Raw genomic sequence first — 56,042 nt, 5'->3', positions numbered from 1 at the left:
TCCGGGATCGGTGTTTCGCGTTTGACGGCACCAAAAATCAGGATCTCGGACCCGTCGAAGGTTGCAGTGATTGCTACGCGGTCTTGGCTGAGGCCAAGCACTACGGATTCTTCTTCGGCCAAAGCCGGAGTGGTGCAGAGGGCAAGTAACAGGATCAGCCGTTTCAGCATGATCAATGCCCCCCTTCCGCGCCAAGCGAATACAGCTCGGACGGTTCCAGTAGCAGGTCCAGCGCCAGTTTACCGCACACCACCAAAACCAGCGCGGCCAGCAGAACCCGAAGCTGCTCAGCCGGCATACGCGCGCCAATCACGGTCCCGATCTGCGCCCCGACAACACCGCCCACTAGCAGTAGGACAGCCAGCACGATATCGACCGTGTAGTTCGTGGTTGCGTGCAACATCGTGGTGAAGGCCGTGACGAAGATGATTTGGAACAGCGAGGTCCCAACAACCACCTTTGTCGGCATTCCCAGCAGATAGATCATCGCGGGCACCATGATGAACCCGCCGCCCACGCCCATGATGGCGGACAAAACGCCCACGCACAGGCCGACCAGAACCGGCGGAATAACCGAGATATAAAGGCCGGACGTGCGAAAGCGCATCTTGAACGGCATCGCGTGGACCCAGCCGCGCTGACGGCGCGCTGCGGGCGCGGCCCCGCCTTTTTTAGACTTGCGCAGCGCATTCAGGCTTTCGATAAACATCAGGCTGCCGACTACGCCCAGAAATACGACGTAGCACAGTGTGACCAGCAGATCGACCTGACCGAGGCTTTTGAGGTAGTTGAATACCACCACCCCAAGGGCCGCGCCCATTAAGCCCCCCGTCAGCAAAACAGTCCCCATCTTGAGGTCGACGGTCTTTCGTCTGAAATGAGCCAACACCCCGGAAAAGGACGAGGCGACGATCTGGTTTGCTTCGGTCGCCACGGCGACAGCTGGGGGGATGCCTATGAAGAACAGCAGCGGCGTCATTAGAAACCCGCCACCGACACCGAACATGCCGGATAGAATCCCGACCATGCCCCCGAGTCCCAGCAGCAGAAAGGCGTTGACGGAAACTTCGGCAATGGGAAGGTAAATCTGCATGATAAACTAGTACTTGAGGCCAGATGCGCCGTTCAACGCCGCAAAGCTCGTTTCAACAGAAAATGACGGAAGCCGGGTGGGACCCGCTAAGGCAATCCGCAGAAAACCGGCCACAGTGGGCTTTTTTCCAAGGACAGCTATCACAGGAAACACTCGCATACCTCTTTAGAGCGGGTGCTGCATGTAAAATCAACTCTACATGCCGCTCTGCAGCAAAAAGGACTGAAAGGAATCCTGAAACTGGACCTATCAGCGCTCTTTCACGTAGGGTTCGCCACCCGCGCGGGGAGGTACAGCCTTGCCGACGAACCCGGCCAGAATGACCACGGTCAGGATATAAGGCAGCGCGTCCATGACCTGTACAGGGATGATGACACCGCCAAGGTCGATATTCTGGAACCGCAGCGCAATTGCCTGAAGCAGGCCGAATAGCAGGCAGGCGCCCATCGCGTGCCAGGGCCGCCACTTGGCAAAGATCAGCGCGGCTAGTGCGATGAACCCGCGACCGGCGGTCATTTCTTTGACGAAGCCGGCTTGCAGGGCGGTCGCCAGATAGGCGCCCGCGATCCCACACAGAACACCGCAAATGGCCACGGCAGCAAAGCGCAGTCCCACGACCGAGACCCCGGCCGTATCAACGGCGGCCGGGTTTTCGCCCACGGCCCGCAAACGCAGGCCAAAACGGGTGCGGTACAGAATCCACCACGTCAGCGGCACCATCAGGAAAGCGACGTAGACGAGGATCGAGTGCCCTGAAAGTAACTCGGAATATATAGGCCCAATGATAGGCACACTGCTCAACGCGTCGGCAAAGGGGAAGTTGATCGGCTCGAACCGGCCCCCGCCGAAAAGGGACGGGGTTCGCCCGCCCTGCTGGAACCAACTTTGTGCGACCAGAACGGTCATCCCCGAGGCTAGGAAGTTGATCGCCACGCCCGAGATCAGCTGATTGCCCCGGAACGTGATCGAAGCAACGCCATGCAGGGCCGACAGGATCAGTGAAGCCCCGATCCCAGCCAGAAGGCCCAGCCAGACCGAGCCGGTCACAGCAGCCACGGCGGCCGAGAAGAAGGCGGACATGAGCATCTTGCCCTCAAGCCCGATGTCAAAGATGCCCGCGCGTTCCGAATAGAGCCCCGCCAGACAGGCCAGCAGCAGCGGCGTTGCCAGTCGAATTGTCGAATCGAGGACTTGGATAAGAGTTACGAAGGCCTCCATCACTGCGCTCCTTTCCGCAGGCTCAGGAACAGCTTTTCAAGCGGCATCCGTACCATGTTGTCCAACGCTCCGGTGAACAAGATCACAAGGGCCTGAATGACCACGATCAGTTCGCGCGGGATCGATGTCCACAGCGCAAGTTCTGCGCCACCCTGATAAAGGAACCCGAACAAGATCGCCGCAAGGAACACCCCGAACGGGTGAGACCGCCCCATCAGCGCCACGGCGATTCCAATAAAGCCAGCGCCCTCGGTCGAGTTCAGGACCAGACGTTCCGCCTCGCCCATGACGTTGTTGATGGCCATCATTCCGGCCAATCCGCCCGAGATCAGCATGGCGATAATGGTTATGCGCACCGGGGAAATCCCGGCATAGACGGCCCCGGTTTCCGAATGGCCATAGGCGCGGATTTCATAACCCAGCCGCGTGCGCCAGATCAGCGCCCAGACCGCGACACAGGCCAGCAAGGCCACAAAGAACGAGATATTCGCGGGCGCGCCCCGGAACAGAGCATTCTCGGCGGTTGAGAACATGGACTGGAAGGTTGGCAGATGCACCGTTTCGGGGAAACGTGCGGTTGCCGGGTCTTGCGAGCCCTGCGGGCGCATCACGTTGACCAGCATATAGTTCAGGAAAGCTGCCGCGATGAAGTTGAACATGATCGTGGTGATTACGATGTGGCTGCCGCGCTTGGCTTGCAGGTAGGCGGGGATTGCCGCCCACATGGCACCGAACAGGGCGGATCCGACACAGGCGGCCAGCAGGGCAATACTCCAGTGTGGCCAGTCAATGTAGAGGCACACCATGGCGACGCCCAAACCGCCCAGCATGGCCTGACCTTCACCGCCGATGTTGAACAGACGCGCGTGAAATGCCACGGCTACGGCCAAACCGGTGAACATGAAGTTGGTCGCGTAATATAGCGTATAGCCCCAGCCATAGGTCGACCCCAGCGCGCCGGTGACCATCAGGTTCACGGCCTCGATAGGGTTTTCACCTATGGCGAGGATCACCAGCGCCGAGAGGATTGCGGCCAGTACCAGACTGATCAGCGGGATCAGAACGACATCGGCCCATTTGGGCATTTTATCCATGCTTCACGCGGCCTTTCCCGCAACACCGGCCATCAGCAGGCCCAGCTCTTTTTCATCCGTCTCATGGGGCATGCGTTCGCCCATGATATGTCCGTCAAACATCACCGCAATCCGGTCGGACAGCGAGAAGATCTCTTCCAGCTCGACCGAGACCAGCAAGATCGCCTTGCCCTGATCGCGCAGAGCGACGATCTGTTTGTGAATGAACTCGATCGCGCCAATATCCACGCCGCGGGTGGGTTGACCGACGAGCAACAGATCGGGGTTCCGCTCGATCTCGCGCGCGACGACGATCTTTTGCTGGTTCCCGCCCGAGAAGTTCTTGGCCGCAAGCCAGCCATCGGGCGGGCGGACGTCGAACTTTTCCATCTTGGCCTCTGTATCAGCGCGCAGGGCGGAGTTGTCCATGAACAGCCCCCGCTTGTAGGCCGGGTCGCGGTGATAGCCGAAGGCCACGTTCTCCCACGCGTGAAAGTCCATGATCAGACCTTCGCGCTGGCGGTCCTCGGGTACATGCGCAATGCCTTGCGCACGGCGGGTTTGACCATCCGAGCCCGCCCCGCTTAGCACCAAGGGCGCGCCGTTCAGGCGGATCGTGCCTTGACCCGGACGCATCCCGCCCAGAACCTCAAGCAGTTCAGACTGACCATTTCCGGCAACCCCAGCTATCCCCACGATTTCACCCGCGCGGACGGTCAGGTCGATGCCTTTGACCCGCTCGACACCCGCACCATCGGTGACACTCAGATTTTCAATCTCAAGCACGGGCTGGCCGGGTTTTGCGGGCAGTTTATCAACCTGCAACAGCACTTTGCGCCCAACCATAAGCTCGGCCAGTTCCTGCGGGTTGGTATCGGCGGTTTTGACTGTGGCCGTCATCTCACCACGTCGCATGACCGAGACGGTGTCGGTGTTTTCCATGATCTCGCGCAGCTTGTGGGTGATCACGATGATCGTCTTGCCCTCGGACCGCAGCCGGTCGAGGATGCGGAACAGCTGATCGGCCTCGGCCGGGGTCAGAACCCCGGTGGGTTCGTCCAGAATCAGAATTTCGGCCTTGCGATACAGTGCTTTGAGAATTTCGACACGCTGCTGCATGCCCACGCCGATCTCGTCGATACGCTTGTCGGGGTCGACGAACAGCTCGTATTCTTCTTCCAGCGCTTTCAGTTCTTTACGCGCTTTGGACAGCGAGGGGGCCAGCAGCCCTCCGTCCTCGGCGCCCAGAACGATGTTTTCCAGAACGGTGAAGTTTTCCACTAGCTTGAAATGCTGGAACACCATCCCGATGCCCGCTGCAATCGCGGCTTGGCTGTCCGGGATGTCGGTCTTGGTACCGTTAATCCAGATCTCGCCCTTATCGGCCTTGTAAAAGCCGTAGAGGATGCTCATCAGCGTGGACTTGCCCGCGCCGTTTTCACCGATGATCCCATGGATCGTACCGGGAGTGACGCTGATCGAGATGTCTTTGTTGGCCTGAACCGGCCCAAAGGCTTTGGAAATGCCCTTAAGCTCAATGGCGGGGACGCTCATGTCTTGTCCTCAGATTGCCGAAAAGGCCGCATGGCGCGCGGCAGGGTAGGAGGCCGGGCGGAGGCTAAAACCCCCGCCCGCGCGATATCAGAACTGCAGTGCGGGGCAGCTGTCGTTCTCGTAATAGCTGGTCACCGTGACATTGCCGTCAATGATGTCCTGACGCGCCTTTTCGACCGCGCCTTTCATCTCGTCCGAGACCAGCGACGCGTTGTTGTCGTCCATGGCAACGCCTACGCCTTCTTCGGCCAGACCCATGGCGAAGACGCCGGTTTCAAGGTTCTCACCCGCTTTCATCGCGTCATAAACGGCGACGTCCACGCGTTTCAGCATCGAAGTCAGTACCTTACCCGGATGCAGGTGGTTCTGGTTGCTGTCCACGCCGATCGACAAAATGCCTTCGTCGGCAGCGGTTTGCAGAACACCCACGCCGGTGCCGCCTGCGGCTGCATAGATCACGTCAGCACCCTGGCTGATCTGCGCCTTGGTCAGCTCCGATCCCTTCACCGGGTCGTTCCATGCGGCAGGAGTGGTGCCGGTCATGTTGGCAACAACTTCGATGTCAGGGTTCACAGCTTTGGCACCCTGGGCATAGCCACAGCCAAAGTGACGGATCAGCGGGATGTCCATGCCACCAATGAAACCAACGGTGCCAGATTCAGACGCCATCGCTGCCATCATGCCAACCAAATACGAGCCCTCATGCTCGGCAAAGCCGATCTGACGCACGTTGGGCGCGTCCAGCCAGTTCACGTCAACTGCGACGAATTTGGTGTCGGGATAGTCGCCCGCAACAGCCGACAGCGGATCGGCCATGGCAAAGCCCATGGTGATGATCGGGTTCAGACCGGCCTCGGCAAAGCGGCGCAGAGCTTGTTCGCGCTGGGCTTCGGATTGCAGTTCGATCTCGCGATAGCTGCCACCGGTTTCATCGGCCCAACGCTGCGCGCCATTATGGGCGGCCTCGTTGAACGATTTGTCAAACTTACCACCCAGGTCGAAGATCAGGGCCGGTTCAGCGAGGGCCGCACCTGCGGTCAGTGCGACGGCCGCGGCGGCGCCCATCAAGGATTTCATCAGGGTCATTTGTTACTCCCGTTGTTATTGTCGGTCGGGGCCAAGATAGCCCCGTTCACCCACTAAGAGCGAGCATATCTGTTGTGATGGCGGGAATTAAGGCCGTTTGCAACAGCCGGGGTCAACTGATTTTTGACCAACTGGTCGAAAAAAATTTGATACGTCGTTCAGGTCAAGTCACATTCCATCACAACGGCGTCAATTTTCTGATTGTTTTCGCGCACATAGTAGCCCCGTCGCAATCCGCAGGGGCGATAGCCGCAGGTTTCATACAGGGAAATTGCCGCAGCATTGTCTTGCGCCACTTCCAGAAAAGCTCGCCTCGCGCCCAAAGTTTTAGCCAAAGCGTGCCATTCTTCCATCCGCGCCCGCGCCAACCCCTGACGCTGCATCTGGGGGCAGGTCGCTATTGTCAGCAGTTCGGCCTCGTCTGCGATGACCTGAATCAGTGCGAAAGAGTGTTCGTTTCCAACCACATGGGTAAAGTGATTCTGTAGAAGGTCGTTGAATTCGGCCTCGGTCCACGGTCGCGACTGCGTGAAGGCCGCCGCGTGGGTGCCGGCCAACGCGCGGGGGGTCATTCGTCCAGCAGGACCGGAGGCAGGTCCTTGGACGGAGCGGCGTCCGCAGCCCGCGCATAAAGCGGGGCCGGAGGGCCGTCATTGCTCTGCCATCTCTGTCGGGTCACATGCGCGATGCCGCGGACCTGCAATTCAGCGTCGTCATTGAAGATCAACGGGCCGAGTGATTCTGCCTGATCAAGCGGGATCAGAGCGGGCGAGTGACCAGCAGGCGCAACATAGACTTGATCGCGGGGCGCGCGAATGGCGGGAACCGCGTCTTCTGCGCCATCGGCAAGCGCATCGAACCCCGAGACTCCGACCGCAGGGATGCCCAAACCCAATACAAGGCCACGTGCGGCGGATACCGATATGCGGATGCCAGTGAAATTGCCCGGGCCGATGCCGACGCCGATGGCCGACAGATCCTGCCATGTGCAGTCTGCCTCAGCTAGCAATTCCTCTAGCAGGGGCATCAGACGTTCGGCCTGGCCACGTGTCATCTGTTCAACGCGGGTTGCGACGATCTGGTCCCCGTCTAACAAAGCGGCCGCGCAATGCGCGGCCGATGTGTCAAACGCCAGAATGATCGGATCAGACGGCAACAGGGCGTACCTCGGTCACTTCGGGGATGTAGTGACGCAGCAGGTTCTCGATCCCCATTTTCAGTGTCAGGGTCGAGGACGGGCAGTTCGCGCAAGCCCCCTGCATGTGCAGATAGACAACGCCGCGGTCAAATCCGTGGAAGGTGATGTCACCACCATCCTGAGCGACCGCAGGGCGCACACGACTGTCCAGCAGGTCCTTGATCTGGTTGACCACCTCGGCGTCTTCGCCGGTATGTTCTGCGTGGCCCGACTCCGTCGTGGCATCTGCCGCCATGACCGGCTGGCCGGATTGGTAGTGCTCCATCACCGCGCCAAGGATAGCGGGTTTGATATGGTCCCACTGCACGTCTTCCGATTTGGTGACGGTTACGAAATCATTGCCAAAGAACACGCCAGTTACACCGCTGACGGTGAAAATCCGGTTGGCCAGAGGTGATTTCTCTGCCGCGTCTGCCGATGGAAAGTCTGCAGTTCCTGCCTCCAGCACGGTCTGGCCGGGCAGGAATTTCAGGGTGGCGGGGTTCGGCGTGGATTCGGTCTGGATGAACATGGCGCGGCTCCGTTTCAGTTGTTCCTGATATGCGGGTCCATGCGCGGGAAGTCAAGATTTGGAACGGTTCTAAATTTCAGCCGCCAACTTTATCGCATCGTCCAGACGGTCATCGCCCCAGAACAACTCATCCCCAACCAGAAAGCTGGGCGCGCCAAATAGCCCCTTGGCCTGCGCGGTTTTGGACTGTTCGATCAGGGCCGCCTTGATCGCCGGGTCCTGTGCTTGGTCTATGAAACCCGCAGACAACCCAACCGCGCTCAAGCAACCGGCAAGTACGTCATCGTCGGCGATATTCTGACCGTCCGCAAACTCTGCGGAATAGACCGCCCGCACAAACTTGGCCTTTGGGGCCGCATCCTTGATCGCCAGTGTCAACCGCGCTGCTTTCAAACCGTTCTGAGGAAACATGCCGGGACGCTGGAACGGCAGCCCGCGTTGCGTTGTCAGCCGTTCCATATCACGCCACATGTAGTCACCTTTGGCGGGATAGAGGTTGAATGGCGAGTCGTTCCAACCTTGCGCAGCAAATATCGGCCCCAGCAGAAAGGGTTGCCAATCGACCTTAACGCCATGGCGACCTGCGGCGTCTTCGATCCGCATCGCGCTGAGGTAGGAATAGGTTGAGGCGAACTCGAACCAGAACTGAATGCTGAGCGTCATGGTTGACCCTTAGGTAATCGCTTCCAGCTTTTCCTTGCTCAGGTCACCCGGAACGATAGTGATCGGAATTGGCAGGCTGCCCGAGTTCTTGGTCAGTTGCGTGACCAGCGGGCCGGGCCCTTTCTTTTCGACACCTGCACCCAGAACGAGTACGCCAATCTCGGGGTCGGATTGCACGTGTTCGATGATCTGCGGCACGGGGTCGCCTTCGCGAATGGCCAATTCGGGGTCGACGCCCTGCTTGTCACGCATCCACTTTGCGAAAACCTCATAATGGGCGTGGATACGTTCACGGGCTTCTTCGCGCATCACTTCTGCCACGCCGATCCAGTGGTTGAACTCATCGGGGGGAATGACCGACAGGATCGTCACGCCACCGCCGGTATGCGCTGCGCGCATAGCTGCAAAACGCATTGCGTTCAGACATTCGCGGCTGTCATCCAATACCACCAGGAACTTACGCATGGGTGTCCTCATTCATTTCGGGCGATCATGCCCGACCTGATGCGCGCTGGCAACCGAAGCCTATCGCGAGCTGGCAGCCCAATCCCAATACAACTCGCGCGCACGACGGGCGATAGGCCCGACCTGATATTGCGTATCCTGCAGCGCCGTGACCGGGGTGATTTTGCTCATGTTGCCGGTCATGAAGACCTCATCAGCTTTGTGGAAATCCTCGAAACTCAGGATCGCTTCGTGCACGGTCACACCGTCTGCACGCAGGTTTTCGATGTGGCGTGCGCGGGTGATTCCGGCCAGAAACGTACCATTGGGGGTGGGGGTGAACACCTCGCCATCCCGGACCATAAAAATGTTCGCAGTCGCGGTTTCGGCCACATGTCCCAGCGCATCCGCGACCAGGGCGTTTGAGAAACCGTTGGACCGAACCTCTTGCAACATTCGCGCATTGTTGGGGTAAAGGCAGCCCGCCTTGGCGTTTACAACCGCCGATTCCAGAACCGGGCGACGGAAGCGCGTGTAGCCCAGTGTCACCGACGCAGATTCGGGCGCCATTGGAATCTCTTCCAGGCAAATCGCGAAGCCCGTACTGTTCTCCAGCGGTACAATTGCCGTGCGGTCGCCGTCGATGCCCCAATACATCGGGCGGATATACACCGCCGCGTCCGGCGCATAACTTTCCAGCCCTTCGCGGATGATCTCGACCATCTGCTCTGTGGTCACAAACGGCGTCAGCATCAAAGCCTCGGCCGAGCGATTCACGCGGGCACAGTGCGCCTCAAGATCGGGGACTAGACCGTCGAAATAGCGGGCTCCATCGAAGACGGACGACCCCAGCCAAGCGCCGTGATCGGCTGCCCGCATGATGGGCGCATCCCCGTCATGCCATTGACCTTCGAAATACGTGCGAATATTCTTGCCGACTGCCATCACGCCCTCCCAAGCTTTGCGGCAAACCTAGGAAGACGCCGCGGTAACGTCCAGAGCAATCAGCCCTGTTTTGCGCCAACCATACCCACGATTTCGTAAGTTTGTTGCAGGATCGGGGCGGCAACAGCGCGCGCCTTTTCTGCCCCATTGGCCAGAATCCGGTCAATCTCGCCCTCTTCGCCCATCAGGCGGGCCATCTCGCCCGAAATCGGAGCCAGTTTCGACACGGCCAGTTCGGCCAGCATCGGTTTGAACTCGCCAAACTGCTTGCCGCCAACCTCGGTCAGAACCTGCTCGGCGGTCTGATCGCTGAGCGCCGCGTAGATATTGACCAGATTGCGCGCCTCAGGGCGTTCGGACAGGCCATCCACATCCGAAGGCAGAGCATCGGGGTCGGTCTTGGCCTTGCGGATTTTCTTGGCAATCGTGTCGGCGTCATCGGTCATGTTGATCCGCGTCATATCCGAAGGGTCCGAGGACGACATCTTGCGCGACCCGTCCCGCAGGTTCATCACGCGTGGGGCAGGGCCGCCGATGACGGGTTCGGTGACAGGGAAGAACTCTACGCCATAGTCATGGTTGAACTTGATGGCGATGTCGCGGGTCAGTTCCAGATGCTGTTTCTGATCCTCACCCACTGGCACATGCGTCGCGTGATAGGTCAGAATATCCGCCGCCATCAGCGCCGGATAGGCAAACAGACCCAGTGAGGCATTCTGCGCATTCTTGCCGGCCTTATCCTTGAACTGCGTCATCCGCTGCATCCAACCCATCCGGGCGATACAGTTGAAAATCCAGGCCAGTTGCGTGTGCTCGGGCACTTGGCTTTGATTGAACAGGATGGATTTTTCCGGGTCCAGACCAGCGGCGATGAAACCGGCGCAGACCTCGCGGGTCTTTTCGCGCAGGCGGGCGGGGTCCTGCCAGACGGTGATCGCGTGCAGATCGACCATGCAATAGATGGTCTCAAAATCGTCGCCCTGCATATCCACGAACCGCTTGAGCGCACCCAGGTAGTTGCCAAGGTGCAGGTTCCCCGACGGCTGGATGCCGGAAAACACGCGCGGTGTGAACTGGGTGTCGGTCATCGAAGGGAACTCCCGTCTGGAAAAATCAGCCCCCGTCGCTTACCCATGAGGCAAAGGGACGTCAACAGCCGCGAAAGGCCAGCCCAATGAGCAGTGAGCACTATACACCCGCCGTGAACCCTTTGCCGCCCGTGGTGGTGGCGCTGGTCTTGTTCATTTTCGGGATCGAGGTGATCTTCATGCTGGGCGCGCGTGGTCTGGTCGGCGGGCCAGGAGCGATTGGTTGGCGGCTGGATGCCTTGCAGCACTACGCGTTTTCGCCGGACATTTTCGATTGGATGATGAAAAACGGGCGCTGGCCGTTTGAACACCTGATCCGCTTTGTGACTTACCCGTTTGTCTCGGCCAATTTCACGCAGGCGGTCTTTGTCTGTGTTTTTGTTCTGGCCATGGGCAAGATGGTGGCCGAGGTTTTTGGCAGTGTTGCGATGCTTGTGATCTTTGTTGTCTCGGGCATTGGCGGTGCGCTGGTCTATGCACTGCTCTTGGACCCGCGCTATCCCTTGGTGGGAGGGTTCCCTCCGGTCTACGGCCTGATCGGCGCGTTCACGTGGATCTTGTGGCGCAAGCTGTCGCTCGTCGGTGAGAACCAGTCGCGCGCGTTCAGTCTGATCGCGGTTCTGATGGGCATCCAACTTGTGTTTGGCCTGCTTTTTGGCGGAACGCTGGATTGGGTGGCGGATCTGGGCGGGTTCGCTACAGGCTTTGCTCTGTCATTTGTGGTTGGTCCCGGCGGTTGGACAAGGATCATTGGGGGTATCCGCCGCGATTGATCAGGACCGCCGCAGTGCCTTTTTGAACTCGGTGATTTCAAAGGCGCGCAGAAGGTGGCCCAGCACAAAATACAACGCTGCCGCACCGATGATGAGGGCCAACAGTGCCACATAGCGCCAGCCTGGCAGGTGAAATGCCCACCCGAACAGGGAAAGCGCGGCAAAAAGGCCAACGCCCATCCCAAGCGATGCGGCCACGATCCGCCATGCCCGGCGTTTGAACCGGTCATCAAAGCGCGCCTCCTCGCCCATGCGACGAGCGCCCAGCGCCAGCAGTCCGACCATGGCCCACCCGGCGACCGAGGCCGCAATCGCAGGCGCAATCCAGCCCAGCAGCGGATAAAGCCCAAAGGCCAGCCCCGCGTTCACCACCATCGCCACCACCGCATAGCGGAACGGAGATTTTGTGTCCTCGCGCGCGAAGAACAGCGGTTGCAGCAGCTTTTGCAGCATGAAAGCAGGCAGGCCGATACCATAGATCGCCACGGCCAGCGCGGTGGCGGCGGTATCCTCGGCGGTGAATTGGCCACGCTCGAACAGGACCGAGACCAGAGGGATCGGCATGATCACAAAGGCCACGGTTGATGGAAGGGTCAGCAGCAGCGTGAACTCTCCGGCGCGGGAAAAGGCGTTGCGGGCTCCGTCTTTGTCACCCGCACGCAGGCGGCGAGACAGGTCAGGCAGCAACACGATTCCCACGGCGATGCCCACCACACCCAAAGGCAGTTGATACAGCCGGTCCGCGGCAAACAACCAACTGACCGCGTTTTCGGTTTTTGAGGCCACAAGCTGCCCCACCACCAGATTGACCTGTGTCACCCCCATCGCCAGCGCGGCGGGAACGGCTATACGGACCATACGCCTCATCTCGGGGCTGAGTTTCGGCAGGCCGGGGCGGATACGGATACCCGCGCGCTCGGTCGCGACCCAGACCAGTGCAAGCTGCGCCACACCGGCCAAGGGGATGATGGCGATCAGCCAGCGTATGACTTCGCCGCCCGACAGGGCTCCGGCGATCATGGCGGTGCAGGCAAAGATGTTCAGCAGAACGGGCGCTGCGGCAGCGGCCGCAAAGCGGCCCGTGGCGTTCAGAACGCCCGAAAACAGTGCTGCCAGTGACATGAACAGGATGTAGGGGAAAACCACGTAACCATAATCCACGGCCAGATCGAACCGGTCGCCGCCATAGAACCCTTCGGCGGTTATCCAGACCAGTGCGGGCATGAACACCATCGCCAGCCCAACCAGCGCTAAAACGGCCACGGCCAGCAGGTTGAAGGCATCCTGTGCGAATCCTTCGGCGTTCTCGTCCCCTTCCAGCCGTTTGGAAAACATCGGCACGAAGGCCGCGTTGAACGCACCTTCGGCAAAGAAGCGGCGGAACATGTTGGGCAGGCGGAAGGCGGCCACAAAGGCGTCCATCACAGGGCCCGGCCCGATAAAAGCCGTCAGCAGGATTTCCCGCAGAAACCCCAATATCCGACTGGCCAGGGTCCAGAACCCGACCGTGAACAGGCCCGAGAACAGCCGGATCTGCTTCATGATTCCGCGCGCTCGGCGCCCTCGGTGATGGCTTTGCGCAGCTTGGCCTCAAGCCCACGCTGCTTGCTTTCGGAGTGGTATTTCAGCCCGAACATATCCTTGACATAGAACGTGTCCACCACCTGCTCGCCATAGGTCGCGATCACCGCGTTGGCGACATAGACATTCGCTGCGGCCAGCGTGCGTGCCAGATCATAGAGCAGACCGGGGCGGTCGCGGGTATCGACCTCGATAATCGTATAGATCTCAGACCCGTCATTGTCGAAGATGATATGTGTCGGCACGTTAAAGGCGCGTTCGCGTTTCTTGATCTTGTCGCGCGATTTCAGCGCGTCGCGCGCCACAACTTCGCCCTTTAGCGTTTTGTGTATCATCTGCGTCAGGCGTGGCAGGCGGCTGGCTTCGAATGGGCGGCCATCTGCGTCCTGTATCCAGAATGCATCCGTGACATAACCATCCTTGGTCGTATAGCTGCGCGCATCGACCACGTTCGCCCCAACCAGCGCCAGCGCGCCAGCGATCCGCGCAAAGATGCCCGGATGGTCGCCCATGGCGAAACAGGCGCGGGTGGCGTCGCGGTCCTCGTCCGGTTGCAGGCGAATCTCCATCGCGCCCGCGTCGCCACTGCGGTCAAGTGCCTGCAGCATCTCCGCGAATTCCACATGGGTCGAGAGGTTGAGCCCCTGCCAATACGGGTCGTAATGCCGCCCGGTCTCGGTCTTGAGGTCGGCCTTGGACCAATCGGCCAATTCGGCGCGTAGGGTCTTTTTCGCCTCAGCCCCGCGATTGGCACGGTTGAGGTCTTCCATCCCGGTCTCAAGCGCGCGTTTGGTTTCCGCGTGCAGTGCGCGCAACAGGGTGGCCTTCCAGTTGTTCCAGGTATCCGGACCGACGCCGCGAATGTCACAGACCGTCAGGACAGTCAGCAGGTCCAGCCGCTTGACCGTCTTCACCGCCTTAGCAAAGTCGCGCACTGTGCGCGGGTCGGAAATATCGCGCTTCTGCGCCATGTCGGACATCAGCAAATGATAGCGCACCAGCCATTCGACCGTTTCCGCGTCAGCCTTGTTCAACCCAAGCCGAGGTGCAATTTTGCGGGCCAACTGCGCGCCGAGGATCGAGTGATCTTCGGGCCGCCCCTTGGCAATATCGTGAATCAGCAGGGCGACATACAGAACCTTGCGGTTCACCCCCTTTTTCAGAATCGAAGAGGCCAGCGGTAGTGACTCGATCAACTCGCCCCGTTCGATCTGGGCGAGGTTCACGATGCACTGGATGGTGTGCTCGTCCACCGTGTAGCTGTGATACATGTTGAACTGCATCATCGCGACGATGTGCTCGAATTCCGGGATAAAGGCCGACAGGACCCCCAACTCGTTCATCCGGCGCAGGGCGCGTTCTGGATTGCCATGTTTCAGCATCAGATCAAGGAAGATGCGCTGGGCTTCCTTGTCCTCGCGCATGTCGTCGTCGATCAGGTTCAGATTGGCTGTTACCAAGCGCATCGCATCCGGGTGAATCAGCATCCCCGTGCGCAACCCTTCTTCGAACAGGCGCAGCAGGTTCAGCTTATCGGCCAGAAACGTCTCGGCGTTGGCCACATCCAGACGTCCATGCACCACCTTGTAACCCGGTTTGGCCTTTGGACGGCGACGGAATATCCGCTCAAGCAGAGGCGCACCCTTCATATGGGTGGCTTCCAACTTAGTCAGGAAGATGCGGGTCAGCTCACCCACCTTCGTCGCTTCGCGGAAATAGCGCTGCATGAACACCTCGACCGCGCGTCGTCCGGCGCGATCCTCGTATCCCATGCGCTCGGCCACCTCGACCTGCATGTCAAAGGTCAGTTGTTCGGTTGCGCGCCCAGTGACCAGATGCAGGTGCGAGCGCACGGCCCACAGGAAATCTTCGGCCTGAACGAATGTGTTGAACTCATCAGGTGTGAACAGGCCAAGTGGCACCAGTTCGGCCACGTCCTGCACGCCATAAATGTACTTGGCGATCCAATAGAGCGATTGCAGATCACGCAGCCCGCCTTTGCCCTCTTTGACATTGGGCTCGACCATATAGCGCTGGCCTTGCTTCTGGTGGCGTTCGTCACGCTCTTGCAGTTTGGCTTCGATAAAGGCCCGTTCGCTGCCTTTGAACAGCTCATCCCGCAAGCGGGTGTTCAGTTCATCTGACAATGTTGTTTCACCAGCCAGATAGCGCTGTTCCAGCATCGCCGTTCGGATGGTGAAATCCTCGGCCCCCAGCCGCAGGCAATCCTTGATCGTGCGCGAGGAATGCCCGACCTTCAGCCGCAGATCCCACAGGATATACAGCATGGATTCGATAACACTCTCGGCCCAGGCGGTGATCTTGTAGGGGGTCAGAAACAGCAGATCGACATCCGATGACGGGGCCATTTCACCCCGGCCATAGCCGCCCACTGCCAGAACCGCGATCCTTTCGCCCTGCGTTGGCGTCGCCAGAGGGTGCAGATCTTGGCTGGCCACCTGCATCGCCGTACAGACCAGCCCATCGGTCAGATAGGTGTAGGAATGGGTTAAAGGGCGCGCGTCGAACGGACGCTGGGCAAAGGCGTCGGCAATGGCCTGACGCCCAGCCTTTTGCGCAGCACGCAGGACGCGCACAGTCTCGGATCGCCGTGCGCTGTTGTCTGCGGTGTTTTCAAAGGCCTCCGAAAGATCGGCCATGACGGCGGCACTGTCGAAAATATCTTCGGCCGAGCAAATCAGCTCACCCTTGGGGGTCAGCGTCAGGGCCGGTCGATCAGAAACCGGCGCCAGAGAAGCTTTGTGGGGCAGGGTCAATCACTACTACCTGTTTATTCTGGATCGTGGCGACTGCCAGACCTCGTTCATTGGTGCCATCGGGGCGCAGGCGGAAGATGCCGCCGACACCTTGGAAACCGGCATTCTGGGTCAGGGCCGAAGCTGTCAGCGCGTCTGCTTTCCCCTGGCTGACTAGAGCGCCGATCGCGGCAATACCATCATAGGCCAACCCGCTGATCGGATGAGGTGCTTCGCCATAGGTGTTGTTATAACGCTGGCGGTAGGCTTGCGCCTTGGCAGGGTCGGGCAATGCGAACCAGCCCCCCTGCACACCCGGCAGCTCTAGTGTTTGTGCCGGGATGTCCCAGCGGGTCAGGCCAATATATTGCGTTATGGTCGGTGACACGCCTGCTTCGGGCAAAAGCTGCGACAGCAGCGGCAGAGCCCCCGCCGTAGTCGCTGTCAGGATGATCGAATCCGCGCCTGCGGCATCGACGGTTGCTTTGATCGTCGGCACCGAGTTGATCACGCCCTGTTGCGACCGGTCATAGCCGACCGTGCCCGCATTATTCACCCGGCTGGTGCTCAGCGCGCGGGCAATTGCGGATTGGCCCAACTGGCCCGCGGCATCGTTGGAATGTACGATGACCATTCCGTTCTTGCCTTGCGATCCAGCGAAATTGACTAGCCTGTTGGCAGTGTTGTCAAAAGTCGGACCCAGAACAAAAACGTTGCCACCTGCAATGCTTGTGTTGTTTGAGAAGGACAAGACATTGACGTTGTTGTTCAAAACCGCCAGACCGGCCGAGTTTGCGGCCTGCGCATAAACCGGCCCCAGGATGATTTTGGCCCCCTCGGCAACCGCACGTTGCGCCGCAGCCGAGGCTGTGCCCGAGTTGCCTTGCGTGTCATAGACCCTCAGATCAATTTGCACATTCTGCAAGTCCGCCATGGCCAGGCGGGCCGCGTTTTCCAGGCTACGGGCCAGCGCTGCGTCACCCGAATTCGCTGAACCTGCTGGAACCAGCAGGGCCACGGGAACGGGTTTGGACGTGTTGATCGAGGGGCCACCACCGGTTCCGCCGGGGACGCAGGCGGTCAAAAGCGCCGCGGTTGCCAATGCGATGGCGGATTTCGCCAGTTTGCGAACGGGCTTGCAAACGCTAAACATCTAAAAGAAAACTCCCTGTCCCAGCGGCTTGATGCTCCGCCATTCTGTTAGGCCGCGATAATAAACGTCACGCTGTGAGGGTCCAGCTTTGAATCACCAAAAAGTCAGATTGGGCTCGGGCCTGTATTTTGTTGCCACTCCGATCGGCACGGCGCGCGACATTACGCTCAGGGCACTGGACGTGTTGGCCTCGGCAGATGTGATCGCGGCTGAAGACACCCGCAGCCTGCGCCGGTTGATGGAGATACACGGTGTTCCGCTGGAAGGCCGTCGTATTCTGGCCTATCACGATCACAGCGGCGCTGGCGCGCGACAGAAAATTCTGCAAGCTCTGGCGGATGGCAGCTCGGTGGCCTACGCGTCCGAAGCCGGGATGCCTTTGATTGCCGATCCGGGCTATGACCTTGGCCGCCAGGCGGCCGAAGCGGGGCACACCGTCACCTGCGCCCCAGGTCCCTCGGCGGCTTTGATGGCGCTGACGCTTGCTGGCCTGCCCACGGATGCCTTCTTTTTCGCTGGATTCCTGCCCAACACATCGAACGCGCGAAAGTCAAGGATCGAGGCGCTGCGCGATGTGCCGGGCACACTGATCTTCTACGAATCACCCAAGCGCGTTGCGGCCTGCCTGTCGGACTTGGCCGCAATGTTGGGTGACACAAGACAAGCGGCAATGTGCCGGGAACTGACCAAGAAATTCGAGGAAGTGAAACGCGGAACTCTGGCCGAGTTGGCCGCTGATTTAAGCGGACAGACTGTCAAAGGCGAAATTGTCCTGCTTGTGGATCGCGGGCATTCGGAAACTGTTAACGAATTGGACGTAGAACAGGCTTTGAAGGAAGCCTTGGAAACCCATTCGGTTCGGGATGCGGCAGATCTGGTGTCGGATATGTTCAAACTGCCCCGTCGCCCGATCTATCAAAAGGCTCTGAAGCTGGGAAAGAGATGACATGTCCGCACACGCTGTTCGAAGTTCAGTTTCTTATCAGGCAGGCCAATCCGCTGAATTGCAGGTGGCTACGGACTATGAACATCGCGGCTATTCCATCGCGCATCGTCGCTGGCGCGGGGCCGGAGGGGAGATTGACCTGATCGCGCGGGATGGTGACTGCCTTGTGTTCATTGAAGTTAAGAAAAGCAGCAGTTTTGACCGAGCTGCGGAACGGATCAACCAGCGTCAGATGAAACGGATCTGCGCCTCTGCTTCACAGTTTTTGGAAAATGAACCCGCAGGACAACTGACGAATGTGCGCTTTGACGCAGCGCTGGTGGATGCAACTGGCGCAGTCAAAATCGTTGAAAACGCCTTTGGGCAAGCCTGACCCCCATTGAACCCTCGGGCTCGCTGGGCCATGTATCTGGCGTGAAACTGAGGGACACGCCATGAAAATCGCCTTTCAGATGGACCCAATCGGGGCCGTGGATATCAATGCAGACAGCTCATTCCGACTGGCCGAAGAGGCGCAGGCACGTGGGCATTCGCTGTTTTTCTACGGACCGGATCAGTTGGCGTATCAGGAAGGGCGCATAAAAGCACGCGGCCATGACATGACGGTGCAGCGTGTGGCAGGAAACCCGGCTGAACTGGGGCCTGAGCGTGAGGTTGATCTGGCCGATTTCGATGTGGTCTGGCTGCGGCAGGATCCACCGTTCGATATGCACTACATCACCTCGACGCATTTGTTAGACCGTTTGAAGGGCAAGGCGCTGGTGGTCAATGATCCGTTTTGGGTGCGCAATTACCCCGAAAAGCTGCTGGTGCTGGATTTCCCCGATCTGACGCCACCGACAACGATTGCGCGCGATCTGCAGACAATCAAAGCTTTCAAGGAAAAGCATGGCGATATCATCCTCAAGCCGCTTTATGGCAATGGTGGTGCGGGCGTGTTCCGGCTGGATGCCAACGACCGCAACCTGACTTCGTTGCATGAGTTGTTCACCGGTTTCTCGCGCGAGCCGCTGATTGTTCAGAAGTTCCTGCCCGATGTAAGCAACGGCGACAAACGTGTGATCCTTGTGGATGGTGAGCCGGTTGGCGCAATCAATCGCGTGCCAGCCAAGGGCGAGACGCGGTCGAACATGCATGTGGGCGGTCGCCCTGAAAAGATTGGCCTGTCCGACCGGGATTTGGAGATTTGCGCCGCCATTGGTCCTTTGCTGAAGGAAAAAGGCCAGATTTTCGTCGGCATCGACGTGATCGGAGATTACCTGACCGAGATCAACGTGACCTCGCCCACCGGCATTCAGGAGCTGGAACGGTTCGACGGTGTCAACATCGCTGAAAAAATCTGGCAGGCGATTGAAGCCAAGGTTTAAGACGCCGCCCGGGCGCTGATACGAAAGCTCAGCGCCTCGGCCACATGGGGGCGGCGGATATCCCGCGCGCCCTCAAGATCGGCAATGGTGCGCGCGACCCGCAGGACGCGGTGATAGGCGCGCGCCGACAGGCCGAACCGTTCGGCGGCTTTCAGTAACAGCTCTTTGCCTTCGGCGTCGGGTGCGGCGATCTCTTCCAGCAGCTTGCCCTCCATATCTGCGTTCTGGCGCGGCTCCATGCCCTCGAACCGCTCAGCCTGCACGGCGCGTGCGGCTTCGACCCGTGCGGCAACGGTGGCGGAGCTGTCCCCAGAAGGCGGCAGGTCCAAATCGGTGAACCCGACCGGAGGCACCTCGATCCGCAAGTCGAACCGATCCATCAGCGGGCCAGAGATGCGGCCCAGATAATCCTCGCCACAGACCGGCGCGCGGGAACAGGCGCGGGCAGGGTCGGTCAGGTAGCCGCATTTGCAGGGGTTGGCGGCGGCCACCAGCATGAAGCGGCAGGGGTATTTCACATGGGCATTGGCGCGGGCCACCATGACCTCGCCCGTTTCGATCGGTTGGCGCAGGGTTTCTAGAACGGTGCGTGGAAATTCAGGGAATTCGTCCATGAACAGAACCCCGTTATGAGCCAAGGAAATCTCACCGGGTTTCGCGCCTCGACCACCGCCGACAATCGCAGCCATCGAGGCGGTGTGATGCGGTTCTCGGAATGGGCGGGTGCGGCTGATCCCGCCTTCGTCAAGCAATCCGCAGAGCGACTGGATCATAGAGGTTTCCAGTGCCTCGGATGGGGTCAGAGGCGGCAGAATTCCCGGCAGACGCGCGGCCAGCATCGATTTGCCCGACCCCGGTGTGCCGATCATGATCAGGTGATGCCGCCCGGCAGCGGCGATCTCTAACGCGCGTTTGGCTCGCTCTTGCCCTTTCACGTCGCGCAGGTCGCGGACGCTGGGCGCAAGGCAGACCTCGCCGGGTTGGGCGGCGGATAAAGGGGCCTGACCTGAGAAATGCCGCACCACATCGCCCAGTGATGTGGCCCCGATAACCTGTGTAGCATCGACCCAAGCCGCCTCGGCGCTGGAGGCTTTGGGGCACAGCAGCGCGCGATCTTCGGCGGCGGCGGTCATGGCGGCGGGCAGGGCGCCGACGACGGGTACGAGCGATCCGTCCAATGACAGCTCACCCAGCGAAACCGCGCCTTCGGCAGCATCGGGAGGGATTATTTCCAATGCAGACAGCAGCGCGACGGCGATGGGCAGGTCGAAATGGCTGCCCTCTTTCGGCAGGTCGGCGGGCGAAAGGTTGATAGTGATGCGTTTGGACGGCAGCGCGATGGCCATGGAACTGAGCGCGCTGCGCACCCGGTCGCGGGCCTCGGACACGGCCTTGTCGGGCAGGCCGACGATGGAAAAGGCGGGCAGGCCCGGCGCGACGGCGCATTGCACCTCGACCGGGCGGGCCTCGACCCCTTGGAAAGCGACGGTATGAGAGCGGGCGACCATGAACGACCTTTTGGGTTAACAGGTCGTTGCTGGCACGCAGGCGGTTTAGGAATCGTTAACGCCTGCGACCATGTCAGAGAATTTCGGCCAAGCGCCAGGGTCTGCGGCGGTTTTGTCACGGCAGAACGGGTTGCAGAAGCCCCAGATGCGGCCATCCAATTCAAGGAAATCCGTCACAGGGTCGCCGGAATAGGGGCAGGTGGCGTTGACCGAGGGGCCTGCATCCACGGCGCGGGCTGCGGGCGACCCGACTGGCCATGGCTGGGTGGCCAGATCCAATGCATAGGGGAAGGGGTTATAGGACACAGTCAATCCCATCGCGCGCCATTGGCGGACGGACAGGTCAGACAGCATTTCAAGGCAATAGGTTCGGTTTGCGTCCGAAACGGGCAGGCCATAGCCGATAATCCGCGCGGCCACGGGTGTGTAGAACACATCCGCAAGGGAATAGTCCCCAAACAGTGGGCCGCTGACCGCCCCGGATACGCTGCGAGCATGCGCCCAAAGGGTCTCGATCCGATCAAGGTCACGCAGTGTATCGGCCGATGGTTCAAACCCAGTCCAGCAATGGTGCAACTGCATCGGGCATTCGCCGCGCAAGGCGGTGAACCCGGCCACCAACTCGGCGCATAACCAGCGCGCGGTGGCGCGGGCGGCTGGATCTGCAGGCCACAATCGGGCCTCGGGGTGGCGTTCGGCCAGCGTTTCGGCCATGGCGAGGCTTTCGCCCACCACCGTCCCGTCGGGCAGGCGTAAGGCGGGCACCAGACGGGCGGGGGCGAGTGGCTTCATATCCTCGGCCATGGTGCCGGAATAGAGGCCGATCATATGGGCTTTGTAAGGCAGGCCGAACCGTTCTAGCATCAGCCAGCCGCGCATGGACCAGCTGGAAAACAGGCGGTCCCCGATAAACAGATCATAAGTCATGTGGACAGAATGGCGCGGCATGACGCGGCGGTAAATCAGTGAATTGTGCGCAGGTGCATCACGCCAGGTGATTGATCCGCCCGACCGACCAGCGATCCCCGTGATGAGTCAGTTCCGTGACCGAGAGGTTGTCGATCTTGTGGCTGAACGCCTCTTGCGCGGTCACGTCCAGCGCGCGCTGCACCTGCGTCAAGATCACGCCGAAATGCACCACCACGACCAGATCGTGCCCTGTATGATCGGCCATCAGCCGGTCGATCACGGCATCCACCCGTGCGCGCACCTCGTTCCAGCTTTCGCCATCCGGGGGGCGCACGTCGCCGGGATTGTCCCAATAAGCAAAGGCGAGGTCGGGGTCTTCGGCCTCAATCTCTCGGAACCCACGCAGCTCCCAAGTGCCGAAATTGATCTCGCGCAGGTCGGGGTTGTGGGGCAGGCGGGTGCGTGTCCCCTGAATGGCCGAAGCCGTATCGGCGGCGCGGGACAGGTCGGACGAGATCACAACCGCATCAGACGGCAGATGGTCATGCAAGCGCTGGAGCGCCACTGTGTCGCTGAGGTCAGCGGGCAGGTCGGACCAGCCGACCATGGTTTTTGCATGGGTCGGCCCATGGCGGACAAGGTGCAGCCGGGTCATGGAAGCTGCCCTTTCAAAACCAAGGGCAGGCCCACCGTGACCTGCACCACCAGATCGGCCTGTGCCGCCAGCGCGATGTTCAGCCTTCCCTGCGCCTCGCGGAACCTGCGGGAAAGGGCGTTGTCGGGGACAATGCCCTGGCCCACCTCGTTCGAGACGACGATGACCGGGGCCCGACATCCGGCCAGAGCATCCAAAAGGTCCGCCTGCACCTGATCCAGATCGTTGTCAGCCAGTAGGTGATTGGTCAGCCACATGCTGGCGCAGTCGATCAGGCAAACTTGGCTTTTGTCCAGCGTGGCCAGCGACGGGCGCAGGTCCAGCGGGGCCTCAATGGTGGTCCAGCCATCGCCGCGCTGGGCGACATGCCGCTTCACCTTTTTGTGCATCTCGTCATCAAACACTTGTGATGTCGCCAGATAAATGCGGCTTTTTTCTGTTGAAACAGTAAGTTGTTCTGCAAATGCAGACTTGCCCGAGGCAGCTCCGCCTATAACAAAGGTTAAATCCGGATACACTATTCTTACCTTCCATGTGATCCACCCGGTTTCGTTCTGCGTATCGGCCATAGGTCGGCAAGGCAAGGCCGGGGTGCGCCTGCGAAAAGGGGAGGTTTCCATGGCACTGGATAACGCAAACGATTTTTCGATGTCACGGCAGGCAATGAAGGCCGAATTGCTGGACGCGGAGACCGAATTGAAATTGGCCTATGCGTGGCGTGACCACCGCGATGAAAAGGCGCTGCATCGGTTGATCACCGCATATATGCGGCTGGCGATCTCTATGGCGGCCAAGTTCAAACGCTATGGCGCGCCGATGAATGACTTGATTCAAGAGGCCGGTTTGGGCCTGATGAAAGCCGCCGACAAATTCGACCCGGACCGGGGTGTGCGGTTCTCGACCTATGCGGTCTGGTGGATCAAAGCCAGCATTCAGGACTATGTGATGCGCAACTGGTCGATGGTGCGTACTGGGTCGACGTCCTCTCAGAAATCGCTGTTTTTCAACATGCGCCGCGTGCAGGCTCGGCTAGAGCGTGAAGCTGCGACGGAAGGGATGGAATTGGACAGGCACCAGCTTCATCAGATGATCGCCACTGAAATCGGTGTCCCTCTGCGTGATGTCGAGATGATGGAGGGGCGCCTTTCAGGGTCGGATTTCTCGCTGAATGCAGTGCAATCCGCAGATGAGGATGGGCGCGAGTGGATTGACGCGCTGGAGGATGAGCGCGAGCAGGCCGCCGAAACCGTCGAGAACAGCCATGACACCGCGCAGTTGCGTGAATGGCTGGTAACTGCCATGCGATCCCTGAACGATCGTGAGCAGTTCATCGTGCGCGAACGCAAATTGCGGGAACCGGCGCGGACATTGGAAAGTCTGGGTCAGGAATTGGGTCTGTCGAAAGAGCGTGTGCGTCAGCTAGAAGCCGCCGCTTTCGTCAAAATGCGCAAGAACCTTGAAGCGCAATCGCGCGAGGTGCAACACTTCATCGCATGAGACAGTTTGCGATTCTGCTGTGTGCGCTTGTAGTTACAGCCGGTGTAGGCCGGGCCGATGGACTGATTCCTGATGATGTTGCCGACGCAATGCGCGCGGCGGATGTAGTGATTTTGGGTGAAATCCACGACAACCCACAGCATCACATCGTCCAAAAAGAGGCGTTGGAGATCATCAACCCCTCGGCCGTGGTCTGGGAAATGGTCACCGAAGAGGGCGCGCAACGGCTGGCTCAGAAAGCTGCGACCAACCCCGAGGAATTGGACCGTATCCTGAAATGGGCCGAGATGGGGTGGCCGTCCCTCAGCATGTATTACCCGGTCTTTCAGGCTACCGATGCGCCGGTCTATGGGGCGATGGTTCCCCGTGCGGCGGCGCGCGCTGCAATGGAACGGGGTGCTGCCACGGCGCTGGGCGCGGATGCGGCGCGCTATGGGCTGACCGTGCCTCTTTCGGCTGCGGATCAGGCTGAACGCGAGGCAGATCAACTGGCGGCGCATTGCGATGCGCTCCCGCAAGAGGCGCTGCCTCAGATGGTGGCCATCCAACGTTTGCGCGACGCGGTTCTGACGCGTTCGATCTTGCGTGCCGATGACGAAACAGGCGGGCCGATTGCTGTGATCACCGGCAATGGGCATGCCCGCAAGGATCGCGGGATTCCGACGTTCACGTCCCGGCTGCGCCCTGGTTTGAAAGTCTTTGTGTTGGGGCAGTCCGAGGATGGCGCGATCTCAGGCGAGTTTGACGCGGTGATCGACAGCCCTTCGGTCGAACGCGAAGACCACTGTCTGGCATTCCAGACGCAGAATTAACCGCTGGAACTGTCTGGCCTGCTTGCCTAATGTCAGGGCCGACCGGGACGGGAAGGGCTGAACATGCTGGCATCGAAACGAATTCTGCTGATCATCGGCGGAGGCATCGCAGCCTATAAATCACTGGATCTGATCCGACGCCTGCGCGAGCGCGGCGCGGCCGTGACCCCGGTTCTGACCCGCGCGGCTGAAGAATTCGTGACGCCTTTGTCCGTGTCTGCCTTGGCCGGAGAGAAGGTCTATCGTGACCTGTTCGATCTGACCGATGAGGCCGAGATGGGCCATATCCAACTGTCCCGTTCCGCTGATCTGGTGGTGGTTGCCCCGGCCACCGCTGATCTGATGGGTAAGATGTCCAGCGGGCTGGCCAATGACATGGCCTCGACCCTGCTGATGGCGACGGACACGCCTGTGCTGTGTGCGCCCGCCATGAATGTGCGGATGTGGGATCACCCCGCGACGCAGCGCAATCTGGCGCAATTGCAGGCGGATGGTGTTCGCTTTGTGGGCCCGAACGAGGGCGATATGGCCTGCGGCGAATACGGCCCCGGCCGCATGTCCGAACCGCTGGAGATCGTCGCGGCGGTCGAGGCGCAGCTGGGTGGCGGCCCCTTGCAGGGCAAGCGTATTCTGGTCACGTCTGGCCCCACACATGAACCTATTGATCCGGTGCGCTATATCGCCAACCGGTCCTCGGGCGCGCAGGGAACGGCGGTGGCGCGGGCGCTCGCCGCGCTGGGGGCCGAGGTGGTGTTTGTCACCGGCCCGGCGGATGTGGCTCCGCCCCAAGGCGTACAGGTGGTTGCGGTCGAGACCGCGCAACAGATGTCGGATGCGGTGGACGCCGCCTTGCCCGTGGATGCGGGCGTGTTTGCGGCGGCTGTAGCGGATTGGCGGGTGGCCAGCGCCTCGGACCGGAAGCTAAAGAAAACTCGCGACGGCCTGCCCGCGCTGGAATTTGCGGAAAACCCCGACATTCTGAAACGCATCTCGCATCTGGAAACGGGTCGCCCCGCGCTGGTCGTGGGCTTCGCCGCCGAGACCGATAGTGTGATCGAACACGCCACCGCGAAGCGCGCGCGTAAGGGGTGCGACTGGATTGTGGCCAATGATGTCAGTCCCGCCACCGGCATCATGGGCGGGTCCGAGAATGCGGTCACGTTGATTTCGGACGCAGGGGCCGAAGAATGGCCACGTATGAGCAAGGACGCTGTGGCCGAGCAGTTGGCGCGCAAGATCGCCGACGCGCTGACCGCGTGAGGGAAAGGAAACAAGATGGTTGCAATTCGCGTGATCCGCGAGGACGGCTCTGACCCCTCAGTACCGTTGCCGTCCTACGAAACCACTGGTGCGGCGGGCGCGGATGTTCGAGCCAACCTACCGGATGGAGCGTCGATAACGCTGGACCCCGGACAGCGCGCCTTGGTTCCCACCGGCCTGCGGATCGAAATCCCGAATGGCTATGAGGTGCAGGTGCGTCCAAGGTCCGGGCTGGCGTTGAAACATGGGATCACGCTACCCAACACGCCGGGTACGATCGACAGCGATTATCGCGGCCCGCTGGGTGTGATCGTGCTGAATGCCGGGCAGGAGGTGTTCGAGATCACCCACGGCGAACGCATTGCGCAGCTTGTCGTGGCCCCGGTCGTTCAGGCCACGTTTGAGTCTACCGATACGCTCAGCGACACCGAACGCGGCGCGGGTGGGTTCGGCTCGACCGGGCGCGGCTGATGCTGTTGGTTTTCATTCTGGCTGCCGGGCTGTGGGGCGTTGGCTATCTGGCTGGCGTGTCGCGCACCGCGCGGATGACATCCGTCGGGGTGTTGCTGTTGGGCGTGATCACGGCGCAGCTGGTTCTACCGGACGGGCACCCCTTGCGTCAGGCGACTGGCGGCTCTGCGGCGATGTGGCTGATCCTGACTGGTTTCGCGGTTCTGGTTCTGGTTTATGGAAGGGTGCTGAAAGCGTTACGCAACCGCGCGACGCCCGCCACGAAGGAGTCCGCCATGCCATCCGACCAATTCTCTGAAACCGAGCTGGAACGTTATGCCCGCCATATCGTGTTGCGGGAACTGGGTGGGCCGGGTCAGAAAAAGATGAAACAGGCCCGTGTGCTGGTCATTGGCGCAGGTGGTCTGGGCGCGCCCGCCCTGCAATATCTGGCTGCAGCCGGGGTTGGAACCATCGGTGTGATCGACGATGACGAGGTCGAGAACGCGAACCTGCAACGTCAGGTGATCCACCGCGACGCGGATATCGGGATGCCCAAGGTGTTCTCGGCGCAGCAGGCCATGCAGGCGCAAAATCCTAATGTGATCGTTCTGCCCTATCACCGTCGTTTGACCGAAGAGATCGCGCAGGATTTGTTTGCCGATTTCGATCTGATCCTCGATGGGACTGACAATTTCGACACTCGCTATCTGGCCAACCGCACGGCGGTTGCGCTGGGCAAGCCGCTGATCTCGGGTGCGCTGTCGCAATGGGAAGGGCAACTGAGCGTCTTTGACCCCGCTCATAACGCCCCCTGCTATCAGTGCATCTTCCCCGAGGCCCCGGCCCCCGGATTGGCCCCGTCGTGTTCCGAGGCGGGGGTGATCGGCCCTCTGCCCGGCGTTGTGGGCTCGATGATGGCGGTTGAGGCGATCAAGGTGATCACCGGGGCGGGGCAGGCCCTGCGCGGTGAAATGCTGATCTATGACGCGCTTTATGGTGAAAGCCGCAAGATCACCCTGTCGCGCCGCGCCGATTGTCCGATTTGCGGTAAGTGAGCGCGCGCACTGGATCATCCCGCCCTGCGTTCCTAGGTTGTGCTCAAAGGAGAGTTTCATGACCAACCCGATCCTGTCCGACTGGACCACACCGTTTGAAATCGCGCCCTTCGACACGATTGCCGACACCGATTTCGCGCCCGCGCTGGATGCGGCCTTGCAGGCGCATAACGCGCAGATCGCCGCCATCGCGGACAACCCCGACGCGCCCAGCTTTGCCAATACGGTTGAGGCGCTTGAGGCTGCGGGTGAGCAATTGGACAAGGTCCTGTCCGTCTTCTTCACTGTGGCCGGGGCTGACAGCAACCCGGCGCGAGAAGAGCTGCAGCGTGACTTCTCGCCCAAGCTGGCGGCGCATTTCTCGGGCATTTCGTCGAACAAGGCGCTGTTTCAGCGGGTGGCCGACCTGTGGGACCGAAAGGATGATCTGAACCTGACCGACGAACAGGCGCGGGTTCTGATGCTGAACCATCGGGGCTTCGTGCGCGCGGGCGCGGCGCTGACCGGGGATGCAGACGCGCGGATGCAGGAAATCAGGGCGCGGCTGGCCTCGCTGGGTACATCCTTTACCCAGAACCTGCTGGCGGATGAGCGTGAGTGGTTCATGGACCTGTCCGAGGATGATCTGGAGGGTCTACCAGATTTCGTCGTGGATGCGGCCCGCGCCGCAGGGCAGGAAAAGGGTGTAGATGGTCCCGTTGTCACCCTGTCCCGCTCGATCATCGTCCCATTCCTGCAATTCTCGCCCCGCCGCGATCTGCGCGAGGTGGCCTATAAGGCCTGGACTGCGCGTGGCGCGAATGGGGGCAAGACGGATAACCGCGAAAATGCCGCCGAAATCCTCAGCCTTCGCGAAGAACGCGCCAAGCTTCTGGGCTATGACAATTTCGCGGCCTACAAGCTGGAAACCGAGATGGCCCGCACGCCGGACAAGGTGCGTGACCTGCTGATGCAGGTCTGGGAACCCGCCAAGGCCCGCGCCGATGCGGACGCCGAGATTCTGACGCAGATGATGCAGGCGGATGGGGTCAATGGCCCACTGGCCGCGTGGGATTGGCGCTACTACGCCGAGAAACGCCGCAAGGCCGAGCATGATCTGGATGAGGCGGCGCTGAAACCCTACCTGCAGCTGGACCGGATGATCGAGGCCACCTTTGCCTGTGCCAACCGCTTGTTCGGGTTGGAGTTCGGGCCGCTGGACGTGCCGCTCTACCACCCCGATTGCCGCGCTTGGGAGGTCACGCGCAATGGTCAGCATATCGCGGTGTTCATCGGGGATTACTTCGCGCGGGGCTCCAAGCGATCCGGCGCGTGGTGCAGCGCGATGCGGTCGCAGGCCAAGTTTCCCAAGGTGCAGGCTCCGGTCGTGATCAATGTCTGTAATTTTGCAAAGGGCGATCCGGCGCTGCTGTCTTATGATGACGCCCGGACGCTATTTCATGAATTCGGCCATGCGCTGCATCAGATGCTGTCGGATGTGACTTATGAAAGCATATCGGGTACGTCTGTCGCGCGCGATTTCGTAGAACTGCCCAGCCAGCTTTACGAACACTGGTTGGAAGTGCCCGAAGTTCTGGCCGAGTTTGCCACCCATGCCGAAACCGGCGCGCCGATGCCGCAAGACATGCTGGACAAGGTGCTGAAGGCCGCCAATTTCGATCAGGGGTTTCAGACGGTCGAATATGTCGCCTCGGCGCTGGTCGATCTGGAATTCCATGACGGCGCGGCCCCGGTGGACCCGATGGCAAAACAAGCGCAGGTGCTGGACGGTCTTGGGATGCCTCCGGCCATCGGGATGCGCCACGCCACGCCGCATTTCGCGCATGTCTTTGCGGGTGACGGCTATAGCGCGGGCTATTACAGCTATATGTGGTCCGAGGTCATGGACGCCGACGCCTTCGCCGCCTTTGAAGAGGCCGGTGGCGCATTCGATCCCGACCGCGCCAAGGCGCTAGAGGAGAACATCCTGTCCACCGGAGGCTCCCGCGAGGCCGAAGACCTGTATCTGGCCTTCCGGGGCCGGTTGCCGGGGGTCGAGGCGTTGCTGAAAGGGCGCGGGCTAGTAGCCTAAAGCGCGGTCGACGAGGTGCAGGTAGGGTTCACCCGCCTCACCGCGTCGAATGTTTTCAACGATCACCTGCGCGGCTGTCACTGGCCGCGTTTCCGAGGCGATATGCGGCGTGACCGTCACGTTCGGATGCGCCCAATAAGGGTGGTCGATTGGCAAGGGTTCAACCCGGAACACGTCCAGCGTGGCGTGGCCGATTTGTCCGGCGTTCAGCGCATCCAGCAGGGCGCTGTCGTCGATGAGAGGGCCTCGGCCCGGATTGATCAGACATGCGCCCTTAGGCAGCAGGGCGAGAGTTTCCGCGTTCAACAGGTTCTCGGTCGCCGGTGTGTCGGGCAGCAGCAGAACGACGATTTCAGCTGTGGTCAGCGCCGCGCGTAGCCCGTCTTCGCCGTGCAGGCAGGTGACACCGGGGATGTCCTTGGGCGACCGACTCCAGCCCGTGACGTTGAAACCCAATACAGCAAGTGCCCGCGCGGATGCCTCGCCCAACATGCCAAGGCCCAGTATGCAGACGGTGCGTTCAGGGGCCAGCGGTGGGGCCTCGGGTGTCCATGTGCCGTCCTGAACAGTGATATGGCGGTCCATTCCAAGATGGTATCGCAGCACGTGGCCGACCACCCATTCGGTCATGCCTTGCGTCAGGCCGAAATCCACCATTCTAGCGAGGGGAACGGTTAGGGTCGCGTTATCTGCGATGCTTTCGACCCCGGCCCACAGGCTGAGCACGGCCTTCAGCCGCGAATACGGCGTGAAGTCCAATAGCCCACCGTTTGGCGCATAGACCACGTAATCGACCTGATCCGGGTCCATCTGCGTTCCGATTGCCGCATCCACCCCCGCATTGGTCAAGCCGTCTGACAAGAGGGGTTCATACACGGGCCACAATTCAGGGCGCGCGGAAAACAGGACGTTCACGGGCATCGGAGGCCTTTCAAATCAGCGAGGACGATGGATATGCGCGCTTTGCACAATACCGAAGGCCGCCATCAGGACAAGCATGGCCGAGCCGCCATAGCTGACCATTGGCAGGGGCACACCCACGACCGGGGCCAGTCCCATCACCATCGACATGTTCACCGCGAAGAACAGGAAGAAGTTCAGCGCGATGCCCAGCGTCACCAGCGACGAAAACCGGTCCTTGGTCGACAACGCCGTCACCAGACAGAACACGATGATCAGGCCATAAAGGATCAACAGGGTAATGCCACCGACAAAGCCGAACTCCTCGGCCAATGTGGTGAAGATGAAATCGGTATGTTTTTCCGGCAGGAAGTTCAGCCGCGATTGCGTGCCCTGCATGAAGCCGCGCCCGTTCCAACCACCTGATCCCAGCGCGATTTTGGACTGAGTAATGTGATAGCCCGCGCCCAGCGGGTCGGTGGAGGGGTCTAGAAAGGTATCAATCCGGCGGAATTGGTAGTCCTTAAGCAACTGCCACTCGGTTCCGCGGCTGTTGAAAACGGTTGCGATCAGCCCGACCACGGCGGCGATGACAGCGGCGAAATAGGCCCAGTGGACCCCAGCCAGAAACATCATCCCACCCCCTGCGGCCAGCAACAGGATCGAGGTGCCCAAGTCGGGTTGTTTGAGCACGAAAAACACCGGGATCAGGATCAGGATCACCGGAAGGATCACCCATAGCGGGCGCGAGGTTTTGTGCGAGGGCAGCCAGTCGTAATAGGCGGCCAGCACCATCACAAGGGCGACCTTCATCACCTCGGACGGTTGCAGGCGCATGAAGCCAAGGTCGATCCAGCGCTGTGCGCCCATGCCAATCGTCCCAAACAGCTCGACCACGATCAGCAGGCCTATCGAGCCCAGATAGGCCGCAACCGACATGTTGCGCCAGAACCAGATGGGGACAAGCGCGATGATGAACATCACCGTCAGGCCCAGCCCGAACCGCTCCATCTGCGGTTCGGCCCAAGGGGTCCATGACCCGCCTGCAACCGAAAACAGCATCAGGAACCCGGCGCTGGCCACGCTGATCAACAGCAGGGTCAGGGGCCAGTTCATATACAAGAACTTGCGGAACCCCGAGGGCGTGGATTTGACCGTATACTCAAGATAGCTCATGCGCGGTCCTTTTCGGACGGGCGCGCTTTGGGGCGGCGATCGCCTTCAAGCTTCTTTTGCAGCTCCTTGATCCGGTCGCGGTCGGCCACCGGATAGGCGTCCAATGGCGGCGTCCCATTATAGAGCGCCTGTAACATGATATCCCGCGCCACAGGGGCTGCAGCTTTCGACCCGCCGCCGCCATGTTCCACCACCACGGCAATCGCGTATTTCGGCTTGTCATAGGGCGCGAAGCTGACAAACAGAGCATGGTCTCGACGCTCCCACGGCAGGTCTTCGTTGCGGATGACGCCGGCGGCACGTTCGGCCTTAGTGATGTTGCGCACCTGGCTGGTGCCGGTTTTGCCCGCCATTCGGAAATCATCGGCTATGATGCGGCTACGATAAGCTGTACCGCGCCGGTCATTCGATACCGTCCACATCGCCTGCCGAACTTGTTCCAGATTACGCGGGTTGACGTCCAGCGGCTCACCTGCGCCCGAGGGTTGCTCGACCCCGTTCATCGACCGAACAAGACGCGGCGAGACAGATCGCCCGGTCGCAATCCGTGCGGTCATCACGGCCAGTTGCAGCGGCGAGGCCAGCATGAACCCTTGACCGATCGAGGCATTGGCCGTGTCACCCACCAGCCATTCCTGCCCATGCACACGCCGCTTCCAGTCTTGATTGGGCGCCAGCCCGGCGGCCACGGCGGACATCGGTATGTCATGCTTGATGCCCAGCCCAAAAGTCCGTGCCATGTCCGAGATTTTGTCGATCCCCGTGCGCAGGGCCACGTCATAGTAATAGACATCGCAACTGCGTTTGAGCGAGGTTTCCAGATCGACTGTGCCATGCCCGCCGCGTTTCCAGCAATGGAACCGGCGGCTGCCAACCTTCAGGTGGCCAGGGCAATAGACGGTGTTCGATGGTCCGATCACTCCGGCCTCCAACGCGGCCATGGCGGTGATCATCTTGAAGGTCGATCCCGGCGGGTAGGTGCCCTGCACGGTCTTGTTGGCCAGCGGGCGGTAATTGTCCTGCGTCAGGGTCCGGTAATCCGCGACCGAGATGCCGCGCACGAACAGGTTGGGATCAAAACTGGGGGCTGAACTTATCGCCCGGATATCGCCGGTTTCGCAGTCGATCACGACCGCAGCGGCGCTTTCGCCCGCCAGACGTGCCTGCGCGTATTGCTGCAGATCGGCATCGACAGACAGTTGCAGATCGGCCCCGGCGGTACCTTCCTGCCGGTCAAGCTCGCGCATGACGCGGCCAGTGGCGTTGACCTCGACTCGTTTGGCCCCGGCCTTACCCCGCAGGCTAATTTCCTGTTTGGCCTCTAGCCCGACCTTGCCGATCTGGAACCGAGGTATGCGCAGCACGGGTTCGGGGTCTTCGATCTGGCTGAGGTCATAGTCGCTGACCGGGCCGACATAGCCAACGACATGGGCGAAGTCCTCGTATCTGGGATATTGTCGTGTCATGCCGACCTCGGGCGTGACACCGGGCAGGGCGGGGGCGTTGACGGCGACTTTCGAGATATCTTCCCACGTGACCTGATCGGCCAGCGTGACCGGCAGGAACGGGGCCGAGCGGCGCATCTCGGTCTTGGCGCGCTCGATCTCATCATCGGTCAGCGGGATCAGGTCAGACAGTCTGGCGATAACGGCGTCTACGTCGCCCGCATCCTCGCGCACCATCACGATCCGGTAAGAGGGTGAGTTCTGCCCGATGATCTGCCCGTTGCGGTCGTAAATCCGACCGCGTGTCGGTGGGATCAGGCGGATGTTGATGCGGTTTTCTTCGGCCAGCAGGCGGTATTCATCCGCTTGATCCACCTGCATATACCGCATCCGTGCGGCCAGACCGCCAATAAACACGGCCTGCAATCCGCCAAGAACAAATGCGCGACGGGGCAGTCTTTTATAGGCCAAACCCTGCGATTTCTGTTTGCGTGGCTTCATGGGCGGGCTCCTACTGCGCCGGACTCCGAGGTCGAAACCCGCCGCACACCGAATCCGCTCTGGCTGAGCAGAACAATCAGCGGATAAACCGCAATCGTCAGAACCACTTGTATCACGACCGGACCCAATGCTGCCTGTTGCACGGACAGAATAGCAAGAATGACGCGGTTGAGGGCAAAAACAGCCGTGATGACGACGGCGGCGCTGGTCCATTCGCCCATGAACCCGGCGTCACGTAAGCCGGGGGCTGCGTTGCGCAGATAGGACGCGCCCATCACAACCAGCGCGGCCAGCAGACCCGGAGGACGTTGCAGCAGCAGATCGGCCAGCAACATCACCACCGCGATCAGAGGGATGGGCACAAACTCGGGACGCCGCAACACCCAGGCGAATGTCAGCGCAATGATCAGATCAGGAAAGGGCCAGCGATCTGGCCGCGCGTTCAGTGGCAGCAGATGAAAAAACAGGATCAGAAGGGCCAGAAACAGATACAAGCCGCGTTTGGCCCAAAGCTGCGAAGTCTGACTATCCATCGCCGACCTCCGATGGGGTCAGGGCGGCTTCGGGGCGTCTGGGGCCGACGACATCGCCGGAATCTTCGATACGTGGAGCCGAATGGAAGCGCAGCACGCGTAAAAATTCCAGTCGTTCGAAATCGGCGGACAGGCGCACACGTAGGCGCCCACCGGGGTCGGCGGCGATCTGTCCGATCAGCAGGCCGCCAGGAAACACCCCGCCATCGCCCGAGGTCACGACCCGATCACCCGGTCGTACAAGCTCGCGGTTTTCCAGGAATTCCACAGCGGGCGAAGGCGTATTGTCGCCGGTGATCAGCGCGGTTTGACCCGAAGGCTGGATCGTCGCCGGAATGGCGCTTGACGCATCAGTCAGCAGAATGACCCGCGCTGTATCGGGGCCGACTCCGGAAATGCGCCCGACGACGCCGATCCCGTCCATCGTGGCCCAGCCATCCATGATGCCGTCCCGTTCGCCCACATTCAGCAACACCGATTGCCTGAAGGGCGAGCCGCTATCGGCCATCACAACCCCAGTAATATAGGTCAAGCGCGGGTCAAGCCGCACATTGTTAAGGTCCAGCAGGCGCGCGTTTTCCTGTTCAAGCTGTAGCGCGGCCTCTTTCCAGGCCCGCATCAGGCGCAATTCGCTGCGCAGCTCCTGGTTCTGTGCGCTCAGCCGCTGATAGCTTTGGAAATCGCGGACAAGGTTTACAACTGCGGTGACTGGCACCATCGCCCATTCCATCGACGGCACCACGCGGTCCACCACCTGCGCGCGAAACCGCTCGACCCGAGGGCTGTCAATGCGCCAGACCAGAAAGATTCCCAGCAGGCAAAGCACCACGATCCCCAACAGCAGGCGGCGCAGAGGGGCCGTGTATTCATCGCGCTGTGATCGGTCGTTTGCCACAGGTTACCTTCCCGTGCTGCTCTTGCCCGAGTTTTCACCCCGAAAGGGTGCGCGCCTTAGCTTTCGTAGTCAATCGCGTGGCGCAGTTGTTTTTCATATTCCAGCGCTTTGCCGGTGCCCAAAGCCACACAATTCAGGCTTTCATCGGCAATCGACACAGCCAGACCAGTCTGTTCGCGCAGGGCAAGGTCCAGATCGCCCAGCAGCGCGCCGCCGCCGGTCAGCATCACGCCCCGGTCCACGATGTCGGCGGCCAGATCGGGCGGTGTGGTTTCCAATGCTGTCATTACCGCCTCGCAAATCTGTTGGACGGGTTCCGACAGAGCCTCGGCGACCTGAGCCTGGCTGATCTCAATCTCTTTGGGTACGCCGTTAAGCAGGTCACGGCCCCGGATATGCATCGACTGGCCACGACCGTCGTCAGGCATCCGGGCAGTGCCGATGGTGGTCTTAATGCGTTCAGCGGTGGATTCGCCCACGAGAAGGTTCTGCTGACGGCGCAGATACGAGATGATCGCCTCATCCATTCGGTCTCCGCCCACGCGGACCGAGCGCGCATAGACGATGTCGCCCAGCGACAGAACCGCAACCTCGGTGGTGCCGCCGCCGATATCAACGACCATGTTGCCGGTCGGGTCGGTGATCGGCATGCCTGCACCAATGGCGGCTGCAATCGGTTCGGCAATCAGGCCCGCGCGGCGCGCACCTGCCGACAGAACCGACTGACGGATCGCACGCTTTTCTACGGGGGTCGCACCGTGTGGGACGCAGACGATGATCTTGGGCTTCGAGAAGGTAGACCGTTTATGCACCTTGCGGATGAAGTGCTTGATCATTTCCTCGGCAGTGTCGAAATCAGCAATCACGCCTTCACGCATCGGACGGATCGCCTCGATCGAACCGGGGGTTCGGCCCAGCATCAGCTTGGCGTCCTCGCCGACGGCCAGCACCTTTTTGACACCGTCCTTGACGTGATAGGCGACAACCGAAGGCTCCGACAGGATCACACCGCGCCCTTTGACATAAACCAGCGTGTTCGCCGTCCCAAGGTCGATGGCCATGTCCGCTGTGAACAAGCCGCCCAGATTGCCAAAGATTCCCATGCTTTTAATGATCCCGTTCGTCAAAATTACCACTGCCCGCGACTCGACGGTTCCGGGACGGATGTCTTATAGGGTGCCATCTCGCCCGGTAAAAGGGCTGATTCCGCGTCAATCAGCACCTTTCCGCCTTATTGATAGGGACTTTAGAAGGCAACATGCTCTCATATCAACATATTTACCATGCTGGAAATCTGGCTGACGTGCAAAAGCACGCTTTGCTGGCGTGGATGCTGGATTATCTGGCGCGCAAGGACAAACCCCTGACCTATGTCGAGACTCATTCGGGGCGGGGTTTGTACAAGCTGGACGCTGCTGAAGCGGTCCGCACCGGCGAGGCCGCTGCAGGAATTGAGCGCGCGCGGCGTGACGGGTGGTTTGGTGCTGATCATCCTTTGTCGAAGGCGTTGACCAGCGTTCAGGCAACGCACGGGGCGCAGGCATATGCGGGATCGCCCCTGATTGCGGGCAATTTGCTGCGTGATCACGACAGTTTGCATCTGGCTGAACTGCATCCGCAGGAATATGAGGCGCTCTCACTGGCCGTTTCGCGGTTCGGAGCGAAGGTCTACAAGCAGGACGGCTATGCGCTGGCGCATTCATTGCTGCCGCCTACCCCTCGGCGGGGTTTGCTGCTGATCGATCCAAGCTATGAGGTGAAATCGGAATATGACCGCCTGCCGGGGTTCATTTCCAAGGTGCACCGAAAGTGGAATGTTGGGGTCATCGCGTTGTGGTATCCGATCTTGACCGATGGGCGACACAAGCCGATGATTGCGGCGCTGCGGGCGCAAACCCTGCCCAAAGCAGCATGCCACGAGGTGCGCTTTCCGGCCGCGCGCGAGGGGCATCGTATGATCGGGTCGGGAATGTTCATTGTGAACGCACCGTTTGGCATTCAGGACGAGTTTATGCGCCTATCCACCTTGTTTGAGCGGTTGTAGAAAGCCCTCCCGCCCCGATTGCCAGCATCAAAGATGCCGTCAATCGAGTTGGGCCCGGCAGCGCGCCGCAGGCGCGCTGCCGGGCCCAAAACCCAAGAAGGGTCGGCGAAGCCGGGCTGCCGCGGGTGCGGGAGCCTCTGCGCTCTCAGACGATCAGGTCAGGTCCTTGTAGCTGATCTCACGTGCATCCGCGCCCGGACCGGCCTTTTCGCGTCGCATGATCAGGCGGTTCAGCGCGTGGATATAGGCTTTAGCCGAGGCAACGACGGTATCGGTGTTGGCCGATTGACCGGTTGCAATCATGCCATCCTCTTCCAGCCGCACCGAGACTGTGGCCTGGGCGTCTGTGCCTTCGGTCACCGCGTGCACTTGGTACAATTGCAGATGCGCCTTGTTGGGATAGATCGCACGGATTGCCTTGAAGGTCGCATCAACCGGCCCATCGCCGTGTTCTGTGGCGATGATGTCCTTGCCGTCCATCTCAAGTTCGACCGTCGATTCCGCCTGACCGCCTGTGCCGCAAGTCACTTTCATCGACACCAGTTGCAGATAGTCGTCATGCTCATCCATGGTCATCAGCGCGATGAGATCGTCGTCAAAGACTTCTTTCTTGCGGTCGGCCAGATCCTTGAACCGAACAAAGATGTCCTTCAGCTGATTGTCGCCAACATCAAAGCCTAAGGTTTCCAGCTTGTCACGCAAGGCCGCGCGGCCTGAGTGTTTGCCCAGGGGCAAAGACGTGCCGGACAAACCGATATCTTCAGGGCGCATGATCTCGAAGTTTTCGCGGTTCTTCAGCATCCCGTCCTGATGGATGCCGCTTTCATGCGCAAAGGCGTTCTTGCCGACAATCGCCTTGTTGAACTGCACGTTGAAGCCCGACACCGTCGCCACACGGCGCGAGATATGCATGATCTTGGTGGTGTCGATACCCGTGTGCCACGGCATGATGTCATTGCGGGTGCGCAGTGCCATGACGACCTCTTCCAGCGCGGTGTTGCCCGCGCGTTCCCCCAGACCGTTGATGGTACATTCGATCTGTCGCGCTCCGCCCGCGACGGCGGCCAGCGAGTTTGCAGTCGCCATGCCGAGGTCGTTGTGGCAGTGGGTGGCGAAGATCACCTCATCCGCGCCCGGTACGGTCTCGATCAGGCGCTTGATCAGGTCGGCGCTTTCCACCGGCGCGGTATAACCCACCGTGTCGGGGATGTTGATCGTGGTCGCGCCCGCCTTGATCGCAATCTCGATCACGCGGCACAGGTAATCCCACTCGGTCCGCGTGGCGTCCATCGGTGACCACTGCACGTTGTCGCACAGATTGCGCGCGTGGCTGACCGTTTCGTGGATTTTATCGGCCATCTCGTCCATCGTCAGGTTCGGAATGGCGCGGTGCAGCGGAGAGGTGCCGATGAAGGTGTGAATGCGGTTTTGCCGTGCGTGTTTCACGGCGTCCCAGCAGCGGTCAATGTCTGCGAAATTGGCGCGGGCCAGACCGCAGATGCGGCTGTTTTTCGACCGCTCGGCAATCTCGCTGACGGCCTTGAAATCACCTTCGGAGGCGATGGGGAAGCCTGCTTCGATGATGTCGACGCCCATTTCGTCCAGCAGCTCGGCAATTTCGAGCTTTTCGTTATGGGTCATGGTTGCGCCGGGGCTTTGTTCGCCGTCGCGCAAAGTGGTGTCAAAGATCAAGACGCGGTCTTGGTCGGTCACGTTGGTCATGGGAATCTCTTTCTTCTTCTGTCCTAAAGCCTATGGCGCGCGGGCGTCCTCCTCTGAGCGGGCGCGCCGGATGGCACGCTCAGAGGCGGATTAGGATCAGTAGGCCACGCAGCCACGTACCGCGAAGGGCGGTGTCGGCAACAAGGATATCTGCGTGGTTGATCATGGGATTGAGGTTATACAGAGCGGAACGCGAATGAAAAGACGGAATTTACAGGTCTTACACGCGCAGGGACGTTTTTTGCGATGCGTTGAAGTAAGCGCTTGGGCTGCTAGGTGATCGGCTATGAAAAAAGCACTCATCATTGGCGCGTCGGGCGGGATCGGATCGGCGCTTTGTAGGCGGTTGGAGAAACAATCGGTCGCGGTAACAGGTTTGTCCCGGTCTTCGGTTGGGTTTGACCTGACCAAGCCAGACACCGTCAGTACCGCTCTGGCAGCGCTTGAAGGACCCTTTGACCTGATCTTCGTCGCCTCGGGTGCGCTTGAAATCAACGGGGCCGAGCCGGAAAAGACGATCCGCGCTTTGTCAGCCAAGGCGATGATGGATCAGTTTGCTTTGAACGCGGTGGGGCCAGCTTTGGTCTTGGCACAAGCTGCGCGGTTGATGCCGCGGGACCGGCGGGCCGTCGTGGCGGTGCTGTCGGCGCGGGTCGGGTCGATTGGCGACAACTGTCTGGGCGGGTGGATCAGTTACCGCGCGGCCAAGGCTGCTGTGAATCAGATCGTTCACACCTCGGCGATCGAATTGGCGCGGACACACAAGCAGGCGGTATGCGTTTCGCTGCATCCCGGCACGGTGCGCACCGAGTTCACCCGTAAATACGCAGGACGCCAAGCGACCGTTGAACCAGACGAAGCCGCGCAGAATTTGCTGTCAGTGATCGAGGCGCTGACCCCGGACGATACAGGTGGCTTTTTCGATTGGGCCGGGCAGCCGGTGCCTTGGTGAACCTAGCCGTCCGAAGGCGCGTCGGATGTGGTGTTTTCGGCCGGTGCAGCCTGGGGCTCGGCGGCGGTTTTGCCCGGTAGAACACCGTTTTCCCACACGCCTGATTCTTCTTGGCCGTTGGCATAGCGCATGGTGCCGTCGCCGTGGCGTTTGTTGTCCAGAAAGCCACCCTCATAGACGTCTCCCGTGGCATAGGTGGCGATCCCAGTGCCGCTGATTTTGCCACCCGCCCAATCGCCGGTATAGGTAAACCCACGCGGAGTGGTGATCGTGCCGAGCCCTTCGCGGACGCCATCGACGAATTCACCTTCGTACACGGTTCCATCCGGGAAGCTGGCGCGCCCTTTGCCGTGGCGGGCGCCCTCGATCCAATCCCCCTCGTACGTATAGCCGTTGGCGAAGGTCAGCACGCCGGTGCCATGGCTGAGGCCGTTTTTGAACTGACCCGAATACACGACGCCGTTGGGGTAGGTCGCCTTGCCGGAGCCTTCGAAGATTCCGGCGATCCAGTCGCCCTCGTAGATGATGCCGTCCGGGTAGGTGTGCAGCCCCTTGCCATGGGGTAGATCAGCGCTGAAGTCACCCACATAGGTGGAGCCGTCGGGATAGGTCATCTCGCCAAAGCCTTCGATCTGCCCGTCCTGCCATTCGCCGGTATATTCAAAACCGTCCGTGCCTAAGAAACGGCCTTTGCCGTGGCGGCGGTCGTCGGTGTAGTCGCCCTCATAGGTCGCGCCATTGGCGTAGGTGGCCTTGCCCTTGCCCTGACGCCGCCCGTCGACAAGATCGCCTTCGTAGACGTCGCCATTGGCCTGTACCATGCGGCCCTTGCCGGTCATGCGATCCTGCACCCAGTCTCCGGTATAAGTCATGCCGTCGGGCACTGTCAGCGTACCCTGTCCATGGCGCACACCATTGTCGATGTCGCCCTCATAAACGCTGCCTTGGGTCGAGGTGATCTTGGCCTTGCCCTGTTTCGCGCCCTCAACCCAGTCGCCCTCATAGATATATCCGCTGGGGTCGGTCAGAGTTCCTTTGCCGTGGTACTGCGCCTGTTTGAACCCGCCTTCATAGCGCGCGCCATTGGCATAGGTGGCAATACCTTGCCCGTTGATCGTGCCATCAGACCATTCGCCCTCATAGCTGCCGCCATCGGGATAGATGATCCGGCCGCGCCCTTCCGGCTGACCCTTTGCAAACGCACCGTCATAGATTGACCCGTTCGCATAGCGGGCTATGCCCTGGCCTTGAATTTCGCCTTCGGACCACTCGCCCTCATATTCGAAGCCGTCGGGCAGGCGATAAGTACCGGTGCCGTGCCGCAGCCCGTTCAGGAAAGTACCTTCGTAGACGCCGCCAACCTCATCATCCGCAATGATGACCTGCCCGTCCTGCGCACTGGCGGGCAAGACCAACAGGGCCATCGCGGTAGCGGCGATTGAGGTGCGGATGACGTTCATAGGGTTTTCCTGCCTGCGGGTGGTTGTTCTACAGCGCAAAACTAAGATACCGCCGGGGGCAGGGCAACGGGTTTTGCCGCATTTGCCTTTTCCTCGCGGTGCGATCTGGTAAATGGCATAGGAACTGACGAGGGCAAGAGGGCACCATGGCCGACCGTTTCCGCATCACTCTGGCGCAACTCAACCCTGTTGTAGGGGATATTGAGGGCAACGCGGCCAAGGCCGTCGTGGCATGGGAACAGGCGCGCGACGCAGGCGCGGACATGATCGCCTTCCCCGAGATGTTCATCACTGGCTACAACACACAGGATCTGGTGATGAAGCCCAGCTTTCACCGCGCCGCCATGGCTGCGGTCGAGGCACTGGCCGCCCAATGCGCCGACGGCCCTGCGCTGGCGATCGGCGGGCCGTGGGTCGAGGATGACAACCTGTATAACGCCTACCTGATCCTCAAGGGTGGCAAGGTCGGCAGCAAGGTGCTGAAGCATCACTTGCCGAATGAAACGGTCTTTGACGAGGTTCGCCTGTATGATTCCGGTCCGTTGGGCGGGCCGTATTCGGTGGGCAATACGCGGATAGGCAGCCCGATCTGCGAGGATAGCTGGCACCCGGATGTCGCGGAAACTCTGGAAGAGACCGGGGCCGAGTTTCTGTTGATTCCCAATGGCTCGCCCTATTTCCGCAACAAATACGACGTGCGCCTCAATCATATGGTGGCGCGCGTGGTCGAGACCGGCCTGCCGCTGATTTACCTCAACATGGTTGGCGGTCAGGACGATCAGGTCTTTGACGGCGGCACGTTTGGCCTGAACCCCGGCGGCGCGCTGGCCTTTCGGATGCCTGTGTTTGACGAGGCCGTTACCCATATCGATCTTGAGCGGGGCGATGAGGGGTGGCGGATCGTTCCGGCCGAGGTCGCGTCTCAGCCAGATGAATGGGAGCAGGACTATCGCGCGATGGTGCAGTCCTTGCGCGACTATATGGGGAAGACCGGGTTCAAAAAGGCGCTGCTTGGTCTGTCAGGTGGGGTTGATTCCGCTTTGGTCGCGGCAATTGCGGTGGATGCGATTGGGTCCGAGAATGTCCGCTGTGTGATGTTGCCGTCAGAATATACCAGTCAGGGTTCATTGGACGATGCAGAGGCCGTCGCCAAGGCACTGGGCGTGCACTATGACTACGTGCCCATCTCGGACATTCGCGCCGCCGTGACGGACACTTTGGCCCCGTTGTTTGCCGGGCGTGACGCAGACTTGACCGAGGAAAACGTCCAGTCGCGTTTGCGTGGGCTGCTGTTGATGGCGATTTCGAACAAGTTTAGCGAGATGTTGCTGACCACCGGGAACAAATCCGAGGTCGCGGTGGGATATGCCACGATCTATGGCGACATGAATGGCGGGTACAACCCCATCAAGGACCTTTACAAAACCCGTGTCTTTCAGACCTGCCGCTGGCGCAATGAAAACCACCACGACTGGATGATGGGGCCGGAGGGCGAGGTCATTCGGTCCTCGGTCATCGACAAGCCCCCCAGCGCGGAATTGCGGGCGGATCAGAAAGACAGCGACAGCCTGCCGGACTATCCCGAGCTGGATGCAATCCTTGAAATTCTGGTCGACGGCGAAGGCTCGGTCGCGGATTGCGTTGAGGCCGGGTTTGATGCCGCTACTGCGCGCCGGGTTGAGCATCTGATCTATATCAGCGAATACAAGCGGTTCCAGTCAGCCCCCGGAACGCGGCTGACCAGCCGGGCTTTCTGGCTGGATCGCAGGTATCCAATCGTAAATCGCTGGCGCGACCCGTCCTGAGTCGCCTGCCGCTGCGGCGCCTGCAGATCGTATCGTATCTGTAATCAATGCCGCGGCTAGGGTGGCATTGTCTGCAATTCGTCGTGCGATGGGTTGCAAGTTGATCTTTTCTCAAGGGCTTGCTTGAGCGCGCGCCATTTTTCCGACACATTTTTGCTTGATTATCGCCCTAGCTGGGGCAGGTGTGACACATCCGAGATTGGGTGTCTGTGTTAACGATTTGGTATCGCTATGTATGAGGAATATGACAAACCTCTTCATGCTCCGCCGCCGTGGAAGACAATGGCAGACAAGGGGCAGGATCTGAACGAAGCCGAGGTGGATGCCGCCATCGCCGGTATTTTGAGCGCGGCTGAGCCGCCTCTGCCTAAAGTTACGCCTACCGAGTTGCGCGAAGAACTGGTCGATGTTGACCTGCCCTTGCTCAAAGCTGCGGAGGATGAAGCCGAGACTCCGGTTGTCGGCTTTACCCAGGTTCTGCGTCAGAAATGGGCCGAATTATGCGGTGTGGCTTAGTCTGAATATCCCCGAAAATGGCGTGATTGACACAGGTCGTTTAAATCTGTGATCTGCGCCGAATGTCGTATTGCCTTGGGCCCAATCCCGCGCCTTCATTGCGTTTCATAGAATGCAGTATGAGCGGTTGATGCCCGGCCCCAAACCAACCCCCGTTGAACCTGATCTGAAACTTCCCAAAGTGGTAGACGTCGTCGTGATCGGGGGCGGAATCATCGGCGCGGCAACTGCGTTGGAGCTGTCCGAACGGGGCGTCTCGGTTCTGTTGTGCGAAAAAGGCCAGATTGCAGGCGAACAGAGCTCGCGCAACTGGGGATGGGTGCGATTGGGGCTGCGTGACCCGCGCGAAATTCCGTTGATGTGCGTGGCGCAAAAGATTTGGGACGGGCTGGACGAGAGGACCGGGCGTAAAACCGGGTTTACGCGATCAGGTATCCTGTTTGGCGCCTCCGGCGCGCGGGATGCGCAAAATCTTGAACGTTGGGCGCGACATGTCGATGGGTTGCAGATTGGCGCTCGGATGGTATCGGGGGCAGAACTGGACGACTTACTGCCCAGTCATCGGACCGATCTGGAGTGTGCCCTGCACATGCCCCGCGACGGCCGGGCCGAGCCGCAATGGGCGGCCCCCGCCATCGCCGAGGCCGCGCGCGACAACGGCGCAGTGTTGATGACCAATTGCGCTGTTCGCAGTGTTGATGTGCAGGGCGGGCGCATTGCGGGTGTTTTCACTGAACGCGGTCGTGTCGCCTGTGATCGCGTGGTGTTGGCCGGTGGCGCATGGTCGCGTTTGTTTGCTGGGAATGCGGGCATTGACTTGCCGCAGCTCAAGGTGCTGAACACGGTGCTGCGCACCTCTCCGGTCGAAGGGCCCGAGGCGGCGTTGTGGTCGGATGACTTCGCCGTGCGCAAGCGTGCTGACGGTGGCTATACGATCGCGTCCGGCCATGAAAACACGGTTGATATCGTGCCCGACAGCTTTCGGTTGGCATGGTGGTTCCTGCCCGCATTCCGGCAGGAGTGGCGGTCGCTGCGATTTCGGTGGTCGAAAAGGTGGGCCATTGAAGCCAAGCAGGACCGGAAATGGTTGCCTACGGATGTCACTCCGTTCGAACAGTGTCGCGTTCTGGACCCTGAGCCGTCTGGCAAGGTGCTGCGGCGGGCGTGGGCGAACGCGCGAAAGGGCATACCCGCGTTGCGGAACGCCGAGTTGGTGCAAAGCTGGGCAGGGATGATTGATGTTACGCCGGATGCAATCCCGGTAATCTCGGGCGTCGAAGAAATTCCGGACATATTCATCGCAACCGGTTTTTCCGGCCACGGATTCGGCATCGGTCCCGGAGCGGGACGGTTGATGGCCGATCTGGTCACAGGGCGATCGCCCTGTGTCGATCCGGCCGCCTTCCGCCTGTCCCGTTTTACGGATGGCTCAAAAGTGCGGCCGGACCCAGGATACTAGAGCTTAGCCTGCCATCTGATAGCTGACGGGGACAAAGCGGAACCCGTCGCCGCGGGTCTCGACATAGCCAGCGGCGGGGAAGGGCATGTGGTAGCCGATCATCGGAACCTTGTCGGCGGCGAGCATACCCAGAACATTGCGACGCGCTGCTGTCGCGGCCGCTTTATCCATATCAAAGCGGACCTCCCACTCGGGGTGTGCGAAGGACCAGACATAGTGGTTGGCAAGGTCGGCGGTCAGTACCAGACGCTGGCCGTTGCTTTCCAGGTGATAGACCGTGTGGCCAGGTGTGTGCCCATAGGCGGCGACGGCGGTGATGCCCGAGGTGACTTCTCCACCATCGGTGAGGAAGGTCATCTTTTCGGCCTGTGGGGTCACTTTGGCGGCAACCAGATCACCGACGCGGTTGCCTGCATCCTGTGCCGCCCAGAAGTCATATTCCGGTGCGGCGGTCACGAAGCGCGCATTGGCAAAGGTTGGTGCATCGTCGGTGGTCATGCCGCCGATATGGTCGGGGTGCATGTGGGTGATCACAACAACGTCGATCTGATCGGGGGTGACGCCTGCATCTGCCAGCGCCGCCTGAATACCGCCCTGACCCAGCCCGGTGTCGAACAGAACCAGTTCGGACCCGGTATTGACCAGCGTCGGGGTAAAGAAGAACTGCGCCTTGTCTGCAGGGATGAAGTTGTCGGCGGATACTTTGGCAAATTCTTCATCCGATGCGCCACCGCCGAAGATCTCCTTGGCACCATCGCGGGGCAGGCTGCCATCCAACAGGGTCGTGACCGTGAAATCACCGAGGTGGTACGATTTGGCGATGGTCGAGTTGGCTTTGGTCTCGGTTCCTGCGGCCAAAAGCGGGGTCGCGGCTGCAGCAAAAGGTAGTGTGGCCGCGGCGCCCAAGGCCGCTCTTCGCGTCAAATTGATGGTCATATCTAAGTCTCCCTGTCAGAACGCCAGCTTCAAAGCTAGGCCGGTGCGCGTCTCTTGGTAGGTTATAGACCCAAGATATGGGGTGCGTTGTTGAACAATACGTGTGAATTTTTGTTTAGGTTGTGTGTTGGCCATGTTTGAGTTCCTTGGTGGGCCTTTGCCCACGGCTGGACAAAACGCCCATCCTGTGACAAGAGCCGCGCCAACAGGAGACACCTATGACAACCACCCGTTTCGCCCCGTCGCCCACCGGTTACATCCATGTGGGCAACCTGCGTACTGCCTTGATGAACTATTTGATCGCCCGCAAGGCTGGCGGTACGTTCATCCTGCGCATCGACGACACTGATCCTGAGCGGTCGAAAGAAGAATATGTCGATGCGATCAAACAGGATCTGGAGTGGCTTGGGCTGCAATGGGACCGCGTCGAGCGTCAGTCCGACCGTCTGGATCGCTATGCCGAAGCGGCCGACAAGCTGCGCGAGATGGGTCGTTTCTATGAGGCGTTCGAGACGCCGACCGAACTGGACCTGAAGCGCAAGAAGCAGCTGAACATGGGCAAGCCCCCGGTCTATGACCGCGCTGCGCTGAACCTGTCGGAGGCCGAGAAAGAGGCGCTGCGGGCGGAACGCGGAAACGGTGTGTGGCGTTTCAAGCTGGATCACGAGCGGATCGAGTGGAATGACGGCATTCTGGGCGACATCTCGATTGATGCTTCTTCCGTGTCTGATCCGGTATTGATCCGGGGCGATGGGCAGGTTCTCTATACGATCGCATCCGTGGTGGATGATACCGAGATGGGTGTCACGGACGTGGTGCGTGGCTCGGACCATGTGACCAACACGGCGACCCAGATCCAGATTATTGAAGCGCTGGGCGGCGCTTGCCCGCGCTTTGCGCACCACTCGCTTCTGACCGGCCCGCAAGGTGAGGCGCTGTCGAAACGTTTGGGCACGCTGGCGCTGCGCGATCTGCGCGAGCAGGGGGTTCAGCCGATGGCTCTGCTAAGCCTGATGGCGCGTCTGGGCTCGTCCGATCCGGTGGAATTACGTTCGGACATGGCTGAATTGATAGACGGATTCGACATCGGGCGTTTCGGCGCAGCACCGACCAAATTCGACGTGCAGGACCTATTCCCGCTGACCGCGAAACATCTGCAGTCTCTGCCTCTGGCGGATGTTGCAGATGCGGTTACGGATGCGGGTGTCCCAGCAGATATGGCCGAGCCCTTCTGGGCCATGGCGCGTGAGAACATCACCACTCTGGCTGATCTGCAGGGTTGGTGGGAATTGTGCCGCGATGGGGCAGAGCCGCTGATCGACGAAGACGATCGTGACTTCATCACCGAAGCCGTGGCATTGCTGCCCGAAGGGCCGTTTGATGGCGAGACCTGGGGTGTTTGGACCAAGGCTGTCAAAGAGGCCACAGGCCGGAAGGGCAAGGGATTGTTCATGCCGCTGCGCAAGGCGCTGACAGGGATGGAGCGTGGGCCCGAGATGGCCGCGCTTTTGCCATTGCTTCAGGTGATCCGCGCGCGAGGGTGAAGGAACGCGCCTCTTGACGCAGACCGGGGTTCCACCCGTTTGGAGCTGAAACTGCCTATCGGACAGTTTCCCGGACGCCACTCACCCTGCGGCGGAGGAATTTTTGAACAGAAGAAGGGCCGGGGTTTGACCTCGGCCTTTTGCTATGAGGTATGGACGATGTTCGCAGCCAACTGTTGCAGGCGGGAGTCCACGAATTCAGTCTCGTGCGGTTTCAACTGCTGGTGTCGCGGATAGCGGGGCTCGGCGCGGTCATTCAGGATCGGAGCCTCCCAGCCGTCAGTGGTGGCAAAGAAGCGATCTGCCCCGGCCTCGCCATAGGCGCGCAGATAGCCCTGCACGACAACGTCGATATAGCTGAGTACCAAGGGGTGGTGGTTCGTGGGCTCGGTGTGGCGGCCATGTGGGACGGCATAGACGGCGATGTCGACGTCGTGGGTCAGCGTATGTGACACAGCCTGAGTTGCCGGGATGCGATCATAGGCCCATTCGCGTTCATCCAGCGCCGCCCAGTCGTTTTTCGGGACATGGGCGATCATCCCCTCAATCTCGCAATCGGGGTCGGGGATGGCTGTCAGAAAGGCCACCGGGCGCAGGTTTGTATGTCTCCAAGAGCGGCGCCAGCCTTTTAGTTTCGCAGGGCGGGGATCGGGGAAATCGTGGGTAGCAAGGTTCACCAAGCTACCGTAGCCAAAGAAATAGGGGTCTGCCATCTGTGCCGCGTCCTTTTCCGCCGATTGATGTATGTCAAACCGCTTTTTAGCCGGACATGCAATAAGGTCGCATCTTGAAATTTGGGAGGCGATCATGCGCATTACCAAACGGACGAATATCGCGGTGCGCTTGCTGATGTATTGCGCTGCACATCAGGACCGGCTTGTGACCAAATCCGAGATTGCCGAAGTGTGCAATATCTCGGAGAACCATCTGGCGCAGGTGATCAATCAACTGAGTCAGCTGGACTATCTCAGCACACAGCGAGGCCGAAATGGCGGCATGACCCTGGCGCGCCCTGCCGAGCAGATTCGCATCGGGTCGGTGTTTCGTCATGTCGAGGGCAACCTGCCGCTGGCCGAGTGCTTTGCGGATGCGGACAATACCTGCCCCTTGACCGATGCCTGCCGGTTGCGCCTTGCGCTGCAGGATGCGGCCGAGGTTTTCTATGCGTCGCTGGATGACATCACGTTGGATGCTTTGGTTTGTGACAACGACCAGTTGCTGCAAATCTTGCAGCCGGTTGCTTGCGTTCGGTAAGTTCAGTCGCTGGCCCGCAGGATGCGGGCCGGTCGAACCGCCAGCGGGCGCAGTGCAAAGAACAGGCCTGCACCGAGAGTCACGAGGAGGCCGGCGACAATAATTCCCAGCGCCGAACCCCAGATGATGCTGAAATCGGTGTCGAAGATATAGGTCGCCACTGCCCATCCGCCCAATATGCCGGTGAGCAGGGCCACCGCGCCCGCAGCGGCGCCGAGTAGGGCAGCGCGCAGGGCAAAACTCAGCAGGATGCGACCGCGGTCTGCGCCCAGTGTTTTCAGAATCGCTGCTTCACGCCTGCGGGCGGGCTCTCCTGCGGCGGCTGCGCCGATTAGGACAAGGAAGCCGGTCAGCAGCGATACACCTGCGCCATAAGATGTGGCTGCAGCCAACCCTGCCAACAGCCCCGAGATTCGGTCGATGGCGTCGCGGACGCGAATAGCAGTAATGTTGGGAAATTGCTCAGCCAGATCGCGTTGGATTGCGGCTTCGGCGGGCTCTTCGGCATAGACAGTGGCAATAAAGCTGTGCGGGGCTCCGGCAAGGGCCGATGGGTTCATGGACATGATGAACCCAATCCCCGCCGTCGAGAAATCAACCTCGCGCAGTGAGGTCAGTTCAGCGGTGATGTCGCGCCCCAGAATATTGACCGTCAGGGTGTCGCCCAGTTTCAGGCCCATCTCTTGCGCTTCTTCAGCGGCAAAGCTGACTTGCGGGGTACCGGAATAGTCATCTGCCCACCATTCTCCGGCGGTGACGCGGGTGTTTTGCGGGGGTGCTGCGGAATAGGTTACGCCACGGTCGCCGTCCAGAACCCAGTGGTCCCCGGCGACGTCACGAGCCGGTTGGCCGTTGATCTGCGTGAGGATGCCACGCAGCATCGGCGCGCTTTCGACGCGGGTGACGGCAGGGTCGGTTTCAAGACGTTCGGAAAAGCCGGACATTTGGTCCTTCTGAATGTCGACGAAGAAATACGAGGGCGCGACGTCTGGCAGATTGCCGGATATTGCATTGCGCAGGGTGCCGTCGATTTGCCCAACGGCGGCCAGAACGGACAGGCCCAGACCCAGCGACAACACAACCGAAGACGCACCCTCGCGCGGGTCGGAAATGGCGGAAAAGGCCCACCTCAGCGCCGGGTATCCACGCGCTGGACGGGCACCGTATCGGGCCAGTTTACGAATTACCATCGCCGCGACCGAGAGAAGGATCAGCGCGCCAACCAGCCCTCCGCCTGTCCAGAGCGTCAGGCGGGCAGACCCGCTGAACCACGCCGCCGACGCGATCAGCAGCGCCAGCCCCACCCCGGTGGCAACGATGTAGCGCGGGCGAGGCAGGGCGCGGGCCGACGACAGCGCGTCCCGAAACAAGGTGGCGGCGCGTACCTCTTCGGTACGGGCCAAAGGCCAGAGGGTAAACAGAAAGGCGGTCAGAACACCATAGAGCGCAGCCTCGGCCAGCGGTTCTGGATACAGCGAAAAGACGGCTGGGATGGGAAGCTGGGCCTCGATCAGAGGAGCGAGCGCCAGCGGGACCAGCCCACCCAGGGCGATGCCAAGCAGGACACCTATGCCCGAGAGAATGCCGATCTGGATCAGATAGGTCTGAAAGATCGTTGCGCGGTCTGCGCCCAGTGTGCGCAGGGTTGCGATTGTCTCGGTCTTTTGGGCGAGGAATGCAGATACAGCAGCCGATACGCCGATGCCGCCCACGGCCAGACCCGAAAGCCCGACCAGGACCAGAAAGGCACTGAGACGCGAGACGAATTCGGCGATCCCCGGCGCGCCGTTTCGTGCGTCCGTCCAGCGCATTCCAGTGCCGTCGAACGTTGTGTTTGCCTGCAATGCCAGTTCTGCAAGGTCTGCCGATTGCGGTAGATCCAGCCGGTATTTGGTCGAATACAGGGTGCCCGGTGCCAGCAGGCCAGACGCCTGCAAATCCCGCGTGCGTACCAAAGTACGCGGACCCAGACCGAATCCATCCGCAGCCCCATCCGGTTCATGGATCAGCGCGGCGGTCAGCAGAAACTCCTGCGTGCCCAGAGAAAACCGATCTCCGACAGATAGACCCAACCGGTCGATCAGTGAAGGGTCCATGACGGCCCCCGGCAGATCGTCAGCCCCGTCAAGTGCGGAGGGTAGGGGTATATCGGGGTCCAGCACCGGCGTTCCCACAAGAGGATAGGCCACGTCCACGGCCTTGACCTGCGTCAACGCACGCTCAGGGGTATCGCCTTGCCGCGCGACGGCCATTGATCGGAAATCGACAACTTCTGAGACGGCAGAGGCCACTTGGCCCATCCAGTCACGCTCGGCTTCGGTGGCAAAGCGATAGGTAAATTCCAACTGGGCGTTGCCGCCCAGCAATGCGGCGCCCTCTTGCGCTAGTCCGGTCTGGATGGCCTGACGCACGGACCCGACAGCGGCGATGGCAGCAACACCAAGGGCGAGGCAGGCCAGAAACACGCGGAAGCCACGCAGCCCTCCGCGCAATTCGCGCCGCGCCAGACGCCCGGCGAGGCGCAGGCTCATTCCGCGGCCTCTTTCTGGATATCTTCTGCAATGCGCCCATCGCGCAAGCGGACAACCCGGTCGCATCTGCGCGCAAGGCTGTGACTGTGCGTGACCAGAACCAAAGTTGCGCCGTGACGGTCGCGCAGGTCGAACAGCAGATCAACAATCGCGGCCCCGTTGGTTTCATCCAAATTCCCTGTTGGCTCGTCCGCCAGCAGGATCTGCGGGCGCGGAGCCGATGCACGCGCAAGTGCCACGCGCTGCTGCTCACCCCCCGAAAGCTGCGCAGGATAGTGATCGCGCCGATGCGACAGGCCGACCGCATCCAGTTCACGTTCAGCCCGGTCAAACGCGTCCCGGTGCCCAGCCAATTCCAGCGGCGTGGCGACATTCTCAAGCGCTGTCATCGTGGGGATCAGGTGGAAATTCTGGAACACGACGCCCATCGCATCGCGTCGAAACCGGGCGAGGTTGTCTTCGTCCAAATCAGTCAGGTCCCGCCCCAGAGCTTCGATCTTGCCGCCAGTCGCACGCTCTAACCCGCCCATCAGCATCAACAATGAGGATTTGCCGGACCCAGACGGGCCAACAAGGCCCAGAGTCTCGCCCTTTTGAACCGATAGAGTTATGCCGTGCAGGATTTCCACCCGTCCGGCATTGCCATTCAGCGACAAAGCCGCATCTTGGAGAGAAAGAACAGGTGTCGTCATAGGTCAATCCACACGGAGGCGTTCTTTTGGGATATGGAGCGGTTCGGATATTGCGCAAGGCTTTGGTGTCAGGCCTGTTTATGGTTTGCGGCTTTGCAGCCACAGCCGAACAGGTCGTGATTGCTGCATTGGGGGATTCGCTGACACAGGGTTACGGGCTGCCCGCCCAGGACGGGTTTGTGCCTCAGCTGGAACGTTGGTTACAGGATCAGGGCGTGGATGTGCGCCTGATCAATGCCGGAGTTTCAGGGGATACCACCGCCGGCGGCGCGGCGCGGGTTCACTGGACGCTGACGCCGGATGTGGATGGCATGATCGTGGCTTTGGGCGGGAACGACTTGTTACGTGGGATCGATCCGGCTGTGTCGCGGGCCAATCTTGAGCAAATCATGCGAGCCGCGCGTGCGTCAGAGGTGGATGTGTTGTTGGTTGGGATGCAGGCACCGGGAAATTACGGGCCCGACTACAAAGCGGCCTTCGATGCGATCTATCCCGAACTGGCCGCTGGGTACCAATCCGGCTATGCGCCCAGTTTTTTCGCCGGCCTGACCCGAGACGGCGATCCCGATGCAGCCCGCACATATATGCAACCCGATGGCATCCACCCCAACGCCCAGGGCGTGGCTTTGATCGTCGCCGAAATCGGCCCCTATGTGGTGGAACTGGTCCAAGCAGCGTCGGACTAATCAGATCACAGTCACGACGGTTCCTATCGGCACCCGCGCGTACAGGTCGATGACATGGGCGTTCAACATTCGAATGCAGCCATTCGAGGCGGCGGTTCCGATGGTGCTAGGCTGCGTCGTGCCGTGAATGCGGAAATAAGTGTCTACGCCGTTTTGGAACAAATACAGCGCGCGGGCGCCCAATGGATTGTCGCCACCGCCCGGCTGGACATAGTCGTTATCCTTGAAGCGGGCATAGGTGATGGGCTCGCGCTCGATCATCTCGTCCGTTGGGCGCCAGGTGGGCCACTCTTTCTTGACGTCGATCGTGGCGGTGCCGGTGAATTCCAGCCCGGCCCGACCAACCCCGCAGCCATAGCGGATAGCCTTGCGCGGCTCGGTCACGAAATACAGGTAGAATGAGCGGGGAACGACCAGCAACTGCCCCGGCAGGAATTCTTTCTTGATCCGCACATATTGCGGCGTGGGGTCGTATTCGGCTGTCTTCGTCTTGGCAGACGCCGCTTGCGGAACAAGGCTTGTCGCGGCGGCGGCCGTCAGGAACGTGCGGCGTGTGAACATATCGGGTCTCTTCAATACAACAGGAAAATCATCACCATAGTGTCGGGATGATAGCTGATCCGGTCAAGCGGAGGCGAAGAGTAACTGAAATGTGATGTTGCGCTGAAAACGCAGCGCAGCTTGGCAAAAGGGCAGGGGATACCCCTGCCCTTGGACCGGCTTACGCCAGCTCGATATTGTCGGCGCTTTCGCGGCCGTCACGACCCGAGCGAAGCTCGTAGGTGACTTTCTGGTTATCTGCCAGACCGGTCAGGCCCGAGCGTTCGACAGCCGAGATATGAACGAAGATGTCTTTGCCGCCATCTTCGGGTGCGATGAAGCCGTAGCCTTTGGTGGTGTTGAACCATTTAACGGTGCCTGCGGGCATATCCGTATTCTCCTGTTTGGTGCTGCCCACGGATTTGCGGCAGCCTGGCGTCGTAGTCTGGATCGAATGACTGAGCGCCGAAAAAGGAGACAGTAGGTCGAAATAGAAAAACGTTAGCCCTTTGGATATGGCATTGGTGTGGGGATGTGGCAAGGGTGATCGTCCTTGTGTACCGCAATCGGTACAAACCGCGACGAGAATGGTTCGAGGGCAACTTCAGGATTGCGAAAAGGTCAAAAAGCACCGTCTGGGATCGGGCGCGTTCAGGCCCAAGCGGTTGAAGCATAAGACGTTTGCGTGGAAATCTTGACTTTCAAATCCCGAAACACACCGGAAAACGTCTGCATTGCAGGCGCTTTTGTCTTATTCTCGACCCGAGACGGCAGTCTTGTCGCTGAAATGGTCTAGGCTGGGATAACCTTGCATTTGCTCAGGCCGAAGCGGCGTGTGAGCTTTGCGGCCCTCAGCGCTTTGACTCGACGGTCGCTGAGGAAAAGGCTTCGGTGCAAGAGGGGATCAATCCACAAATCCGGCCCACCCAAGGCGACGTCCGACACAACGAAATCGAAATCAGCAGGCTTCAGACCCCGTTTAATCCAAGTGTCAGGTTTATTCCCCAACGGTTTGACTCTGTTCTATTGCTCCGGAACAAATGCCGTTTTCTGCTCCCCCGATGCCAGAGTAAAATACTCCCCCTCTACCGGCCTCACACGGTCGTGTTGGCAAAGTTTCAATGGGTAAAGCTGCGTCTTCCCAAGGTCCGCTTCCCGAAGAACATCTGCAACCGCGCGGGAAACAACAGGACCGTACGTCCCACTGAAAATATCCGGTTGCGCCTTTAGCTTTTGGTCCCGATAAATTCCAAAAACCATATCTGGAAACGCATCAGGAGGTTGGGCGATCCCTGCGTAGTTGTTTTTTGCAATTGCACCGGCAGTCGGTAAATCGCTCAAAGCCTGATCTGATCTGATGTGAACGGCTTCATCAATGTAGAGACGGACATCATCCGGCTAAACCAAACCCCTGAATCACGCGTCACTTGCTTACCCTTCCCAACAAATACCTTTAAACCTCAGCAGGTTCTTACTCGGAACTTTCAAAAGCAAGCGAATAGGGGCGTCATCGATCGCCCGAGCTAGCGGGTTTGCGCTGGCCTTCCGCTTTGCACCTAAACCGGAAGCTTGGCGACAATATCAGCGTATTTGGGTGATGCTATAAAACACCTTGGCAGTTCTTCGACAATTTCATCAATCGAATCGTAAACATGGCTTGCCGCCGACCTGAGTTCAGTCGGAATCTCTTTGGGCGCGCGCTGTTCACGTTTCGGAAGCTTCATTTTCAGGCCGGTAAATTCCGATATGTCGCTTTGATGATCCCATATCGCATCATAGTGAACACATAAAACGGGGACGTCCTCAAATACGGCCCATTCTTTTATCTGCTTGGCTTGTTGCAGAATATCCCGCTGAAACAGATCGCAGTATTCGCCAGTCGCATGAAGGTGATAAAAATGCTGCCGGATCCATTCTTCCCCATACCGTTCTTTTGCCGAATAGACAGAAAAGGCCGAATCTTTGGTGGAACCGAAGCAAAAGATCACTCTGGTATCGGCTGGCCACTTCAACAACGCCTGCGGGAAATCATGGGTTTTGTAGACGAACGGCGCTTTGAATTCGGCGTCCCTGAGACGAGCAACGAAGGCCGAGCGTTCTGCCGCTGAAGGGTTTCTTTTTCTAAGTGCCTTGCTAAGAGCAAGATAAGTCACGGTACTTCCGGATCGACCGTTGCTTGCGACTATGACGCAATGGTCGCGGTCCGATGTCTTTCCAAACGGTGCAATGCGTCCAATCGCCTGAAACAGCGATTGGAACACACGTTTGAAAGTTCGGGTTCTCACCGGGCAAACTTCTTATGCTTCAAGCGCTTAGGCTCCAGCGCGTCCGGTCCCAGACGGCGCTTTTTGTCCTCTTCGTAATCCTCGAAGTTGCCCTCAAACCACTCCACATGGGCGTCGCCTTCGAAGGCCAGAATATGCGTGCAGATGCGGTCGAGGAAAAAGCGGTCGTGCGAAATCACAACGGCGCAGCCGGCGAAATCGACCAAAGCGTCTTCCAGCGCGCGCAAGGTTTCGACGTCGAGGTCGTTGGTTGGTTCGTCGAGCAGCAGGACGTTGCCGCCCTCTTTCAGCAGACGCGCCATGTGGACGCGGTTGCGCTCACCACCGGATAGCAGCGAGACTTTCTTCTGCTGGTCACCGCCCTTGAAATTGAAGGACGAGCAATAGGCGCGGGAATTGACCTGAGCATCGCCCAGCTGGATGATCTCGGCGCCGCCGGTGATCGCCTCCCAGACGGTGTCGTTGTCTTTCAGGTCGTCGCGGGACTGGTCGACATA

Annotated in this window: 55 protein-coding genes (2 of these 55 only partly in view); 18 read left to right on the top strand and 37 right to left on the bottom strand. The window is 60.2% G+C overall.

Annotation, left to right across the window (positions count from 1 at the left end):
• The 13 genes from ACR0C5_RS08175 to trpS all read right to left on the bottom strand — a co-directional run.
• Positions 1–170, bottom strand: the 5' portion of a protein-coding gene (locus ACR0C5_RS08175; protein ID WP_170772508.1) for a TIGR02186 family protein. 598 nt of this gene lie to the left of the window's left edge; the window shows 170 of its 768 coding nt (coding positions 1–170); it begins with the start codon at positions 168–170; its stop codon lies off the left edge, out of view.
• A 2-nt stretch (positions 171–172) separates the two neighbouring features.
• Positions 173–1,093: a sulfite exporter TauE/SafE family protein gene (locus ACR0C5_RS08170; RefSeq protein WP_170772506.1), complete on the bottom strand. Its 921-nt coding sequence runs from the start codon at positions 1,091–1,093 to the stop codon at positions 173–175.
• 249 nt (positions 1,094–1,342) lie between these two features.
• Positions 1,343–2,311 (bottom strand): ABC transporter permease, encoded by a 969-nt coding sequence (locus ACR0C5_RS08165; RefSeq protein WP_170789742.1) that lies wholly within the window; start codon positions 2,309–2,311, stop codon positions 1,343–1,345.
• On the bottom strand, positions 2,311–3,405 hold the full coding sequence (locus tag ACR0C5_RS08160) for an ABC transporter permease (protein WP_170751759.1): 1,095 nt from the start codon (positions 3,403–3,405) through the stop codon (positions 2,311–2,313). The genes ACR0C5_RS08165 and ACR0C5_RS08160 overlap by 1 nt, the downstream gene beginning before the upstream one ends.
• A 3-nt stretch (positions 3,406–3,408) precedes the next feature.
• Positions 3,409–4,938: an ABC transporter ATP-binding protein gene (locus ACR0C5_RS08155; protein WP_480875868.1), complete on the bottom strand. Its 1,530-nt coding sequence runs from the start codon at positions 4,936–4,938 to the stop codon at positions 3,409–3,411.
• Positions 4,939–5,025: 87 nt separating this feature from the next.
• On the bottom strand, positions 5,026–6,024 hold the full coding sequence (locus ACR0C5_RS08150; RefSeq protein ID WP_480858355.1) for a BMP family lipoprotein: 999 nt from the start codon (positions 6,022–6,024) through the stop codon (positions 5,026–5,028).
• A 158-nt stretch (positions 6,025–6,182) separates the two neighbouring features.
• The gene (locus tag ACR0C5_RS08145; protein ID WP_170789745.1) at positions 6,183–6,596 is read right to left on the bottom strand and encodes a GNAT family N-acetyltransferase; all 414 of its coding nucleotides are present in this window, start codon (positions 6,594–6,596) and stop codon (positions 6,183–6,185) included.
• Positions 6,593–7,180 (bottom strand): tRNA (adenosine(37)-N6)-threonylcarbamoyltransferase complex dimerization subunit type 1 TsaB, encoded by a 588-nt coding sequence (gene tsaB, locus ACR0C5_RS08140; RefSeq protein ID WP_480858357.1) that lies wholly within the window; start codon positions 7,178–7,180, stop codon positions 6,593–6,595. The genes ACR0C5_RS08145 and tsaB overlap by 4 nt, the downstream gene beginning before the upstream one ends.
• On the bottom strand, positions 7,170–7,733 hold the full coding sequence (locus ACR0C5_RS08135) for a NifU family protein (RefSeq protein ID WP_170772492.1): 564 nt from the start codon (positions 7,731–7,733) through the stop codon (positions 7,170–7,172). The genes tsaB and ACR0C5_RS08135 overlap by 11 nt, the downstream gene beginning before the upstream one ends.
• Before the next feature lie 69 nt (positions 7,734–7,802).
• On the bottom strand, positions 7,803–8,396 hold the full coding sequence (locus ACR0C5_RS08130) for a DsbA family protein (RefSeq protein WP_480504509.1): 594 nt from the start codon (positions 8,394–8,396) through the stop codon (positions 7,803–7,805).
• A 9-nt stretch (positions 8,397–8,405) separates the two neighbouring features.
• Entirely contained in the window at positions 8,406–8,861 is a 456-nt protein-coding gene (locus ACR0C5_RS08125) for a universal stress protein (protein ID WP_170772489.1), read from the bottom strand.
• Positions 8,862–8,921: 60 nt separating this feature from the next.
• Positions 8,922–9,785 (bottom strand): branched-chain amino acid aminotransferase, encoded by an 864-nt coding sequence (locus tag ACR0C5_RS08120; protein ID WP_480875864.1) that lies wholly within the window; start codon positions 9,783–9,785, stop codon positions 8,922–8,924.
• A gap of 59 nt (positions 9,786–9,844) precedes the next feature.
• On the bottom strand, positions 9,845–10,873 hold the full coding sequence (trpS, locus tag ACR0C5_RS08115) for a tryptophan--tRNA ligase (protein ID WP_480875861.1): 1,029 nt from the start codon (positions 10,871–10,873) through the stop codon (positions 9,845–9,847).
• A gap of 86 nt (positions 10,874–10,959) precedes the next feature.
• On the opposite strand from trpS, the gene ACR0C5_RS08110 reads away from it, so the two are divergent.
• Positions 10,960–11,646 carry a rhomboid family intramembrane serine protease gene (locus tag ACR0C5_RS08110; RefSeq protein WP_170772483.1) on the top strand — a complete coding sequence of 229 codons (687 nt, stop codon included), beginning with the start codon at positions 10,960–10,962 and terminating at the stop codon, positions 11,644–11,646.
• Here ACR0C5_RS08110 and murJ read toward each other — a convergent pair whose 3' ends face one another.
• From murJ to ACR0C5_RS08095, 3 genes are read right to left on the bottom strand one after another with little or no spacing between them, the layout of a single operon-like run.
• Positions 11,647–13,188, bottom strand: coding sequence for a murein biosynthesis integral membrane protein MurJ (gene murJ, locus ACR0C5_RS08105; RefSeq protein ID WP_480875857.1), 1,542 nt, complete (start codon positions 13,186–13,188; stop codon positions 11,647–11,649).
• Entirely contained in the window at positions 13,185–16,004 is a 2,820-nt protein-coding gene (locus ACR0C5_RS08100) for a [protein-PII] uridylyltransferase (protein ID WP_170789750.1), read from the bottom strand. Before ACR0C5_RS08100 ends, murJ begins: the two co-directional genes overlap by 4 nt.
• Positions 15,964–17,136, bottom strand: a complete 1,173-nt coding sequence (locus ACR0C5_RS08095) for a penicillin-binding protein activator (protein ID WP_170789751.1) — start codon at positions 17,134–17,136, stop codon at positions 15,964–15,966. Before ACR0C5_RS08095 ends, ACR0C5_RS08100 begins: the two co-directional genes overlap by 41 nt.
• Before the next feature lie 88 nt (positions 17,137–17,224).
• On the opposite strand from ACR0C5_RS08095, the gene rsmI reads away from it, so the two are divergent.
• From rsmI to gshB, 3 genes are all read left to right on the top strand, one after another.
• On the top strand, positions 17,225–18,082 hold the full coding sequence (gene rsmI, locus ACR0C5_RS08090) for a 16S rRNA (cytidine(1402)-2'-O)-methyltransferase (protein WP_480875853.1): 858 nt from the start codon (positions 17,225–17,227) through the stop codon (positions 18,080–18,082).
• A gap of 1 nt (position 18,083) precedes the next feature.
• Complete coding sequence (locus ACR0C5_RS08085) at positions 18,084–18,455, top strand: YraN family protein (protein ID WP_480875851.1); 372 nt, start codon at positions 18,084–18,086, stop codon at positions 18,453–18,455.
• A 61-nt stretch (positions 18,456–18,516) separates the two neighbouring features.
• Positions 18,517–19,449 carry a glutathione synthase gene (gene gshB / locus ACR0C5_RS08080; protein WP_170772470.1) on the top strand — a complete coding sequence of 311 codons (933 nt, stop codon included), beginning with the start codon at positions 18,517–18,519 and terminating at the stop codon, positions 19,447–19,449.
• On the opposite strand, the gene ACR0C5_RS08075 is transcribed toward gshB, so the two are convergent.
• Genes ACR0C5_RS08075 through cobU form a run of 4 tightly spaced genes read right to left on the bottom strand, consistent with a single transcriptional unit; the run spans position 19,446 to position 23,090 of the window.
• Positions 19,446–20,957: a YifB family Mg chelatase-like AAA ATPase gene (locus ACR0C5_RS08075; protein ID WP_480875848.1), complete on the bottom strand. Its 1,512-nt coding sequence runs from the start codon at positions 20,955–20,957 to the stop codon at positions 19,446–19,448. The two genes, gshB and ACR0C5_RS08075, sit on opposite strands and share 4 nt — an antisense overlap.
• 45 nt (positions 20,958–21,002) lie before the next feature.
• Complete coding sequence (locus tag ACR0C5_RS08070) at positions 21,003–21,884, bottom strand: glutathione S-transferase (RefSeq protein ID WP_480876218.1); 882 nt, start codon at positions 21,882–21,884, stop codon at positions 21,003–21,005.
• Positions 21,885–21,942: 58 nt separating this feature from the next.
• Positions 21,943–22,521, bottom strand: coding sequence for a histidine phosphatase family protein (locus ACR0C5_RS08065; RefSeq protein ID WP_480875846.1), 579 nt, complete (start codon positions 22,519–22,521; stop codon positions 21,943–21,945).
• On the bottom strand, positions 22,518–23,090 hold the full coding sequence (gene cobU, locus ACR0C5_RS08060; protein ID WP_480875844.1) for a bifunctional adenosylcobinamide kinase/adenosylcobinamide-phosphate guanylyltransferase: 573 nt from the start codon (positions 23,088–23,090) through the stop codon (positions 22,518–22,520). Before cobU ends, ACR0C5_RS08065 begins: the two co-directional genes overlap by 4 nt.
• A gap of 49 nt (positions 23,091–23,139) precedes the next feature.
• Here cobU and ACR0C5_RS08055 point away from each other — a divergent pair, with 49 nt between their 5' ends.
• From ACR0C5_RS08055 to ACR0C5_RS08030, 6 genes are all read left to right on the top strand, one after another.
• Positions 23,140–24,018, top strand: coding sequence for an RNA polymerase factor sigma-32 (locus tag ACR0C5_RS08055; protein ID WP_170772462.1), 879 nt, complete (start codon positions 23,140–23,142; stop codon positions 24,016–24,018).
• Positions 24,015–24,830, top strand: a complete 816-nt coding sequence (locus tag ACR0C5_RS08050; RefSeq protein ID WP_480875841.1) for a ChaN family lipoprotein — start codon at positions 24,015–24,017, stop codon at positions 24,828–24,830. Before ACR0C5_RS08055 ends, ACR0C5_RS08050 begins: the two co-directional genes overlap by 4 nt.
• A gap of 63 nt (positions 24,831–24,893) precedes the next feature.
• Positions 24,894–26,090, top strand: a complete 1,197-nt coding sequence (gene coaBC, locus ACR0C5_RS08045; RefSeq protein WP_480875839.1) for a bifunctional phosphopantothenoylcysteine decarboxylase/phosphopantothenate--cysteine ligase CoaBC — start codon at positions 24,894–24,896, stop codon at positions 26,088–26,090.
• A gap of 15 nt (positions 26,091–26,105) precedes the next feature.
• Positions 26,106–26,561 (top strand): dUTP diphosphatase, encoded by a 456-nt coding sequence (gene dut / locus ACR0C5_RS08040; RefSeq protein WP_170789758.1) that lies wholly within the window; start codon positions 26,106–26,108, stop codon positions 26,559–26,561.
• On the top strand, positions 26,561–27,598 hold the full coding sequence (locus ACR0C5_RS08035) for a HesA/MoeB/ThiF family protein (protein WP_480875836.1): 1,038 nt from the start codon (positions 26,561–26,563) through the stop codon (positions 27,596–27,598). The genes dut and ACR0C5_RS08035 overlap by 1 nt, the downstream gene beginning before the upstream one ends.
• A 58-nt stretch (positions 27,599–27,656) precedes the next feature.
• Positions 27,657–29,669, top strand: a complete 2,013-nt coding sequence (locus tag ACR0C5_RS08030; RefSeq protein ID WP_480875833.1) for a M3 family metallopeptidase — start codon at positions 27,657–27,659, stop codon at positions 29,667–29,669.
• Here the strand turns inward: ACR0C5_RS08030 and ACR0C5_RS08025 are convergent.
• Genes ACR0C5_RS08025 through ACR0C5_RS08000 form a run of 6 tightly spaced genes read right to left on the bottom strand, consistent with a single transcriptional unit; the run spans position 29,658 to position 36,222 of the window.
• The gene (locus tag ACR0C5_RS08025) at positions 29,658–30,590 is read right to left on the bottom strand and encodes a 2-hydroxyacid dehydrogenase (RefSeq protein WP_170772452.1); all 933 of its coding nucleotides are present in this window, start codon (positions 30,588–30,590) and stop codon (positions 29,658–29,660) included. The genes ACR0C5_RS08030 and ACR0C5_RS08025 overlap by 12 nt on opposite strands.
• A gap of 15 nt (positions 30,591–30,605) precedes the next feature.
• Positions 30,606–31,745, bottom strand: coding sequence for a rod shape-determining protein RodA (gene rodA / locus ACR0C5_RS08020; RefSeq protein ID WP_480875829.1), 1,140 nt, complete (start codon positions 31,743–31,745; stop codon positions 30,606–30,608).
• Complete coding sequence (mrdA, locus tag ACR0C5_RS08015; protein WP_170772450.1) at positions 31,742–33,691, bottom strand: penicillin-binding protein 2; 1,950 nt, start codon at positions 33,689–33,691, stop codon at positions 31,742–31,744. Before mrdA ends, rodA begins: the two co-directional genes overlap by 4 nt.
• Positions 33,688–34,224 (bottom strand): rod shape-determining protein MreD, encoded by a 537-nt coding sequence (locus ACR0C5_RS08010; protein ID WP_170784820.1) that lies wholly within the window; start codon positions 34,222–34,224, stop codon positions 33,688–33,690. The genes mrdA and ACR0C5_RS08010 overlap by 4 nt, the downstream gene beginning before the upstream one ends.
• A complete protein-coding gene (gene mreC / locus ACR0C5_RS08005) occupies positions 34,217–35,119 on the bottom strand; it encodes a rod shape-determining protein MreC (RefSeq protein WP_170784818.1) in 903 nt (300 codons plus the stop codon). The genes ACR0C5_RS08010 and mreC overlap by 8 nt, the downstream gene beginning before the upstream one ends.
• Before the next feature lie 56 nt (positions 35,120–35,175).
• Positions 35,176–36,222: a rod shape-determining protein gene (locus tag ACR0C5_RS08000; protein WP_039523195.1), complete on the bottom strand. Its 1,047-nt coding sequence runs from the start codon at positions 36,220–36,222 to the stop codon at positions 35,176–35,178.
• A gap of 155 nt (positions 36,223–36,377) precedes the next feature.
• On the opposite strand from ACR0C5_RS08000, the gene rlmJ reads away from it, so the two are divergent.
• Positions 36,378–37,163: a 23S rRNA (adenine(2030)-N(6))-methyltransferase RlmJ gene (gene rlmJ / locus ACR0C5_RS07995; protein ID WP_170772444.1), complete on the top strand. Its 786-nt coding sequence runs from the start codon at positions 36,378–36,380 to the stop codon at positions 37,161–37,163.
• Between the two features lie 153 nt (positions 37,164–37,316).
• Here the strand turns inward: rlmJ and ACR0C5_RS07990 are convergent, their stop codons facing one another.
• Positions 37,317–38,885, bottom strand: a complete 1,569-nt coding sequence (locus ACR0C5_RS07990; protein ID WP_170772442.1) for a 2-isopropylmalate synthase — start codon at positions 38,883–38,885, stop codon at positions 37,317–37,319.
• A 286-nt stretch (positions 38,886–39,171) separates the two neighbouring features.
• Between ACR0C5_RS07990 and ACR0C5_RS07985 the strand changes: the two genes are divergently transcribed.
• The gene (locus ACR0C5_RS07985) at positions 39,172–39,837 is read left to right on the top strand and encodes an SDR family NAD(P)-dependent oxidoreductase (protein ID WP_480875825.1); all 666 of its coding nucleotides are present in this window, start codon (positions 39,172–39,174) and stop codon (positions 39,835–39,837) included.
• 2 nt (positions 39,838–39,839) lie between these two features.
• On the opposite strand, the gene ACR0C5_RS07980 is transcribed toward ACR0C5_RS07985, so the two are convergent.
• Positions 39,840–41,297, bottom strand: coding sequence for an MORN repeat-containing protein (locus ACR0C5_RS07980; protein WP_480875823.1), 1,458 nt, complete (start codon positions 41,295–41,297; stop codon positions 39,840–39,842).
• 146 nt (positions 41,298–41,443) lie between these two features.
• Here ACR0C5_RS07980 and ACR0C5_RS07975 point away from each other — a divergent pair, with 146 nt between their 5' ends.
• From ACR0C5_RS07975 to ACR0C5_RS07965, 3 genes are all read left to right on the top strand, one after another.
• Positions 41,444–43,102, top strand: a complete 1,659-nt coding sequence (locus ACR0C5_RS07975) for an NAD+ synthase (RefSeq protein ID WP_480875821.1) — start codon at positions 41,444–41,446, stop codon at positions 43,100–43,102.
• Positions 43,103–43,384: 282 nt separating this feature from the next.
• The gene (locus ACR0C5_RS07970; protein WP_480505775.1) at positions 43,385–43,618 is read left to right on the top strand and encodes a hypothetical protein; all 234 of its coding nucleotides are present in this window, start codon (positions 43,385–43,387) and stop codon (positions 43,616–43,618) included.
• Positions 43,619–43,748: 130 nt separating this feature from the next.
• Positions 43,749–45,077 carry an NAD(P)/FAD-dependent oxidoreductase gene (locus tag ACR0C5_RS07965; protein ID WP_480875818.1) on the top strand — a complete coding sequence of 443 codons (1,329 nt, stop codon included), beginning with the start codon at positions 43,749–43,751 and terminating at the stop codon, positions 45,075–45,077.
• A gap of 3 nt (positions 45,078–45,080) precedes the next feature.
• Here the strand turns inward: ACR0C5_RS07965 and ACR0C5_RS07960 are convergent, their stop codons facing one another.
• Entirely contained in the window at positions 45,081–46,013 is a 933-nt protein-coding gene (locus tag ACR0C5_RS07960) for an MBL fold metallo-hydrolase (RefSeq protein WP_170784802.1), read from the bottom strand.
• Between the two features lie 218 nt (positions 46,014–46,231).
• On the opposite strand from ACR0C5_RS07960, the gene gltX reads away from it, so the two are divergent.
• Positions 46,232–47,557, top strand: coding sequence for a glutamate--tRNA ligase (gene gltX / locus ACR0C5_RS07955; protein ID WP_170789767.1), 1,326 nt, complete (start codon positions 46,232–46,234; stop codon positions 47,555–47,557).
• A 143-nt stretch (positions 47,558–47,700) separates the two neighbouring features.
• Here the strand turns inward: gltX and ACR0C5_RS07950 are convergent, their stop codons facing one another.
• Positions 47,701–48,270 (bottom strand): gamma-glutamylcyclotransferase family protein, encoded by a 570-nt coding sequence (locus ACR0C5_RS07950; RefSeq protein WP_480875813.1) that lies wholly within the window; start codon positions 48,268–48,270, stop codon positions 47,701–47,703.
• Positions 48,271–48,364: 94 nt separating this feature from the next.
• On the opposite strand from ACR0C5_RS07950, the gene ACR0C5_RS07945 reads away from it, so the two are divergent.
• On the top strand, positions 48,365–48,811 hold the full coding sequence (locus tag ACR0C5_RS07945) for an RrF2 family transcriptional regulator (RefSeq protein WP_170772425.1): 447 nt from the start codon (positions 48,365–48,367) through the stop codon (positions 48,809–48,811).
• Between the two features lie 2 nt (positions 48,812–48,813).
• Here the strand turns inward: ACR0C5_RS07945 and ACR0C5_RS07940 are convergent, their stop codons facing one another.
• Together ACR0C5_RS07940 and ACR0C5_RS07935 are read right to left on the bottom strand one after the other, a co-directional pair.
• The gene (locus ACR0C5_RS07940; RefSeq protein ID WP_480875810.1) at positions 48,814–51,342 is read right to left on the bottom strand and encodes an ABC transporter permease; all 2,529 of its coding nucleotides are present in this window, start codon (positions 51,340–51,342) and stop codon (positions 48,814–48,816) included.
• Positions 51,339–52,034, bottom strand: a complete 696-nt coding sequence (locus ACR0C5_RS07935; RefSeq protein WP_480875807.1) for an ABC transporter ATP-binding protein — start codon at positions 52,032–52,034, stop codon at positions 51,339–51,341. The genes ACR0C5_RS07940 and ACR0C5_RS07935 overlap by 4 nt, the downstream gene beginning before the upstream one ends.
• Positions 52,035–52,084: 50 nt before the next feature.
• Between ACR0C5_RS07935 and ACR0C5_RS07930 the strand changes: the two genes are divergently transcribed.
• Positions 52,085–52,720: an arylesterase gene (locus tag ACR0C5_RS07930; RefSeq protein ID WP_480876217.1), complete on the top strand. Its 636-nt coding sequence runs from the start codon at positions 52,085–52,087 to the stop codon at positions 52,718–52,720.
• Here ACR0C5_RS07930 and ACR0C5_RS07925 read toward each other — a convergent pair whose 3' ends face one another.
• The 5 genes from ACR0C5_RS07925 to ettA form a co-directional block, all read right to left on the bottom strand.
• Positions 52,721–53,281 (bottom strand): L,D-transpeptidase, encoded by a 561-nt coding sequence (locus tag ACR0C5_RS07925; protein ID WP_480875804.1) that lies wholly within the window; start codon positions 53,279–53,281, stop codon positions 52,721–52,723.
• A gap of 160 nt (positions 53,282–53,441) precedes the next feature.
• Positions 53,442–53,648: a cold-shock protein gene (locus tag ACR0C5_RS07920; protein WP_170378838.1), complete on the bottom strand. Its 207-nt coding sequence runs from the start codon at positions 53,646–53,648 to the stop codon at positions 53,442–53,444.
• A gap of 635 nt (positions 53,649–54,283) precedes the next feature.
• Positions 54,284–54,601 carry a hypothetical protein gene (locus tag ACR0C5_RS07915; RefSeq protein WP_480875800.1) on the bottom strand — a complete coding sequence of 106 codons (318 nt, stop codon included), beginning with the start codon at positions 54,599–54,601 and terminating at the stop codon, positions 54,284–54,286.
• Positions 54,602–54,816: 215 nt separating this feature from the next.
• On the bottom strand, positions 54,817–55,413 hold the full coding sequence (locus tag ACR0C5_RS07910) for a hypothetical protein (protein WP_170789774.1): 597 nt from the start codon (positions 55,411–55,413) through the stop codon (positions 54,817–54,819).
• Positions 55,414–55,541: 128 nt separating this feature from the next.
• Positions 55,542–56,042 carry the 3' portion of an energy-dependent translational throttle protein EttA gene (ettA, locus tag ACR0C5_RS07905; RefSeq protein ID WP_480875797.1) on the bottom strand. It continues 1,155 nt past the right edge of the window, so 501 of the gene's 1,656 nt are visible here — the last part of the coding sequence; its start codon lies off the right edge, out of view; its stop codon occupies positions 55,542–55,544.

The sequence above is a fragment of the Ruegeria sp. N8 genome, from assembly GCF_056531325.1.
This window is presented reverse-complemented; position numbering and strand designations above follow the sequence as displayed.

Bases quoted from the DNA above. Each gene is read 5' to 3' on its own strand.
- ACR0C5_RS08170 (WP_170772506.1), bottom strand. From the start codon at position 1,093: ATGCAGATTTACCTTCCCATTGCCGAAGTTTCCGTCAACGCCTTTCTG.
- ACR0C5_RS08165 (WP_170789742.1), bottom strand. From the start codon at position 2,311: ATGGAGGCCTTCGTAACTCTTATCCAAGTCCTCGATTCGACAATTCGA.
- ACR0C5_RS08160 (WP_170751759.1), bottom strand. From the start codon at position 3,405: ATGGATAAAATGCCCAAATGGGCCGATGTCGTTCTGATCCCGCTGATC.
- ACR0C5_RS08155 (WP_480875868.1), bottom strand. From the start codon at position 4,938: ATGAGCGTCCCCGCCATTGAGCTTAAGGGCATTTCCAAAGCCTTTGGG.
- ACR0C5_RS08150 (WP_480858355.1), bottom strand. From the start codon at position 6,024: ATGACCCTGATGAAATCCTTGATGGGCGCCGCCGCGGCCGTCGCACTG.
- ACR0C5_RS08145 (WP_170789745.1), bottom strand. From the start codon at position 6,596: ATGACCCCCCGCGCGTTGGCCGGCACCCACGCGGCGGCCTTCACGCAG.
- ACR0C5_RS08135 (WP_170772492.1), bottom strand. From the start codon at position 7,733: ATGTTCATCCAGACCGAATCCACGCCGAACCCCGCCACCCTGAAATTC.
- ACR0C5_RS08130 (WP_480504509.1), bottom strand. From the start codon at position 8,396: ATGACGCTCAGCATTCAGTTCTGGTTCGAGTTCGCCTCAACCTATTCC.
- ACR0C5_RS08125 (WP_170772489.1), bottom strand. From the start codon at position 8,861: ATGCGTAAGTTCCTGGTGGTATTGGATGACAGCCGCGAATGTCTGAAC.
- ACR0C5_RS08120 (WP_480875864.1), bottom strand. From the start codon at position 9,785: ATGGCAGTCGGCAAGAATATTCGCACGTATTTCGAAGGTCAATGGCAT.
- trpS (WP_480875861.1), bottom strand. From the start codon at position 10,873: ATGACCGACACCCAGTTCACACCGCGCGTGTTTTCCGGCATCCAGCCG.
- ACR0C5_RS08110 (WP_170772483.1), top strand. From the start codon at position 10,960: ATGAGCAGTGAGCACTATACACCCGCCGTGAACCCTTTGCCGCCCGTG.
- murJ (WP_480875857.1), bottom strand. From the start codon at position 13,188: ATGAAGCAGATCCGGCTGTTCTCGGGCCTGTTCACGGTCGGGTTCTGG.
- ACR0C5_RS08095 (WP_170789751.1), bottom strand. From the start codon at position 17,136: ATGTTTAGCGTTTGCAAGCCCGTTCGCAAACTGGCGAAATCCGCCATC.
- ACR0C5_RS08085 (WP_480875851.1), top strand. From the start codon at position 18,084: ATGTCCGCACACGCTGTTCGAAGTTCAGTTTCTTATCAGGCAGGCCAA.
- gshB (WP_170772470.1), top strand. From the start codon at position 18,517: ATGAAAATCGCCTTTCAGATGGACCCAATCGGGGCCGTGGATATCAAT.
- ACR0C5_RS08075 (WP_480875848.1), bottom strand. From the start codon at position 20,957: ATGGTCGCCCGCTCTCATACCGTCGCTTTCCAAGGGGTCGAGGCCCGC.
- ACR0C5_RS08070 (WP_480876218.1), bottom strand. From the start codon at position 21,884: ATGACTTATGATCTGTTTATCGGGGACCGCCTGTTTTCCAGCTGGTCC.
- ACR0C5_RS08065 (WP_480875846.1), bottom strand. From the start codon at position 22,521: ATGACCCGGCTGCACCTTGTCCGCCATGGGCCGACCCATGCAAAAACC.
- cobU (WP_480875844.1), bottom strand. From the start codon at position 23,090: ATGGCCGATACGCAGAACGAAACCGGGTGGATCACATGGAAGGTAAGA.
- ACR0C5_RS08055 (WP_170772462.1), top strand. From the start codon at position 23,140: ATGGCACTGGATAACGCAAACGATTTTTCGATGTCACGGCAGGCAATG.
- ACR0C5_RS08050 (WP_480875841.1), top strand. From the start codon at position 24,015: ATGAGACAGTTTGCGATTCTGCTGTGTGCGCTTGTAGTTACAGCCGGT.
- coaBC (WP_480875839.1), top strand. From the start codon at position 24,894: ATGCTGGCATCGAAACGAATTCTGCTGATCATCGGCGGAGGCATCGCA.
- dut (WP_170789758.1), top strand. From the start codon at position 26,106: ATGGTTGCAATTCGCGTGATCCGCGAGGACGGCTCTGACCCCTCAGTA.
- ACR0C5_RS08035 (WP_480875836.1), top strand. From the start codon at position 26,561: ATGCTGTTGGTTTTCATTCTGGCTGCCGGGCTGTGGGGCGTTGGCTAT.
- ACR0C5_RS08030 (WP_480875833.1), top strand. From the start codon at position 27,657: ATGACCAACCCGATCCTGTCCGACTGGACCACACCGTTTGAAATCGCG.
- ACR0C5_RS08025 (WP_170772452.1), bottom strand. From the start codon at position 30,590: ATGCCCGTGAACGTCCTGTTTTCCGCGCGCCCTGAATTGTGGCCCGTG.
- rodA (WP_480875829.1), bottom strand. From the start codon at position 31,745: ATGAGCTATCTTGAGTATACGGTCAAATCCACGCCCTCGGGGTTCCGC.
- mrdA (WP_170772450.1), bottom strand. From the start codon at position 33,691: ATGAAGCCACGCAAACAGAAATCGCAGGGTTTGGCCTATAAAAGACTG.
- ACR0C5_RS08010 (WP_170784820.1), bottom strand. From the start codon at position 34,224: ATGGATAGTCAGACTTCGCAGCTTTGGGCCAAACGCGGCTTGTATCTG.
- ACR0C5_RS08000 (WP_039523195.1), bottom strand. From the start codon at position 36,222: ATGGGAATCTTTGGCAATCTGGGCGGCTTGTTCACAGCGGACATGGCC.
- rlmJ (WP_170772444.1), top strand. From the start codon at position 36,378: ATGCTCTCATATCAACATATTTACCATGCTGGAAATCTGGCTGACGTG.
- ACR0C5_RS07990 (WP_170772442.1), bottom strand. From the start codon at position 38,885: ATGACCAACGTGACCGACCAAGACCGCGTCTTGATCTTTGACACCACT.
- ACR0C5_RS07985 (WP_480875825.1), top strand. From the start codon at position 39,172: ATGAAAAAAGCACTCATCATTGGCGCGTCGGGCGGGATCGGATCGGCG.
- ACR0C5_RS07980 (WP_480875823.1), bottom strand. From the start codon at position 41,297: ATGAACGTCATCCGCACCTCAATCGCCGCTACCGCGATGGCCCTGTTG.
- ACR0C5_RS07975 (WP_480875821.1), top strand. From the start codon at position 41,444: ATGGCCGACCGTTTCCGCATCACTCTGGCGCAACTCAACCCTGTTGTA.
- ACR0C5_RS07970 (WP_480505775.1), top strand. From the start codon at position 43,385: ATGGCAGACAAGGGGCAGGATCTGAACGAAGCCGAGGTGGATGCCGCC.
- ACR0C5_RS07965 (WP_480875818.1), top strand. From the start codon at position 43,749: ATGCCCGGCCCCAAACCAACCCCCGTTGAACCTGATCTGAAACTTCCC.
- ACR0C5_RS07960 (WP_170784802.1), bottom strand. From the start codon at position 46,013: ATGACCATCAATTTGACGCGAAGAGCGGCCTTGGGCGCCGCGGCCACA.
- gltX (WP_170789767.1), top strand. From the start codon at position 46,232: ATGACAACCACCCGTTTCGCCCCGTCGCCCACCGGTTACATCCATGTG.
- ACR0C5_RS07950 (WP_480875813.1), bottom strand. From the start codon at position 48,270: ATGGCAGACCCCTATTTCTTTGGCTACGGTAGCTTGGTGAACCTTGCT.
- ACR0C5_RS07945 (WP_170772425.1), top strand. From the start codon at position 48,365: ATGCGCATTACCAAACGGACGAATATCGCGGTGCGCTTGCTGATGTAT.
- ACR0C5_RS07940 (WP_480875810.1), bottom strand. From the start codon at position 51,342: ATGAGCCTGCGCCTCGCCGGGCGTCTGGCGCGGCGCGAATTGCGCGGA.
- ACR0C5_RS07935 (WP_480875807.1), bottom strand. From the start codon at position 52,034: ATGACGACACCTGTTCTTTCTCTCCAAGATGCGGCTTTGTCGCTGAAT.
- ACR0C5_RS07925 (WP_480875804.1), bottom strand. From the start codon at position 53,281: ATGTTCACACGCCGCACGTTCCTGACGGCCGCCGCCGCGACAAGCCTT.
- ACR0C5_RS07920 (WP_170378838.1), bottom strand. From the start codon at position 53,648: ATGCCCGCAGGCACCGTTAAATGGTTCAACACCACCAAAGGCTACGGC.